We start from the raw sequence: 54714 nt of genomic DNA, 5'->3' as shown, positions 1-54714 counted from the left end.
GCGGAGTTGCCGCTGCGTCTGAGGTCGAGGGCGCCGAGGACCTCGCCGCGGGCCACCAGCGGCACCGCGAGATAGGAGTGCACACCGGCCTCGGCGAGGAGTGAGACCGACTCGTCGGGGCGGGCGATGCGTATCAGGTCCTCACTGGTGGTGCGGGCCACCATGACCGGCCGGCGGGCGTGCAGGCAGTCGGTGATCAGCCGGTCGCCGTCGAATACGGCCGGGTCCCCGGGCAGGTCCGCCGTCTGGGCCGTCGGGTCGGGGTCGGCCGAACTGACCGCGAGGACGCGGAGGCGGGCGGAGGAGGCATGGAGCGCGGCCCGGTCGTGGAAGGCGCCGTCGAGTACGACAACGGCCGCGACGTCGGCGAGACCCGGTACGACGAAGTCGGCGAGTTCGCGGGCCGTCTGCTCCAGGCCGAGGGTGGTCCCCACGGCAGCGGACGCCTTGGCGATCAGCGCCAGGCGCTGGCGGGCCTGTGCCGCCTCGGCCGCGACTCGGTGGCGTTCGGTGATGTCGACGACGGAGCCGGCCATGCCGAGGATGCGCCCGCTCGAGTCCTCCAGCCGGAAGTAGGAGACGGACCAGGCGTGGTCGTGGTCCGGGTCGGCGTGGGTCCGGCCGACGACGTAGCGGTCCACGACCGGCTCGCCGGTCTCCAGGACGCGGCGCATCCGGCTCTCTATGGCCTCGCCGTCCATGTGGGTCAGGACGTCTCGGACCCGGCGTCCCAGATGCTCGGCCGCAGTCCGGCCGTGGATGCGTTCCAGGGCGGGGTTCACGGTCACGAACCGCAGGTCGGGGTCCAGGACGGCCAGCCCGATCGGCGACTGCGACACCAGACGGGCGGACAGCGCGACGTCCCGTTCGAGCCGCAGCACGGTCTCCTGGTCCGCGGCGAGGCCGAGGGCGTAGCTGTCGCCGAGGTCGTCCAGCAGTCGCATGTTGCGGAACTCCACCAGGCGGGTGCCGCCGTCCTTGTGCCGAATGGGAAAGGCACCGGCCCAGCCGACGCCCGATTCCATGACCTCGGCGAACAGCTTGACCACCTCGCCCCAGTGCTCTTCGTGCACCATCAGGCGAGCCGCGAACTCCCCCAGCGCCTCCGCCGGGGTGTAGCCGAACAGCTCCTCGGCCTGCGGGCTCCAGAACATCACCCGCCCCTCTGCGTCGAGCACCACCGCGGCGACGTTCAGCAGATCGAGCAGGCCGCTGGGCGGCGCCGCAGGGCCGGTCGTCGGCCGGCCCGCACCTTCGCGGAAAAAAGAGTCCGCCTTGCCCATGAACCGATTGTCCTCTACCAGCCGGTGCCACGGCTGGAACCCAGTCGCATTGGTGCACACGCCGGCTCCTTCCACACCCTTGCGGGAGTGGGGCGCCGCACGGGAAACCGATCGGTTCAGGCGGCATCACCCCCGTCGGAAGAGGATTCCCGCGCACCGTCCGTACCGGATGCGGCGATCGGCCGCGTCCGGCCGGAGGTTCGCACGGGGGTACCGGCCGGGTGCAGGACGTGCGGGTCGTTCGCCAGGGGGCGTGCCAGCCGGGTTCCAGGCGGTCGAGGAGAGTGTGGAGGGCCGCGCCGGCCCGGTCCGGGTCGCGTCGGCCAGGGGTGCGAGTCACCCGTACGCCCTACACCACCGAGCCCCGGGAGTCCGGGCGACGGACGCTGATCGAGGTACCAGGCACGCTCTGACCTCGTCAGCGGTCCGGCGCGGAGAGCAGGAGCCGCTGCGCGGTCGCCACGGTGGAAGGAGATCCGGATGGGCGGCCCGTTGTCACGGAACTGGGAGCATGCGGTCGTCACAGGTGGCGCCGGATTCGTCGGTTCGCACCTGTGCTCCACCCTGCTGGACGCAGGCTCCGTGGTCACCTGTGTGGACGACTTCAGCACCGGCCGGCGCGAGAACGTGTCCGCCTTGCTCGACCGACCCGGATTCACGCTCATACAGGCGAACGTCGCCGAGGGATTCACCGTCGCCCGGCCGCCGGATCTCGTACTCCACTTCGCCTCCCCGGCCTCCCCCTCCGACTATCTACGGCTGCCGCTGCACACCATGGACACCGGCAGCATCGGCACGCGCAACGCCCTGGATCTCGCCCATCGCTCGGGCGCCCGTTTCCTTCTCGCCTCGACGTCCGAGATCTACGGAGTCCCCCAGCAGAACCCGCAGGACGAGCGGTACTGGGGCCATGTGGACCCGGTGGGCCCACGGAGCGTGTACGACGAGGCGAAGCGCTTCGGGGAGGCGCTCACCACCGCTCACGCCGAAGCCAAGGGCACCGACACCTGCATCGTGCGGCTGTTCAACACCTACGGCCCGAGGATGCGCGCACACGACGGGCGGGCTGTGCCCACCTTCATCCGGCAGGCACTGGCCGGTGACGCTCTCACCGTCACCGGCGACGGGCGGCAGACCCGGTCGCCGTGCTACGTCGACGACATCGTCCGGGGCGTCCTCGCTGCGGCCGCACACGCGATGCGCGGCCCGGTCAACATCGGCAATCCCGCCGAGATCACCGTACTCGACCTCGCCCGCCTCGTGATCGGCCTCACCGGCTCCCGGTCGGAGGTCCGCTTCATCGCACGGCCGACGGACGACCCGGCCGTACGCTGCCCCGACATCACGCTGGCCCGCGACAAGCTCGGCTGGGAACCCCAGGTGGACGCCGAGGAAGGCCTGCGCCGCACGATCGACTGGTTCCGCCTCAGCGTCGGCCGCTGATCCCCGCTCGAGCCTCCGCCGCCAGGCCGAAAACCGCGACGGAGGACACCGGGGGCATGCGGAACATCAGCGACCGCCCGCGGCGTCAGCCCCGGCCGTCCCCCGCCGTACCGGCCTCCTCCTCGTCGTTCGAGTCCGATTCGTCCTCGGGGTACCGCTCGCCCTCGGCCGCCGAGGGTGTGGGGCCGGGTGGCCGGCTCCTCTCGTCCTCCGGAAGCCACTCCCTCTCGGCCCGGGAGGGAGGAGTGCTCTCACTCATCGGGTCACCTCCTACGGGAGACCGGGGCCGCACGCGTCAGACACCCCGGAACACTTCGTGCGCCTGACGAACGCGCAGCTCCTCCAGCGTCCGGACCTGCCGCTGGGCCCGTTCCAGCAGTGCGTCGAGCTCGTGCCGGTCCAGACGCTCGTCCTCCTCCGCGACCTCGCACAGCGTCCGCCAGCCCGCGGCCTTTCCCTCGACACCGAGCCGGAGGAACTCGAGCTCGAGCACCGAGGTGAGCGGCGAACGGCCGATGAGGCGGCCGTTGCTCTTGAGGCGGCCGACCGTCTCCATGAGCCGGCCTGCCCAGACCTTGTACTGACGCGCCGGGACGCCGAGCCGCTTCATGATCGCGAGCAGACCCTCCCGGTCCTCGCCGATCTCGGCGGCGATCGGTTCCAGTGCCCTGCCCAGCGGCGTACCGCTGTGCGCCCGGACCATGTACTGGGCGCGCCGGGTGCCAACGGTCGACCCCGCCAGATGGTCGTTGAGGTAGATCCCGAGCAGATCCGTTCGGGTCCGCCGGGCGCGTCCCGCGGCGGACTTGCCCGTCTGTGTCGTCATGGGTCGTCCCCTTCTCTGGGCGTGCCGCCCGCCGAACGGGCTGGACCGCACGGGTACCCATGGCGCGCACGCCCCACCCACCACCCGGCACACGCCCGCGATCCGGGTCGCCGGGGCTCCGCCGCTGAGGGGTGGAGGAGGGGCCGCTGGGGGCGCGGAGGACGAGAAGCACACCGGAGGCTGCCCGCGGTCGTCCGAATCGCCTGGCAGGGGCGTGGGTACTCGGACTCCAGCGCTCAACCGGCGCCACTCAACCGGAATCAGAACTCGCACGGCCTTGGAGGAGCTATGGCATCTGTCAGGCCCAACGATCTGCAGAAAGCACTGTCCGGCGTGGAGTACCCGGCCGACACCGAGCAGCTCAAGCAGGTCGCCCAGAGGAATCATGCGCCCAAGGAGATCACCGAGCGCATCTCGCACCTGGAGAAGAAGCAGTTCCAGAATCCGGCCGAGGTGAGCAAGGCGGTCTTCCAGGGCGAGTGATCCCGCATCGGGACGCGGCGGCCGGGGCCACCCCCCCCCCCGGCCGCCGTCCGCGCCGTGCGGCCGCCGCTCGCTTCCCCATGCGCACTCTCGGCAGATCCGCCGCGCCACGCTCTCCTGCCGAGCGGCGGCGAAACGCCGTACGGTGTCGTCCGGCCTCCCCCACCGGTTCGGGAGGGAAGCGACGAGGTGCTGACCATGACCGAAGGCCCGGGGCCCGCGGCGGCCCGGCTCACCGGCAGGCCGGTGAGCGATGAGCGTGCCGTGACCGCGGCGCTCTCCGAAGTCACCCTCGACGGCGGGCCGGTGGTGATGGTCAAGCGCGGCCACGCCCCCGGGGCGGTGCGGGCCGAGGCGGCGGGACTGCGCTGGCTGGCGGACGCCACGGCGGTCCGGGTCCCCGCGGTTCACGGCCACGCCGGGCAGTGGCTGGTGACGGACCGCGTCCCGCCGGGCCGGCCGAGCGCCCGGGCAGCACTCCGCTTCGGCCGCGGCCTGGCCGCTCTGCATGCCGCGGGCGCGCCCGCGTTCGGCGCCCCGCCGCCGGACGGTCCCGAGGACGCGTACATCGGTCTAGCTCCCATGCGCAACGTCCCGGGCGACGAGTGGCCCGGCTGGTACGCCGAGCACCGGGTGCTGCCGTATCTGCGCCGCACGGTGGACGACGGCACGCTGCGCCACTCCGAGGCGGTCGTGGTCGAACGCGTCTGCGAGCAGCTGCCCGGGCTGGCGGGACCCGCCGAGCCGCCCGCCCGGCTGCACGGCGACCTGTGGAACGGCAACGTGCTGTGGGGCGCCGACGAGGACGTGTGGCTCATCGATCCGGCCGCGCACGGCGGGCACCGGGAGACCGACCTGGCCATGCTCCATCTGTTCGGCTGCCCGCATCTGGACCGGGTGCTGGACGGCTACCAGGAGACGGCACCGCTCTCCCCCGGCTGGCGGGGCCGGATCGCCCTGCACCAGCTCTTCCCCCTGCTCGTGCACGCGGTGCTGTTCGGCCGGGGCTACGCCGAACAGGCGATGACGGCGGCCGGGGCCGCGCTGTCACGCTGACGGAACGCGTTCCGGCGAACGGCCGCTGTCGGCGCCCGGGGGTACGGTCACCTGGTCACCGCATCAGAAGGAGCCTCCGTGTCCCGCGCCGTCCCCTCGTTCGAGCTGCTGCCCGGTGCCGATGAATCGCCCGTGATTCTTCATGTGCCCCACTCCGCGCGCGAGATACCGCCGGACGTACGCGACGGCATCCTGCTCGACGACGCGGCGCTCGCCCGGGAACTGGACCACATCACGGACGCGCACACGGCCGAGCTGGCCGGCCTGGCCGCGGCGGCCGCCACGGCCACTCCCTGGCGGTTCGTCAACGGACTGTCCCGGCTGGTGGTCGACCCCGAGCGGTTTCCCGACGAACGGGAGGAGATGCGCGCCGTGGGAATGGGGGCCGTCTACACCCGCACCACGCACGGCCTGCCGCTGAGGCCGGCCGACGCCGATCCGCAGCCGCTGCTGCGGCGTTACTTCCACCCGTACGCGCAGGCGATGACGGCGGCGGTCGCGGACCGGCTGGCCGCCACCGGGCGGGCCGTCGTCCTGGACGTGCACTCCTACCCCACCTCCCGCCTGCCCTACGAACTGCACGGCGACGGCCCGCGACCGCCCGTCTGCCTGGGCACCGATGCGTTCCACACTCCTCCCGAACTGGCCGCGCAGGCCCGCAAGATGTTCGAGGAGTTCGGGGGCACGGGGGTGGACAGCCCGTTCTCCGGAACGTACGTGCCCCTGGAGTTCTACGGCACGCAGTCCCAGGTCACGGCCCTCATGGTGGAGATCCGCCGTGACACCTACATGACCGAACCGGGTGGGGCCACGGGGCTCGGGCTCGTCCCTCTGGCGTCGGCACTGGCCGCCTTGGTCGACGCCGTGTCCTGATCACCGTCCGGTATCCGCGTGCGCCCTGCAGGCGGCAGCGCCGTTCGCACCCCGGGCGTCGCACCAGCCCACTTCGGTCACCCCGCGCGGGTCGAGACGCTCGGGCCGATCTCCTCTGGCGCGAAGCCGATGAGGTGCCCTCGCCCCACCCCATCCATCGCCCAAGGTAGCCGCTCGGTCGCGAAGTGTACCGAATGTCCCCGATATCCACCTCCCGGGATGCGCGCGGCGTCATCTCGATGAAAGGTGATGTGAAGGGTGGTGCCCCACCCGCACGACGATCTGCGGGTGCCACCACTGCGGATCGACTCGCGTAGGAGACATCATGTCGACGTCACAGCCCGATGCGTCACGTCGTCCGTCCGATGACCAGGCCACGCCGGACGAGCTGCTGCATGTGGCTCCGTCGGAGCTGTCACCGGACGACCTGGTCCTCGCCTCGGGCAGGGACATCACCCCCAGGGCCCTGGCATGGGCCGAGCGCAAGCTGGCGTCCGAGGGCAAGGCCGCACTGGACAAGCTGCTGCCGTGACGCTCCCGATCCGGAATCACCGCGCCGAAGTCAGCAGCACTCCGGTGCGCTGATTCCGGATCGGCGGCGTCCGGCCAGGGGGTCGCACCCTCAGACCGCCACCGGCAGGCCGTTCTCGCCGTCCGACTTCCGGGCGTCTTCCGTCGCCGTATGCGCCCGAGTCGCCCCGACGAGCAGCGCGTCCGCGGCGGCAATGGCGTCGTGCACGCTCCTGGTTCCCATCATGATGCACAGCGTGTAGCTGACGTCCTCCAGCTCTCGCACCTGCTGGGGCGTCTCACTCTCGGCAAGCGCGATCCGCAGGGACGCGTACCGGGTCAGCAGCCCTCTGACGACTTTGGCATCCGGAAGGAGCACGGCCAGGCCCTCTCTCTCGTTGTGCCAGCCAAATGCCCCGTCACAGCCGGGACATGCACAACTACAGTCGCAAGAGTGAACTTTGGCACGATCTATACGCTCTAGAGTCGGCGTCACCCGACTGTCCGCCGTCAGCCGACGTGCCAGAGGAACCTGTGGGTGTGGATGCCGAAGTAGGGGAACGAACGGACCCCTTCGACGCCTTCCGCCGCACGCACCACGTCGTTGACGAAGTCGAGCAGCTCCCTGGGGCCGGCGCAGACGACCTCGACGAACAGGTCGAACCCGCCCGATGTCAGCACCGAGTAGACCACCTCCTCGTGGGCGGCCAACTCGTCCGCGACGGCCCGGGGGTCGCCGTCGACCGTGACGCCGAGCAGAGCCATCGCCTGGCCGCCCATCCGCATCGGGTCGGTGACCCCGACGACCTGCACGACCTTGGAGTCGATGAGCCGTTGCAGACGTTGCCGTGCCGCGGAGGCGGACAGGCCGACCTTGGGCCCCAAGTCGGCATAGGCGATACGGCCGTCGGTCTGCAGCTCACGCAGAATGGCCCGGTCGATCTCGTCCACGCTGCCCCTTCCCGGCGGTCGGTGCCCAGCCTACCGACGCGGATCAGCCGACCAGTTCGGACAGAGCGGCGTCGAAGACCTCGGTGTGGGTGTCGACGTCCTTGTCGGTGGTCGCCGGGCACATCAGCGCCATGTTGTGGAACGGGGTGAGCAGCACACCCCGGTTGGCCAGATAGAGGTGGAGGTAGTCCTCGAGCTCGGTGTCGGAGGCCGCCGCGGACTCCGTACCGGTGCGGGGGGCCGGGTCGGCGAAGCGGTATTCGGTGCGGGCGCCGAGCCGGCTGACCGACCACGGCAGGTCCCACCGTTCGATGCCGGTCCGCACACCCGCCTCGAAGCGCTTCGACAGCTCGTCCATCCCGGCGAACGCCTCGTCGGTGAGGACGTCTTCGAGGGTCGCCCGGGTGGCGGCGACCGACAGGGCGTTGCCGGCCAGGGTGCCGCCGACTCCACCCATGTCGACCAGGTCCAGATCCTCGCGGGCCAGCAGTCGCTCCGCCAACTCGGCGGACAGTCCGTACGCACCCGCCGGAACACCGCCGCCGATCGCCTTGCCGATGGTGAGCATGTCCGGCTCCAGCGCCCAGGCGGCGGTGCAGCCACCCGGGCCCGCCGAGAACGTGTGCGTCTCGTCGTTGATCAGCAGAGTGCCGAAGCGCCTGGTCAGCTCGCGCACGCCGGCGAGGTAACCCGGCTCGGGAAGCACGATGCCGATGTTGGTGAGCGCGGGCTCCATCAGAACGGCGGCCACATCACCGTGCGCGAGTTCGCGTTCGAGCGCCTCGAGGTCGTTGAACTCGGCGACCCGGCTGGTCAGGGTGACATCGCAGGGGGCGCCGACGTTGCCGGGCCGGGCGGTGCCGTGCCCGTCGGGGCCCACCACGATGAGCGACTCGTCGACGCTGCCGTGATAGCTGTAGCTGTTCACAAGGATCTTCGGCCGGCCGGTGACCGCACGGGCGAGCCGGATCGCCCAGCGGTTGGCGTCGGTCGCGGTCAGCGAGAAGCTCCACCGCACCAGCCCGAAGCGACGGGTCAGCTCCGCACCCACCCACTCGGCGTCCTCTGTGGGGAGCATCGCGGTCGCGCCGCCCAGGTCGGCGAACCGGCGGTGGACGGCCGCGGTGACCGCGTCCGGGGAGTGTCCGGCCATCGCCCCGGTGTCGCCCAGGCAGAAGTCGATGTACTCGTGGCCGTCGATGTCCGTGACCCGGGCGCCGCGGGCGGCGGCGAGATAGCGCGGGAAAGCGCCCGCGTTCTTGTTCATCCAGGTCATCGGCACCCGGCCGAAGAGATGGTCGGCGCGCTCGTAGGCGGCCCGGGAGCGCGGGTTCCGCCGCTCGGCCTCGGCACTCTCACGGGCGAGGAGCTGACGCAGTCGGGCGCGGTCCATGGGTACCCCTACTTCCGGTGAGACGAGATGACGGGACTGTACGGCGGAAATGAGTGCCAATTCAATGCTTCACGAAGGAATCGTTTGCCTGAACACTTGAATCGAGCGTCACTTCCACCTGGGACCTGCCGCTCAGAAGCCGAACGGGAACGTCGACCGGGCCAGTCGTGTGGATGTGGTGTACATCGTCCGCGGCGGGAAATACGGTGAGACGAGCGATCTTGACCGATCGCGCCTCCGGGTTCCCGTGACGTGCGCGGACCATACTGGGAGGCGCTCCCCCGTCCCCTTCCCGCAGAGTGACCCATGGCAAAGTCCCCCACCGTCCGCGCCACGGCTCCCGGCACTGTGTGGCCGGCACGCGGGCGACACCTCGGCCCGGGTGCCGAGGACACCGTCCGCAGGCGCCTGCGCGAGCTCGAGAGCAGGGCGGTCATCCAGGACCATCTCGAATTCGACGGCTCCGGCAGTGATGACACCGAGGACGCGGCCGTACGCGTCTTCGAGGCCCGCTGGCTGGTCGCCGGCGACGTCGTCGTCAGGGCCCGCCTGAACGTGGGGGCTCCCCATGGCAACGAAGGCTCGCAGGACTGGGTGCTGATGGCCGAGGCCGACCGGCCCTGGGACCTGGAGTGGCCGTCGCCCGCCACCGTCTTCTGGCCCGAGGACGCCGACGCCCCGTGGGACCACGACGCGGTTCCCGGGCTGCGCTTCCGCGAGATCAATCCCCTGCCCACGGACGACCGGGCGTTGCGCCGCCTGCTCAAGGAGTGCGCGCGCACCTCCTGGAGCATCCATGTGGTCGTCCACGAGGCGATGACCACCGACGAGCGCGGGCGGCGTCCGCTGGCCTCCCTGCTGCCGCCCGGCCTGCGGCACCGCGTGGTGGAGCACCGAGCCGCGCCGGAGCAGTTCCAGGTGGTCAACTGGGCGCTCCATGACCTCGGAGTGCGGGTGCCCCGCGGTGGCGCTGTGGTGCTCCCCGCGACACCGGCCGGCCCCGACGGGGACTTCAGCGTCCGCTCGGTGTTCCTCGACGGTTCGGTGCCGGTGGAACTCGTCGACACCGTGCGGCGTTTCGCCGAGTCGCCCGCCCCCCTGCCGGAGGGCGCGGAGGAAGCGCTGTCCGAACTGCGTGAGCAATGGCATCTGACGACCGTGGACGAGGAGCTCGCCCTGGCGCGCCGCCAGGTGGCCGCCTACGCCGAGGCCCTCGACGCCATGACGAAGTCACGGGACCTGTACCGCGAGGCGGCCGAGCTCGCCCATGAGGCGCTGGCGACCTACCGGGAGTCCTTCGGCGCCCTGCCGGCGCCGCGTCAGGAGCCGCGTAAGAGGGAAGGTTTCTCCTTGCGTTCCCTGGCCAAGCCCCTGGAACGCGTACGGGACGGCGCGAAACTGCTCCGGGCGCCCGGCGCGGAGGACCACACCCCGGACGCGGCCGAGGCGGAGGAGCCCACTCAGGACGGCTTCCCGGCGCGGCTCCCGCAGGCCCGGGACCAGCAGTAGCCGGGGCCGCCGCACCGGCGCCCGTGAACCAGACGGCAGAGCACGACCGGTTCGGCGCGGTGCGGCGGCCTGGACCTCTCGGATCGTGCCGGTCTCCGGCCGACCTCTTGCTGAACCACCGATCGGCAGCCGTCGCCCCGGCTGGCACTCGGGATCATGGCGCTCGCCGGTGCCGGCAAGCGCCAGTCCCGTCGCAGCGACGAGCAGGGGGACGAGGGCAACGACCGCGCAATCGCGGCCCGCGGTCCTGAGGCGGAGCGCACTTCCAGGAGTGCACCTCCAAGGCGGAGAAGACCGGCCCCGCCGAATGCCGGGGGGAGGCATCGGCGGGGCCGTATGGCTCGGGGCTGCCGGGGGGAGGGCACCCACGAGCGGTCTGCGGTGCTGGTGCCCGCCTTCCCTCGAAGTATGCGCCACTTTTGCGTCCGAGTTTTCATGCCGGCGATTCCGTGTCGCCCGTGTCGCGTCCGGGCCTGCGTGCCCGAGCCTCGGCGTACCGCGTCCGCGGTGCCCGAGTCCCCTGTTTCCTGGGGTGGGTTCGCCCCGGGCGGCGGCCGCGGAAAGGGATCGCGATCGACAGGTGTGGTGCGCGGCCAGGGGGGGTACTAGGTGCCGGAATCGCCGCCGGGCACCGCTCCGCAGGCGAGACGTTGATCACTTCCGGAGTGCGGCCCGCGGTGCATCGGGTGCCCGCCCCGGGGTAGGCGGAGCCCCGCACGCCGTAAGTATGGGAGGACATTGTGTCGGCTGAGCAGACCCCCCTGTCCATCGATGTGACGATGCCTCGGGAGGATGTCGCGCTGATCAACGTGAAGGGATTCCTGGACGTCGACACGGCGACGGAGTTGCATCACCACCTCGCCAACCAGATGCACCACGGCCGGCAGCACCTGCTGCTCGACCTCTCGTCGGTGCCGTTCATGGACTCGTCGGGCATCAACATCATTCTGCGGGCCTACAAGGAGACCCGACAGGTCGGCGGCTCCGTGGGCCTCATCGATCCCGCCCCGGCCGTCCAGCGAATACTCGACCTGACCGGAGTGAGTCTCACCGTCCCCTCGTTCAAAACCGCCGACGAGGCGCTCGACGGGATGGGCGACGCACTCAGCTGGCCTTAGCGGGCGAGGGAATCGGAAAGGCTCCGGCACACCCTGCCGGGGGCGCGGCGCAGCCCGCCCGACCCCGCCGGCCCCGGCATGGGCATTCGCCCTTGCCGGCGGCCTGTTCGGCAGAACACTTGCCGTTTGACAACTGTAGCCATCAGGCAACAAAGTGTGGGGGCATCGAAAGCACGGAGGGAACTGGAATGTTGCGGTGGGCGGAGCCGGCTGCGCGCGCCGACCGACCGTGGCACGCGCCGGGTGCCCCCGTGCGGATCAGTTGTCCTGCCCCGCCTCACGCCGTGCGGGCGTCGGACCCGTCGGCCTCGTGGAGCTCCGCCGCCGCTGCGGCACAGAAGGCCTCGAGGCCCTGCAGCAGCGCCGTCCGCTTGGCCGCGGGCATCTGGGCCAGCACGGACTCCAGCGCTCGCTCGCGCCGTGACCGCAGCTCGGCCAGGAAGGTCCTGCCGCGACGACTGAGGTACAGGCGCAGCTCGCGTCGGCTGATCGAGCTGGCCGCACGCTCCACGTATCCGACGGCCTGCAGTCGGTCGCAGAGTCTGCTCGTGGACGGTGGGGTCGACCCGAGGGCGTCGGCGAGTGTCCGCAGGTTGATGCCCTCGTTGTGTTCCAGAATGAAGAGAACGCGCAGCTGGGAGGCGGAAACCGGGGCGGTCGAAGCCCGTCCCCACAGGATTTCCAGCAGCTCGGCCGCCTCTGAGGTCACACGCGCCACCTCGCTCGGCTCCGGGCGCGGGCTGGAGGAAGTCACTGTCTCACTCTCCCAGACTTCTCGGCTGCTGTCGGCCTGCTGGGCCCACAGCTCACAGATAACGATAGATACGGACACCGGCGCACGGGTGCACGCCCCCTCCAGGGCATGGGTCCGGAATCGTACTAACGGAAGAATGGCGTATTCGACATCGTGAACAGATTCGTCGCAACCGAGAGGGCGCTCCGGAACGCGGCTCCCCACCGGTTGGTGGACGCGCTCCGGGAAGCGCTGCGCAGCCAGTACGCGGCCGCGTCCGTCGAACTCCTCATGGCAGACTACGGACTCACCGCCCTACAGCGCGTCTCCGCGCATCCCCACTGCTCCGACCCCCTGCCGATGCACGACAGCACGGCCGGGCGTGCCTTCGGGGCGCAGGACCCCGTCGTCGAGGAGACCGGCGACCTGGTCCGGGTCTATTTGCCGGTGACCGTCCGCGGGGACCGGCTCGGTGTGCTGAGTGTCACGCTGCCGTCCGAGGCCGCGGCAACGACGCTGCCCGAGCTCACCGACATCGCCGATGTACTGGGCCACGAAGTGCTCGTGGCGGAGCGGGACACCGACATCTACCTGCGGGCCAGGCGGCTGGACCGGCTGACGCTCGCGGCCGAGATGCAGTGGCAGCTGCTGCCCGGCCGCTCGTGCTCCCGGCCCGAGTACGCGCTCGGCGCCCAACTCGAGCCCGCATACGCGATCTTCGGAGACAACTTCGACTGGTCCGCGGGCCCCGACCGGCTGATGCTGTACATCACCAACGGCATGGGCGAGGGCATCGAGGCCTCACTGCTGACCAACCTGGGGATCAACGCGCTGCGCAATGCGCGACGCGCCGGAATCAACATCGAGGACCAGGCAGCCCTCGCGGACCAGGCGGTCTACGCCCACTACCGGGGCGCCTCGTACTTGTCCGTGCTCCTGCTCGACTTCGAGGTGTCCACCGGCCGTGTGAAGGTCGTCGACGCCGGCTCGCCGCAGATGTTCCGGCTGCGCGGCAGAAGCGTCGAAGCGGTCGACGTCGACGCCCAGTTGCCCCTCGGGATGTTCGAGGAGACCGACTACGTGGCCCAGGAGATCCAGGTCGAACCGGGCGACCGGCTCGTCTTCGTCAGCGACGGCGTCTACGGGGCCATCGCACCGGGAGGCGAGACGTACGGCGAGAAGGCGCTGGCCAAGGCCATAGCCGCCACCAGGCTGCTGCCTGCCGCGGATGTGCCGCGCGCCGTACTGAGGGAGCTGTCGACGTATCGCGGCGGCCCTGACACGCAGGACGACGCACTCGTCGTGTGTCTGGACTGGTTCGGGCGGCAGGGCGCCCCGTAGGGTCGTCGTGGCGCCCGGCTTCGCGCCGTACGGTCCCAGGCCGTGTGAACAACGACAGCCGGTGAGGTCCCCCGTTCGTTGGACGATCTTCCGGACAGCCATGGGTGCCAGGCGCTGTCTCCGATGATTACAGTTGTCGCGCGACAATGAACCGCGCTCTCCGAGGAGGCTCCCTGGCAGCCGGGGGAGCAGACGTACAAAGGAGACAGAGTGACGGACCAGGAGTCGGCAGCGAACCGAGGAACGTCGGAACGGGTCATCGGGGACTTCCTCCAGCGCCGCCGAGAGCAGATCTCGCAGCGCTGGGCCGACGAGCCACTGTTCCGGACGGTGTTCACGGTCTCCCGCGACGAGGCGGTGGAGGCCGCCGGCGCCCTGGTGGAGGCACTGGCCGCGGTGGCCGCCTCCGGGCGGAGCGAGGACCTGCGGGCACCGGGCTTCATAGGGGTGCGCGAGCAGCTCATGCGGATGGCGGCCTCGCGGGCGCGTGCCGGTGCCACGCCCGCCCGGATCGCCGACGAGGTGGCGGCTCTGCGCCCCTCGATCACCGATCTGCTGATCGCCGACCTGGCCGGGTCCGACGGCGAGACGTCCGGACCGCATGTGACCACGCTCACGGTGCTGCTGGGCACCTTGCGGCTGGCCGTCATGGAGACGGTCCTCAGCTCGGGTGAGGAGATCATCGAGCGTCAGCGCCTGCAACTGCTCGAAGTGGCCACGCCCGTCATCAAACTGTGGAACGGCATCGTCGCCGTCCCGCTCATCGGCACCCTGGACAGCGCCCGCAGCCAGGTGGTGATGGAGAGCCTGCTCGATGCCATCGTCGCCCAGCAGGCCCGGTTCGCGATCCTGGACATCACCGGGGTTCCGACCGTCGACTCGCTGGTGGCCCAGCACCTGATGAAGACCGTCGCGGCGGCGCGCCTGATGGGCGCGGAGTGCATCGTCTCGGGCATCCGGCCGGCGATCGCCCAGACCATCGTGCACCTGGGGATCGACCTCGGCTCGGTCGTCACCCGCGCCAGCCTCGCCGACGCCCTGGCCTACGCCCTCCACCAGCAGGGCGCCGTGATCGTCGACCGCGCGGCCGACGGAGGAGGCCCGCGATGAACGGCGGCTTCGACGGACCGGTGGGCCCCCACGTCCCCGTCCTCAAGCTCGGCGGCGTGCTGCTCGTCACGCTCCACGGCGAACTGCACGACAAGGCTGCGGAACAACTCCAGCAGGACATCGGCGATGCCATAACGCGCAGTTCGGCCGCCGCCGTCGTCATCGACGTCTCCGGTGTCGAGATCGTCGACTCCTTCCTCGGCCGCGTCTTCTCCGAGATCGCCGCGAACGCCAGGCTGCTCGCCGCGGACACCGTCGTGGCCGGTATGCGTCCCGCGGTCGCCATCACCCTGGTCGAACTCGGCCTCACCCTGCCGGGACTGCGCACCGCGCTCGACGCCGACGAAGCCCTGCGGATGCTGACCCGGGCGTCCACTCCCCTGTCTCACGGTCCAGGACGCCAGGAGAACGCGTGACGGAGACATCGGGCCGCGTCGCCGCATCCTTGCCCATCCGCTCGGACATGGATCTGGCATGGGTACGGCAGCATGTGCGGCAGGCGGCCGCCGAGCTCGGCTTCGGCCTGGTGGAGCAGACCAAATTGATCACCGCCGCCAGCGAACTCGCACGCAACACGCTCATCCACGGCGGCGGTGGACGCGTCGAGTCCGTCTTCCTGGACAACGGCCGGGCCCGCGGTCTGCGGCTGACCTTCAGCGACGAAGGACCCGGTATCGCCGACGTCGAGCGCGCGCTGACCGACGGCTACACCTCGGGCGGCGGCCTGGGACTCGGGCTGGGCGGGGCCCGGCGGCTGGTGCAGGAGTTCTCGATCGACACCGGTCCCGGCGGTGGCACGTCCGTCACCGTCGTCTGCTGGACCGCCGCGACGCCCCGTCCCCGCGAGGAGGCGTGATGGCCCGCATCCGGGACGTACCCGTGCATGACCCGACCCGGGTCCGCGACGCCCGGGTGGCCGCGAAGGAGGCCTGCGGCCAGGCCGGGTTCCACCCGGACCGGGCCGCTGCGGCGGAGCTCGTCGCCACCGAGCTGGCCACCAATCTGCTCAAGCACGCAGGCGGTGGGCAGATCCTCATCGAGACCGTGGACTCGGATCCCGAACCCGGCGCGTCCGCAGCCCGGCCCGTGCTGCAGATCGTCGCGATCGACCACGGCCCGGGCATTCCCGACCTCTCGGCCGCGCTGGGCGACGGATTCTCCACCACGGCGTCGCTGGGCGCGGGCCTCGGTACATGCCTGCGTCTCGCGGACGACTTCGACCTGCACAGCTCGCCCGGACGCGGCACCGTCGCCCTGGCCCGGATAGCGCCTTCACCCAAGCCCCGGACGGGCCCACAGGGCCGGCGCGGCCAGGCGCCGGTACGGACGGGAGGAGTCAACATCCCGTTGGTGGCGGGCACTTCGGGCGATGCCTGGGCCTGTGTGTGGTCCGGTGACCGGGTCACCGTGCTTCTCGCCGACGGGCTGGGGCACGGACCCGCCGCCGCCGAGGCCTCCGACGCCGCCGTCCGGGAACTACGTCTGAGCGCCCATCTGACGCCGCCGGAACTGCTCGAGGTGCTGCACGGCACGCTGCGCGCCACCCGGGGCGCGGCCGTCGCCGCCGCCCAACTCGACATCGTCGCGGGCCGTCTGGAGTTCTCCGGCATCGGCAACGTGGGGGCCCGGTTCCGCCGCGGCGACAGCTGGCAGCACCTGCTGTCGCATCCCGGCATAGTGGGCGCCCACCGTCCGGCACACATCCCCCATCAGCGCCTCGCCTGGTCCCCGGACTGCCTTCTCGTCCTGCACAGCGACGGCTTGCCGAGCCGGTGGTCCCTTCGACCGGACGTGTCCACCACGGCCCTGGACCCGGGAGTGACGGCAGCCCTGATCGTGCGTGACGCCAGCAGTTCCGCCCGGCCCGTCCGCGACGACACCACGGTGACCGTGCTGTCGCCCACACCGTCGGATCGTGAACCATGACCCACTCCTGGCAGTTCAGCACCGTCGTCGATGCCGCCCGGGCGCGGATCGCCGTCGCCCGGATCACGGCCGAGCACGGTGTCTCCGTCCTCGACCGCACCCGTCTGGTCAGCGCGCTCACCGCCCAGCTGCGCCAGTGCCTCACCAAGGGCGGCTCCTGGCGGCTCACACTGCGGTCCGCTCCGCCGTCCAAGCGCGGAGAGCAGCCGCAGCTGCGGATCAGCCTGCGGCCGGGCACCGACGACGGCCCCGACGTCGACGCCACGTGGCGGGCCGCGGTTCCGGCCGCGGAGCCGGACGGCCGCCGGAGCACGGCCGTGGTGCAGGCCGACCCCGGTGCCCTCGCCGAGGCGCTGTTCAACGCGGACGACGACACGGCAGGCATCCTGGACGCCCTGACGGAGCAGGAAGCGCTGGTCGCCTTCCACCGAGAGGAACTGCACCAGACCAACCAGGGCGTCCTCGCCCTGCACGCCGAGCTGGACGCAGCCGGTGCGGCCCAGCGTGAGCTGTTCGCCGCGGAGCGGGCGGCCCGTACCGAGGCGGAGGTGGCGCGCCGCCGGCTCACGTTCCTCGCCGACGCCAGCGCGGCGCTGACGGCGTCCCTCAACCACGGGGAGATCGTGCGGCTGCTTCCCGGGCTGCTGACCCCGAGGTACGCGCGAACCGTCGACGTATGGCTGCTCGGCGACGAGGAGCACGGACATGCCCCGCGTCCCGCCGCGGCGGTGGTCGCCGCGCGTACCGGCCGCCCGCAGTACGCGGCCGACCACCCCGGCGCCCTGCGCGGAGTCGACGACCGGCCTCCCTCCGCCCTCCACCCCCGCGTCCCCCTCCTCTGTATTCCCCTGTCCGCCCGCAGGTCGACGCTGGGCGTGCTCATCCTCACGCCGCCCGGCGGCCGGTGGGAGCCGGACGACGCCGTGATGCTGCTCGAACTGGCCCGCAGAACCGGCATCGCGATCGACAACGCCCAGCGCTTCGAACACAACCGCGACATCGCCGAGACGCTGCAGCGTGCGCTGCTCACCGACCTGCCCAGCACCCGGGGGCTCCGGCTGGCCGCGCGTTATCTCCCGGCGACCCACGGTCTCAACGTCGGCGGTGACTGGTACGACGCCTTCCGCCAGCCCGACGGGAGCCTGATCACCGTCATCGGCGACGTCACCGGACATGGACTGCGCGCGGCGGTGATGATGAGCCAGCTGCGCACGGCTCTGCGTGCGTACGCCGTGGACGGCGGCAGCCCGGGCCGGCTCCTCACACGCCTGCACCTGTTCCTGCACCATCTGCAGCCGGATCTGTACGCGACCGCGGTCATCGCCCGTTTCCGCCCCGGCGAGCAGGTGCTGACCTGGGCCGCCGCCGGGCATCCGCCCCCGGTGCTTCGCACACCCGACGGCACGGTGCACGCGCTCGACGCCAAGCCGGGTGCCATGCTCGGCATTCCGCTGCAGCAGGACATCGAGGACCACACCGCCCCGCTGCCGCCCGGGTCCACCCTCGCCCTGTACACGGACGGCCTGGTGGAGCGCCGGGCCCAGGGCATCGACCCCGGCATCGAGCGCCTCACGGTGGCGATGGCCGGGCTCACCGCGCCGGATCTGGACGGCGATCTGGAACGCGCCGCCGACCGGGTGCTCGACCCGATGCTGCAGGACTCCGAACGCGACGACGACGTGTGCCTCCTGCTGTGCCACGTCAACAGCGAGCCGGGGAACGTGGCGGTGCCGACCCGGGCGGGACGCCTCTGACGGCGCGGCGCCCCCGGCCGTCCGCCGACTTCGTACCGGCCGCAGGACGGCTAGGCGTTCCAGTCCCCTCGCGCGTCGTACGCCTCGCGGAAGGCGTGCAGGCCCTGCTCCAGGGAGGTGCGCGCGGCGGGCGTCATCGCGGCGAACACGGCGGCGAGGCTGATGGATCTGCGGTCGGCGACCTCGGCGAGCACCCTTTGTCCCTGTGAGGTCACCCGCAGTTGCAGCTCCCGCCGGTTTCTGGGATGGATCACCCGCTCCAGCAGCCCCGCCGCCTCCAGCCGATCGCAGAGCCTGCTGGCCGCGGGCAACGCGATGCCGAGCGCCTCGGCCAGCGCCGTGAGATTGAGCTCCGCGTGGTACCGGACGGCCATGAGCGCGTTCAGCTGGTGCCGGGACAGACGCGGCGTGACCGCTTCTGCCGCCGAGGTCCACAACCCCACCAGTCTCTCCACCGCGTCCGCGGCCTGCCGGGCCCGCGCCGTATGGCTGCCGCCCGCCCCTTCTTCTGCCTCCGGCACCTCACGGTCAACTCCCACTACGCTTTCCCCGCCTGCCCCGTGCTCCGACTCGGACCGACACAGTCGATCCGTTCGGCGCCCCTACCCCGGGCTCCCCGGAGTACACGGCCGACCCATGCCTTCTAGACGGGATCTCTGCACCGTGCACCGAATCTGAACATATCAGGACCAACGGGCCGACCTTTCGGTCTTCCCGCAGGCGTAGCCGCCGTCTTTCTGGCAACCGTCATAGAGGGGGCCGGGCAAGAGCGCGACGAACGACGACAGCCTGCCGGCCGGAGTGCCGGCCGGGGGAAGGACGGCATGGCAACCGAGCCACGTTGGGACGACAAGGCCTGGCCGTTCGAGACGGTCGAGAACCTCACCTGCGAGTACGAGGGCGGACTGCACGACGTGACGGAGGCACGACTGTCCGCCGAGGAGTTTCTGCGCCGGCTGGCGCAGGCCTCGCCTCCGACGAGTCCGGAGCACTGGAACGACATCCTGCTGGTGGTCGACGAACTCGCGGCCAACTGCGTCCAGTACGCTCCCGGCCCCTTCACCCTGCAAATGCGGCAGACGTACGACGGGGTCCATGTGACGATGCACGACACGAACACGACGCCTCCCAAGCCGCGTCCCTTCCGCCCGGGCCGCCCCGGCGGTATCGGCTGGCACCTCGTGCACACGCTGTGCGACCAGGTGAGTGTCGTCGTCCGGCCCGGCGGCAAGGACGTGCACGTCTTCCTCCCCTGGTAGGAGGTGGCATCGTCGTCATGCGGCTCGCCGCACCCCGGGATCACCCGGCGTGGTGCGGCCGGTCTGCTCCGCGACAGGCCCGGCCGGAACCTGCGGATGCGGACCGGCGTCGGGAGAGGGATCGGGCACCGCGCGCAGAGTGCGGGCATGCCGCGCGCCCTTGGGTTTCGGTGTGCTGCCCGGACCGAGCATCCGTTCCTCGTACCGTCCGAGAGCCAGCACCAGGCACAGCATGGACACCGGGATAAGCAGAGCTGCAATGATCACGGGGGCTCCCTCCACGGGCCTTCCCGATCCGCATTGCCGCAGATCGCCCGGGGAAACGCCGAAATCCCCGTCTCATTCGGCGGATATCCCTCATCCTGTGCGTGGGACCCCGGATCGGCGCTCATGACCGCCCGGGTCTCGGGCGGGCCGCTCAGGCGAGCGGCACCAGCACGCTCACGACCTTGCCACCGCCCGTGCACCGCTCGATCCGGACGTCTCGCGCCAGCCTGATGATCAACGGCCATCCGTACCCGCCGACGCCACCGTGTCCCGAGGGAAGCGCGCCAGAGCCGAAAGCGGCTGACGGGTACTCCGCGCTGCGGTCGTGCACGGCGAGCCGGACGCCCTCGCGTGTGGGGGTCGCTTCGAAGGCCACGAGGCCGCCGCCGTGGCGGATGGCGTTGGACACCAACTCCGATGTGACGAGCATCAGGTCGGTGACGGCTTCCTCGCTCGGGCCGAGGGTCGGCGTCTCCCCCACGACCGCCAGCACATGCGCGCGCGCCGACGCGGCACTCGTGACCCCGGCCATCGGCGTCACCTTCGTAGCCTGACCCGTGCAGTCGGCCGCATACGCGTGGTGGGAGCACACGGGCGCGCTCAGGCCGTTCTTCTCCTCGCCCTCGTGCATCGTCTCCGGATGTGTGCCGTGCACGGGGCGCTCGGCCGGTATCATCGCTCGCCCGGCCGGACGGGCAGGTCCAGCGCCGCGTGGACGTCGTCGGTGCGGATGAAGTACCCGGCGGTGCCGGTGACGTCGAACAGCCTGCGGACGGTGTCACTGAGCGGGCCCGCCACCACCATCAGCGCGCCGCGCGCCAGGTGCGCCCGCTGGGCCTGGAGCAGTACGTGCAGGACGGACGAGTCGGCGAAACGCAGACAGGACAGATCGACCACCGTACGGGAGACGGGCGCCCGGTCCGGGACACGCAGCGCGTCCGCCAGCCGCGGCGAGTTCTCGTGGTCGATGTCGCCGCTGACCCGGACCACCTTTGTGCCGGCGGCCGGATCATGGGTCACGGTGACGTTCTGCGGATCCTCGGACATCGGTGTGCGCTCCCTGGAGTCCCCTGTCGTCCTGAGGGCCATGGCGGCCCGGCGTTCTCGTCCTGTCCGGATGCCCCCCGGGCACCGGAGCGGGGAACGGCAGGCGCGGCCGTACGCAGTCCCACGGCGTCGTTCTCGGGCGGATCCCCTGCCGTCGGGGCGTCGGCTCTCGGTCTGCGGACGCCGCCGCCCGGGAGGGCGGCGAACGGCCGCCCTGCGGGCGAGCTTGGTTGTGGCGTGGTCTTGTTCGTTCATCATTACTCGGCTACCCGGCCGCATCCGAGCCATGAGTGCCACGGCGCGGCGGTCGCCCATAAGAGCGACGCCGTGCCCGGCGGCACGGCGTCGCGGAGGTGGCCGGCTGCGGTCACTCGGCATGCCTCGGCGGCAGACCGCGGTAGTAGTCGTCGACCCTGGCCAGATATTCGGGGTCGAGCGTTTCGCGGTCGGTACGGAAAAGAGGTGCCGCCTTCACCTCGTCCTTGGAGCACGACAGCGTCACCTGCCGCGCCTGGGTGTCGATCCCGGTGACGACGCCCGCGGGGATCAGCACGCTCTTGCCGAAGACCCACACCCCGGTGTCGACGATCAGATGCCGCATGGCCGGGCCGTCGGACTGCCGGTCGACGTGTCCGACGACTCCGTCCGTGGCCTCCACGGTGAAGCCCGTCAGGTCCTGTCCTTCGGTGTGTCCGCTTCCCGGTTCGTAGGTCCACGGTCTCTCGATGGTCACGAAGCTCCCTTCCTCGGTGGGTCTGGAGCTGCGAATACCCTTGTCCTCGGCGGCCATTCGAGCGGCGGCGGCCCTCGGACCCCCGCGTCAGCCCGCTCCCGGCCCTTCGCCGGTCCGGCCCTGTTCACGGGGTGCGGTGAGGTGTTCGGGTGTTCCCGTGACCTCCAGCAGCCGCTGGAGCGTGGGAGGACACTCGTCCAGGCGGAGACCGACGCCGGCCGTGTCCGTGAGGCGGCGAATCATCAGCAGGGCCAACAACCCCATCGAGTCGATGTCGCCCAATCGCTCGAAGTTCAGGTGCAGTTCGGGCCCTCCGGTCCCCTCGCCCGCAGGCCACCCGGCCAATTGCCGACTGACGGCGTTCAGCAGTTCGTCGTACGACTCGTAGTCGAGGTCTCCGTCGACGCGTACCACGACCGCGCTGGGCCCGGTCTCGACCGTCAGTGTGAGGGAAGGCGTCCGAGAGGTCGTCATCTGAGCTTTCCGGGGCCGGGGACGTTCGCTGTTGCCGGTCGGGCCGGCACGGCGTCCTGTGCCAGGCGAGGAAATGACGGGCCCGCGGGAAGTCCCGCAGCCTGGCGGTGAGGAACGTCAGCGGCAGGGTCAGGGAGTGGGCAGGCACCTCGCGCGCCGTGAGGATGTCCTCGGTCCAGCGGATGAACCTGACGAACAGCTCGGCGTCGTCCACGTACAGAGCCGCCGCGAGGTGATCGACGATATGGCCGATGTCCTCCGCGGTGTGCTGCCGCTGCCGGTCGCTGTAGGTGAGCATGGGCGGGAACCGGTCCTCCAGGTCCGCCAGGGTGTCCGCCATCAGGTCAACCCGGCCGCGCACGACCAGTGTGTACTCCTGGTCGGCCAGGTGAGGCAGATCGTCGACGGGCTGGCGGGCGGCGAGCGGATCGGGCTTCCGCAAGCCGCTCTCGAGTATCGCGGCGGCCTCGCGCGCCTCCCTTGCCCAGCCGTCGGCGCCCAGCGCCCGCGCGTACTCCCCGTCGGGGCCGAAGGCCGCCCCTCCGACGATGACGGGCACCGAGGTGGCCTGGACCGCGGTGACCGCGGCGTGCGCGGTGGGCAGGTGGGTCGGGAGCGAGGCGGACAAAGCGACGACGTGCGGGCCCGTCCGGTGCAGATGGCTCATCAGGTGCGCGGTCGGCACATGCGCACCGAGGAAGTCGACCTTCCAGCCCCGAAGCCGCAGCACCTCCGCCAGCAGCCGGGCGGGAAGGGCGTGCCATTCCCCGTCCACGCACGCCACCATGACGCGCGGCCGAGCACGTTGCTCGACCCGGTGCTCGGGGCGGTGGGCCAGCGCGGCGATGACACGGTCGTGGACTGCGGTGGCCGCGTGCTCCTGCGCGACGCTCAACAGCCCGGCGGCCCACTCGCTCCCGACCCTGGCCTGCACCGGCGCGATCAGGTCCAGCAGGGCGCCCTCCAAGTCAAGGCCGTCCTCGAGTGCGGCGAGGAGCACGTCGCAGGCGCCGTATTCGTCGCCCTGGCGGACGGCGTGCCACAACCGGTCGCGCACCACGTCCGGTTCGCCCGCAGCGGCCGGCTGGATGGGGGCGGTGCTCACGCGGTGTACCTCCCACGGGTGTGGCCGTCGACCGCGCTGAGGTGTGCGTGGTGCGGGGCGGTCACGGCGACGACGGCCATGTCGTCGTGCCGGCCCCGGCCGACCCACTGTGCGGCCAGCATCTGCACATGCTCCACCACCGCTTCCGCCGGCATCCCGGCGCACTCGGCCAGGGCCGACTTCAGGCGGTCCAGGCCGAACAGCTCGTCCTGCCAGGGTCCTCCCCTGGCTTCGATGATGCCGTCGGTGAACAGCAGGCAGATCTCGCCGGGCGCGAGTTCGAGGTGTGCGGTGGTCGAGGTGATGTCGTCGAAGACGCCGACCAGAGTGCCGCGGCTGTCCACCTCACGGTGCGTTCGCGCTCGTTCTTGAGCGCCTTCTCGGCGAGCCAGCGGGCGGTGTCGTCCACCAGCCACCACACCACCAGGTCCTGACCGGACGGCGCGGGGTGAGCTTCGAACGAGCGCTCACCGACCTGTCCGAGGATCGCCGTGCCGTCCGCCACTGGCCCAGCGGCGGCGAGCGAGGCGAAATCGGTGTGCGCCTCGGAGAGCCAGGCGGGTACGACGTCCCGCAGAAGTGAGCCGCGTACCGTCCCGGGGAACAGGGTCGCGGCGACAGCGTTCAGTTCCACCACGCAGCCGCGTGTGTCGGCGACGACGACCGGGCAGGGGGCGGCTTCCCATCCCGCGCCGAGGACGACGTGATGGGTGTCGAGGGAGGACTGCCGAGAAGTGTCCACTGACCATGGGCGCGCGTACGGGCCCGTCCCTTTCTGACTGGTGCTGCACAGCAATCATTGCCGCACGGCAACCATCTCGTGCCGAGCGGCCATCTGGCAAGCACCCCATCGGGCTCCGCGGTGAACGCGCCTTCGACTCAGGCCGCCAGCGTGGACGCCAGTTCGGCCGCCGCCTCGACGAGTTCGATGTCAGGCTCCTCGAGCAGCTCACACAGGGCACCGCGCTCGGCGCGCACGGCCTTGCGGGCCTCCCGCTCCCAACCCACGTAGTTGTGGTGGTAGTTGAGCAGCTTGGGATAGGCCGAGGCCGTACTCTCCCACTGGCGGGCGTCGGCGATGCTCTTGAGCAACCGGACGATCTGCACCCGGCACGTCACCTGCGGAAGCCTGGCCAGCTCCCACAGGAAGGGGACCGTGGCGGCCGTGGCCTGGTCGACCACGAAACCGTACTGACAGATTCGTTCCCGCAGGCCGCCGAGTGCCTCCTTGGCGGTGGACTCGTCACCCCAGGCGAGGTCCTGGAGCAGGACCGGGATGTCCTCTGCCGAACCGCTGGAATCCTTGATGGCGCTCCAGGGCACATGCCCCAATTCGCTGAGTGGTGTGGTCATTTCCGCTCCCCACAAACAGTCTGGGGCCAAGCCCCGGTCGTCCGCTGCGGCACAGCGGCACTCATGACGTCGCGACCCGAAGGCGGCCTTCCCCGATCAGGGAGCGGCCAACACGGAAAGAGACCCGGCACTCACTGCGCAGTAGTGATGACACGGCGTCTCCTTGATGCGACGTCAGCATGCGGCGTCGCTACTGGGATTGACGCCGCCCGCTATTATCCACGCAGTCAGCGCCATCATGCAATTGCATGGGAAATTGCATGATGGGTAGGAGACCAGGGGGCCATGTTCCACGGTCCTCTCCTCCGTGCCGCTGGCCCGTGGTGGAACGTCAGCAAGGAGACAGTGGTGCCTTCAGTGCCAAACGGAGTGCGGGCGAGTGCTTTGGACGCCCGCTGGATCAAGAGCCGGCACAGCAACGCCGAGGGCAACTGCGTCGAGGTGGCCGCCCTGGCCGACGGGGCGGTCGCGTTGCGGAACTCGCGCGACCCCGACGGGCCGGCGCTCGTGTACACGCCTGCCGAGGTGGCGGCGTTTCTGGCCGGCGCGAAGGACGGGGAGTTCGACCACCTGGTGTGACCCCGTCACATTCGAACCTGTGCTGCCGGCACATGCGGGAATACCCGGCGGAGTGCGATAATGCAGACCTGTCGTCTGTCGGCCAGCTGGGAGTCAGGATGTCCGCCGAGTCACACCGCCTCTCCCGCCTCGAACCGTATCTCGACCGGACGGAGCCCGCTCCGACACTCCTGAAGATGCTGGTGGGAGTGCAGTTGGCCGGTATGCGCGAGGACGCGGGCGTCTCCCAGGAACAAGCCGCGCGGGCGCTGGGATTCAGCCCCGCGAAGCTGTCGCGCATCGAGGCAGGCAAGGGCCGCAAGCCGCCTACGGAAGCCGATGTGCGCGCGCTGCTGCAGCTGTACGACGCCGACGACTACGAGGCCTCGGTGCTCGTCAGGCTGCTGCTGCGCGCCGGTGAGCCCGGCTGGTGGCAGCGCTACGACAAGCGGCTGATGCCCGAGTGGTTCGACCGCCTGGTCGGGCTGCAGGAGGCGGCTGCCGCCATCCGTACGTTCGAGATCCAGTACGTGCCCGGTCTGTTGCAGACCGCGGCGTACACGCGCGCCGTAGTGGAGCGCGGGCTGCCGACCGCATCGGCCGCCGAGGTGGAGCGCAGGGTCGAGCTGCGGATGCGGCGGGGGCAGCTGCTGCTTCGTCCGGACGCCCCTCAACTCTGGGCGATCCTCGACGAGTCGGTTCTGATGCGGATACTGGGCGGCCCCGAGGTGATGCGAGAGCAGCTCGAGTATCTCGCCGAGATGGCTGAGCGCTCTCATGTCACCCTGCAGATCGTGCCCTTGGATGTGACGAACGCGTCGGCTCCGGCGATCCCCATCACCTATCTGCGCTTCGGCGGCCTGGATCTGCCGGACATCGTCTACCTGGAGCACATCAGAAGCGCCAACTTCCTTGAGGACCGCGACGAGACGGAGGAATACCGGGTGGCGCTCGACCGGCTCGCCGACGAAGCCCTCGACCCCCGTGAGTCGTTGGCCCTGGTACAGAGAACGCTGAAGGAGCGCTACTCCGACCGATGAGGTGAGCCGGGCCGGGCTTGTGGCAGGGCGGCCCTGGGCGACCGCCCGACCAGCATCAGCGGAGGCGCCCGACTCCGCCGAACTCGATCCACTCCTGAGTGAGCTGACGGGGTGCCACCTCGGAGTCGGGCCGCCAGGTCGACACCTCCACCAGACCCGGTTCCAGGATGTCCAGTCCCTCGAACCAGCCCGCGACGTCCTTCTCCTCACGTACACGTCCCCAATGGCCCTGGGTGGCCCGGTCCATGAACCCGGTGACGAAGTCACGCACCGCGGGGTCCTCGCTGACCAGCTGACACATGACCATGAAACTGCCGGGCACGAGCCGTTCGGAGACACGACGGACCACGGCCGACGGTCCGTCCGTCTCGCTGTCCGGAATGCAGTGCATCACCGAGTTGAACAGCACGGCCACCGGCTTCGAGAAGTCGATCAGGCGCTGGGTCTCCGGGTGGGAGAAGATCGTCTCCGAGTCCCGCATGTCCGAATGGATGACGGCCGTGCGCTTGTCCTCCTCGAGCAGGGCCCGGCCGTGCACCAGAACCATCGGGTCGTTGTCCACGTACACCACGTGGGTGGTGGGGTCGATGCGCTGTGCGACCTGGTGGACGTTGTCCTGCGTGGGCAGCCCGGATCCGTGGTCGAGGAACTGCCGGATGCCGTGCTCCTGCGCCAGCGTGCGCACGACCCGCTGCAGGAACCGCCGGTTGTTCAGCGCGAGCGCCCGCGTGCTGGGCACGACCTTGTCGAGCTCCTCGCAGGCTGCCCGGTCGGCGGCGTAATTGTCCTTGCCGCCCAGGTAGTGGTCGTACATTCGGGCGGCCGTCGGCACCGTGGCGTCGATGGACGTGGACAACTGCCTGCCAGACTGCATCGTTCCCCCAGATCCGGGCCGCGCCGTCGGAACCGGCTCGGCGGGCACTTCATCCTAGGGAACCGGAGTTTGCCGCTGCCAGTCCCCGAACGGAGGACATGCGATCCGGTCTCCGCGAGGCCTGATCCATAGCCGACAGATCATCACGTCTCGTCCTCTACACCCCACTTCGCGGCAGCCATGAGCCATCGCGGCGACAACGTGGTTGCTCATCCTCGGACTTGATCAGGCGTGCCTGCGCACCCGACCACACCGCCGTCCGGACGCGCCGTGCACCTTCGTTCATGCGCCGGTTGAGTTCGGGCCCGTTCTACCGTCCAGTAACATCCGCCCACAGGCCCCTAAGGAGGAACCGTGTCCCGGTCGGAACGCTCACCCCTGCTACTCGCGGGCCTGTTGGCCACCGCGGGTGTCGGTCATTTCGTCCTGCCACAGCAGTTCGACGCGATCGTCCCGCGCGCCCTGCCGGGGCCGGCCCGGGCGTGGACCTACACGAGCGGTGTTGTCGAACTCGCGCTCGCCGCCGGGCTGGCGCTGCCCCGTACGCGTCGTGCCGCCGCTCGGGCGGCCGCCGCGTTCTTCGTGGGAGTGTTCCCGGCCAATGTGCAGATGGCCGTCGACTGGCGGGACCGCCCCACACCGCTCAGGGCCGCGGCGCTGGCGAGACTTCCGCTGCAGGTACCTCTCGTCGTGTGGGCCCGCGGCATCGCCAAGGACAGGGCTCAGACCCGGTCTTGACCCCGGCACGCTCCCGATCGCGCCGGTCACGCCGTGACCCGCGTGAAACGCAGGCTCGCGTCGACGGTGGTCAGACCGCGCAACATGCCCAGCTGATTCCAGACCAGACCGAAATCCGTGCGGTCCACCGTGAACTCCGCCTCGAGCGTGACCGTGTTCGCGTCGGCGTGTGCGACACGCGCAGTGAAGGACTGCGGCCGGCTGACCCCTCGCACGGTCAACTCGCCTGCGATCTGCGCGGAGTCGCCCGCACGCGACTCGGCCCCGCGTACCGCGAAGGTGATCTCGGGGTGGTGCTCGGCGTCGAAGAAGTCCGCCGAGCGCAGGTGCTGGTCGCGCTTGGCGTGCTTGGTGTCGAGGGAAGCGGCGTCCACAGCGATGGTGCCCTGGACCCTGCCGTCGGGCTTCACCTCTCCCTGGCCGTTCACGGAGGTGAAGGAGCCCTTGACCGTGACCAGTCCCCACATCGTCTTGTGCCGTACGGCGACGGTGGAGGCGGTCCGGTCGAGCTGCCACTGTCCGGTCTCGACGGCGACGGTCATGAGTGTTCTCCAGAGAAGAGGGGGTGCGCGAGCGACGACTGCGTCGTCCAATTTTGGATGACCTCACGCTAGCGCGTACTCCAATTTTGGACAACTGCTCGTCCAAAATTGAACGGCTCTCGGCGCGGGAGACGCCCGCCGGGCGCGGCTGGGAGAGTGGCGGCCCATGGTGAGCCGCTGCCACCACTCGGCGGGCGCGGTGAGAACTCCGTCGGGCCCGGCTGCGAGAGGCCGTGCCGACCTGCCGTTCCGTCACCGGCCCCGAGGGAGCCGGCGACGGCGCGCGGGCGGGTACCTCAGGACTCGGGGCACTCCTTCCAAGCCAGGTGATAGACGGTGCTGATGTCACCGTCCGTCGAGTCCATGGTCATGAAGCTCGTACTGCCGGGGGCCGATGTGCCCGCGTTGACACGGAGTTCGGTGTTGATGTTGAAGTTCCGCTGCACGCCGCAGGGCGCCCACACCAGCTGCGCCCAGTCGGTGACGTCCGTCGACTGCCAGTTGTCGCTGTACGGGCCGCCGAAGGGGTGGGTGATCGCCGCCGTGCTCGACGATCCCTGGAAGTAGTACGAGGCCTTCTCCGTACTGCTGGCGCCGGGCTGAAGGGAGGCGAAGCCGCGATAGTCCGCGCTGGCGATCGCGTACGTGAAGCCCTGCGGCACGTGGACGATGAGGTTGAGCTGACAGTTCTTGCGGAACGCGGTGGGGTCGGAGTTGCCTCCCACCTGGGCCAGGTAGTCGCTGTAGGTGACCGTGAAGGCGGTGTTGTCGGGCGAGACGGCGACCGCGGCGGTCCCCTTCGGGCAGCCGGATCCGTTCACCGTGGCGATCTTGATGACGATCTTGTCCGGGGGCGGGTCGACGATCCCGGAGGAGGGGTCGTGCGCGGGCAGTGCGGTGGTCAGGAGCGCCGCTATCGCGCCGCCCAGGAGCAGTCCACCAGCCATGGTTCTCCCATCCGTTGCATCGGTGTACCGACGGCGAGCGCCGCCGTGTGTTGGGGGGTGCGGCCCCACCGACATGCGGGGGACCGTCGCTGACCAGTGCGTTGGATCAGATACCTAGCGATGCGTCATGGGCATGCCAGAACAAGAACATGCGCATGTCCCCCAGGCTGTGAAGGAGCTGTGAATTCCGGGGGCGTCGGCATCGTACGTACTGCCGCGCACGTCCCGTACCACCATCTCCGGCCAATCCCCGCGACCGCGTCGGGACAGGCGACCCGAACCGGCTCACGACCCCGCCCCACCCCCGAGCGGGACGTCATGCCCAACCGCCGTACCACGCCCGGCTCCTCGGCCGACGCGCTCACCTACGGCCTGCCCGGCGCGATCCGTCCGGCCGGCGGACGACGACGGGCGCAGCCCGCACGGCTGCACCCTGGCAGCTCTTCGGCGCCGTCGTCTTCGTCCTGCCTGATCGCCGGGCGCACAGGTGAGGGCCCGCCGTCCCACACCCTTCGGGACGGCGGGCCCAGGCCGGCCCGGTCAGTGGGCGGGCCAGCCGTCCAGGTGCCGGTGGAGGGTGACATTGGGCCGCTCCGGGCCCTTGGGGGCCTTCGCCACCGCGTCGCGGAGCACCGCATTCACCTCCGCCGCCAGCGAGTCCGCCTTCGCCCTGAGGTCGGCGGCGGAAAGCGTCGAACGCGTCAGAGCGTCAAGTCGCCGGTGGATGTCCGCCAGCCGCCCCTGGGTCGCGTTGTCCAGCGTGAAAGGGCGGGGCGTGGACACGACGAACTGGTAGGCGCCTGCGAGGGTCTGGCAGCCGTTGCAGTACTGGTTGATCGCGTCGCCACGGTTGATCGCGTTCAGCTGCGTGTGCTTCCCGGCCATCGTGACGATCTGGAACGACAACGCGACCGAACGGCAGCGGTCGTCGACCGAGCAGCCCACTCCGAGGGCGGTCGCCTGGTTCCGCACGGTCCCGATTCGCGTTGTGCCGAACTGGCGCACCGTGAACGAGTCCTTGACGTCCCTGTGATGAATGAAATCGGCACGACTGTACGTCTGGTCGAGAGCGACCGCCGAGTGCGCCGCCCCTGTCGCCGCCTGCGCGGGCACGGCGGTCGCGAGACCGGCCGCTCCGGCGGCGAACAGCCCCACGCGGACGGCGCGTTGGGTGAGGACGGAGTGTGTTCGGGGTTTGCGATGCTGGTTCACATGGGTCTCCTGCGTCAGTGATGTCGTCGGACGGTGCTCCCCCGGGCCCGGGGGTGCGAGGCACCACCGGCGGGCGAAGCGGCGGAGGGACCGGCCCCGGGCCCAGTTACCGGGGCCGGTCCGCTCACCCCCCGGGCCGTCGCCCGGGGTGATCAGGAAGCGCTGGACGGGGGTGAGCTCTCCGGCGGCTGAGTCGTACTCATCGATGGGGACGGACTGCCCGAAGACGGCGTACCGGAGGGCGAGGCGGACCCGGAGCCCGCGGACTCGGAGGCCGGCGGCTGCCCGCTGCTACCGGGGCTGCCGGTCGGCTGGCCGACCGGGCCCGTCGAGGTGGCCGACGCGCTGGACTTGGGGCTCGCGGAGCCCGAGGGGCTCGTCGAGGCGCTCGGGGTCGCCGAGGCGCTCGGGGTCGCGGAGGCGGACGGCGTGGTCGAGACGCCGGCCGACGGCGAAGCGTCGCCGGGATCCGGTGTGCTGGCGCGGCGGGCCGGCGGAGCCGAAGTCGACACTCCGGGCTGCAGTATGGGAGCGATCGGCGGCTTCTTGGGCAGCGGCTCCGGGGTCATCCCCGACACCCATGCGTAGCTGAGGCCGCCGAGTCCGGTCAGGAGCACCGCGCACAGCGCCAGACGCAGGTACGGCCGTCCCGCTGTCGACCTCACGGCACCCCGCCACAGACGTCCGCCGAGCTTCACCGACAGATAGACCACGCCCGCCATCGGGCACAGCAGCATGATGCAGCCGACCACGCCCATGAGGCCCGCCGCGATCTCTCCCTCCGCGAACGCGCCACCGGTGCCGATGATCTGCTCGGTCAGCGAGCGGATCATCGTGGCGGCGATGCGCGGCAGGTTCCACAGTGCGTAGCCCAGCTCGCCGATGAGCAGCGGCACCATCGTCAGAACCCAGGTGGCGACGATGACCCGCGAGGACTTCTTGAGTTCGGCGACCTCGGCGCGGGCCTTGAGTCCCTTCGCGCCCGGGACCAGGCTGATCAGGATCGGCTTGATCTTGCCGTACAGGTCGGGGACCCCGGCGAGGTCGCCGAGGATGTAGTAGCCGTCCAGGCGCACGGCGGGCATCAGCTGTTCGAGGATCTCGAAATGGCCGAGATAGACGGCGGCGAGGAAGAACGGCTGACCGCTGACGGCGTAGGCGCCGGCCATGGCCAGCATGAAGACGACGTTGAAGTAGATGCCGCCCAGGTCGGTGCGGAGTCTGCCCCCCTTGCCGATGCGGTAGACGTCGGTGACGTCCGTGTACATCGAGGGCCAGATGAGAAAGAGTCCGCAACCGATACAGCCGGGCCGGCCGCCTCCGTAGCGGCATGCCGAGGCGTGGCCGAACTCGTGGAACACCAGGGATGCCACGGTCAGCACGAACACGACCAGCAGCAGGACCGGCTGGTCGAGCACCTCGAGCACGGGTGTGATCGCGCCGAAGAAGGCGAACAGCCAGACGTCCAGTACGACGATGCCGGCGAGGACGACCATCACGACCAGGGGGTTGTGCAGCCAGGCGAACGCCTTGGCGATCTTCGCCACCCGGCGTTCGTTGAAGATGACCCGATGGCCCTTGAGCGCGAGGAGCAGGTCCGACCGGGGCGCGGTGACCTGATCGTCGTCCTGGCCCTCGGGGACCGTCACACCGAGCGGTTCGAGCTTGTTCTCGACCAGATAGCGGATGTTCTCCGCGCTGACCTCGCGCCCGAACCGCGCGCTGACCCGGTGGGCGATCGTCTCGATGTCGCGGCTGCCGTCGATCGATGACGCGACCAGGTACAGCAGTCGCGACAACTGAACGACCTGCCCGTCCCCCCGACGGGCGATGTACTTGGGCTCGGTGAACCCCGACCCCTGGTACTCGCCGTGCAGTTGAAGCCCAGCGCTCAGCCGGGGTACGACCGGCTCGTGCAGGCCGACGACCGTCACTTCGCCCGTGGCGAACTGACCGTAGGTCATCGGCAATCCTCCGGGACCCGGCACCGGGCCGGTGTCGTAGAGTGCCGCGGCGTTCTCGCCCAGCAGCGTCATGTGCGCCCTTCCTCCCCCGGGTGCGGACCGCACCTGCCCCTGGCGCGGTCCGCGGAACGTACGGTCGACGTACGGGGGTTACTGGCTGATGTTGATGGTCTGCGTGGCGTGGGACTCGGCGCTCGACCAGCAGGAGTGGTCGTTGAACGCCTGCGACTGGTTGGTGGCCCACACGTTGGCGACGTGCTTCTTCACGTCCACGCTCTTGTTGAAGCTGAACTTCAGGCGCCCCAGGGCCTCACGGCCCGGCAGCAGCTCCGCGGACTCGGCGTCCAGCTCATGGGCGCTCATGCTCATGGCGTGTCCTTTCCGGAAGGCATTCGTTGACATGCCGGATAGGGCCGGGCGGGCAGGGATCGCCGTCCGGCACACGGTTGGTGATATTCCGTCGGATATCGGTACCCCAGTGGTGGTACCGCCGCGGCGGGCGGAGGTGTGGTGATGCGTCGCCGCGGCGGTACCGGGTGCCGCACGGTGCCGGGGCGTCGGTCCGTACGGCACCGGCTCACTGGTGGATGTTGATGGTCTGGCTGGCACTCGACTCCGCCGCCGACCACGCGGAGTGGTCGTTGAACGCCTGCGACTGGTTGGTGGCCCACACGTTGGCGATGTGCTTTTCCACGTTCACGGTCTTGTGGAAGCTGAACTTCAGGCGACCGAGGGCCTCACGGCCCGGCAGCAGCTCCGCGGACTCGGCGTCGAGCTCACGAGGATCCATCATGATCGATTCCCCCTTGGGGTTCGAGAGGTGTATCCGCTGGACGCGGTCAGGTCCCCCCGGTAGCGTCCAACTTTGTCGGACGTGCTGTCCAACGAGATTGGACACTAGGGGCCGTGGCTTGGGTTACGCAAGCGGTTCAGGGGAACACCTTCCGTAACTCACTCAAGTGGCCCCTAGAATGATCCGACCCGGAAAAGTTCCGCCTGGCGGCGAGCAGGAAGTGACCATCGGTGGCCAACGCACTGCAGCAGATCATCCGCGACCGGCTGGACAGCGAGCGCTGGTCGTACGGCGACGTCGCCCGCCGCGGAGGCATCCCCCGCTCGACGGTCCACCATCTGGCCACGACCGATCACATGGCCCGCATGCCGCAGCCGGCCACCCTCGAAGGGCTCGCCCAGGGCCTGGGGCTCCCGCTGGACACCATCCGCCATGCCGCCGCGGAGGCCTGCGGCATCCACCTCTACGCCCCCGTGGCCGAGTCCGTACCCGTGTTCGACGCCTCGAGCGACCCGGAAGTGGATGTGCTCATCGCGAGTGTGCAACGGCTGTCCGCGGAGGACCGCAAACATGTCGCGGCGCTGGTGGAGTCGCTGCTGCACCGCGGTTCGGACACTCCCTGACGGCCACCACCACTACGGAGAGCGCGCAACGCACCACAGGCCGCTTGCGCTAAAAGAAGCCACTTCGGCCCAAACACGCATGATCCGCCGCTAGTCTCTCCTCCAGCCTGGGCCCCATTGAGCCGCACTCCCAGGCCCTATGGGGGAAACCTTGCTCTTCGTACACGGCGGGCCCACTACCGCCATCGTCAAGGGACCGACGGGAGAATCCGTGGTCCTGCTCTCCGGCGAGCTGCCCGCCGACCTGACGGACGCCTCCATCGGCGAGCTGCTGGACCTCGCAGCGGCGGTACTCAGCGAGGAAGAACTCGCTCTCTTCGAGCAGTGCCTCGCCATGCTGCGCCGCGGCGAGGGCCCCACTCCGCAGCGCATCGAGATCAACGGCGCCGTGCTGACCGTCTACCGTGAGTGAGACCTGTCCACGCCGCGCGTCGCCTGGACCTCGCGGCGGCTGCCCTATGAGCCCGGCGGCTCAGTTCTGCCCTCGCTCCGCCTGCTCGTGCAGGTAGGTGGCGATCTGGCCGGCCAGGCCCTCGGACGCGCCGTCCGTCCGGGTACCCGAGCCGGGCAGGCCGTCCGGCGCCGTCATATCACCGGACCACAGATACCGGTCGGCCCAGTCGTCGTCGGACTTCAGCTGCACCTGGATGTCGACAAGATTCAGGGAGCATTCGGGAGCGGCGGCGTACAGGACGGCTGTCGCACGGCGCAGTGGATACAGGTCGAACCCCTCGATGAATTGCGAGTTGCGCCAGTCGATGAATGCGCTCTCCCCATCGGGGCCCGTACGAATGTCCAGTTGACCGTCTTCGAGATGCAGTGCGACGTGTTCCGCCGTGCGGTTTTCGACGGTCACCCGGAAGCGGAAATAGATCAGCCCTTCGGCGGCATCGTCGCGTCCGCGCGGCGGCTCGGCCTTTTCCAGGGAGTGGACGCGGACATACAGGCCGGCATGCTCGTCTTCGCATTCCTGCCAGTCGCCGATCACATTGGGCTCGCGCACGCTCCACCTCTCCACTTCCGCGCATGATTCCTATCTGCGCACGCAACAAAGTGTCAAATGCGGGGAAGGCTCTCTGGCCAGCGGATTTCCCGGACTTGATCACCGATCAAGCCCTGCGCAGCAACGATCCGCCGACGGCCGCCAGGCGCGACACGACACACGTGTCACACATCACGTCCGCGTGCCCGCCGAACGGGGGTCCGGACGCTTGTTCACAGCGACGGCTGGCACACTGCACGCCATGGCCCAGACCACGCCCGCTCGTGCTCTCCTGCTGCTCGTCAGCGGGCTGGTCTGTCTGACCGCCGCGAGCGGGGCGCTGATCGGCGCGCTCTTCGGCGGCGTCCGGATCGCCCTGGTCACCGCAGTGGGCGCGGGTGCGGCAGGCGCACTCGTCTCACTCGCCTTGCGCCGGCGCGCACTGGCGCAGTTCGCGGCGGCGCGGCGTGAGGCCGGATCGCGCGGCTACGCCGAGGGGATCGCCCACGGAGTGCTCCTCCATGTCGCCGCGTACGAGGCGGCGGTCTTCCCCCGCACCGGCCCAACGGGGGTGACCCATGAGGAGCGGGCCGCCCGGCGCACCATCGCCTACCGGATGGCCGCACTCGACGAGGTGCCCCGGCTCGTCCGGGAGGCGGCCGCGGACGCACTGGCCGTGCTCGACGCGTCCGACCGCACCGGCGCCGAAGAGGCTCTCGCCCAACTCGCCGTGGTGGTACGGCAGGAGTACGCGCGTCCCTGAAAGGCCGCGGAACATATCTGGCTCGTCATGCGCATTTCCTGAGCGGATGGCATGTCCCCGGGTGCGGCGGGTCGAGAAATCCGACACGCCGGACCTGAAACGAAAGCGGACGAACACCCAAATGGCCGACTCGAGGACGCACGTCGCATTCCGCGACTGAAGCATCAACTGCCCATTGGATAACCGGAATTGGGTCCGTCAGACCTGCGCTCGACAACACCCCGACGGGTTCGGCGGTGCAGCGCGTGGCTCCGTCTGCCATCGCAGAGCCGTACCCCGGTCATCGCCCGTCGCCGAGCGCCACCGCAGGTACGCCGACCGTCGTCGGCGCGAGCTCCCGCAACTGCGTGAGGGCCGCGGCGACGGCCGGGCGGGTGCTGCCTCCTGCGCGCACGCAGGTCAGGAGCTTGCGGTGCGGGTCACCTGTGCAGCGGACACGGGTGACGGGCAGGTGTGAGGGCAGCCCGGCCAGGCGCGGGATCAGGGCGACGCCGAGTCCATGGGCGACGAGATGGGCCGTCACGTCCCAGTCGAGCGCGTGGTGGGCGATGTCGGGCGTGAAACCGGCCGCGCCGCACGCGGAGAGCACATGCGGTCGGCAGGGGCTGTCCGGTACCGGCGCGATCCAGGGTTCGAGTGCGGCCTCCGCGAGGTCGACGCACGCGCGGCCCGCCAGTTCGTGGCCTTCCGGTACGACCAGGTCGAACGGGTCGTCCATGAGCGGCCGCTGGTCGAACCTGCCATCGCCGCGCGGCGGGTTGCGCGGCGTCACCTCCACGACGGCGAGGTCGGTCTCGCCCTCGAAGAGGAGATCGAAGCTCTCCGGCACGCCCGCCTCCCGGATGTACACGGACAGCCGCGGATGACGTGCCCCCAGGTGTGCCGCCATAGGCGCGAGGAGCACCGAGACGGCCACGGGAAAGCCGCTCACCCGCAGTGGACCGGCCACATCGCCCTCCTGCGCGCGCAGGTCGTGTTCGGCCTGCTGCCAGCGGGTCTCGATGGCGTCGGCGTGCTCCAGCAGTCCGCGGGCGGCGGGTGTCAGCCGTACGCCGCGGCCGTGCGGCTCCAGCAGATCGACGCCGAGCTCACGGGCCAGCTGGCGGATCTGCTGGGAGGCGGCGGACGTTGTGAAGTGCAGGGCGCGCGCGGCGGCGGTCACGGTGCCGTAGTGTGCGACGGCCCGAAGGACATGCAGTCGGCGCAGATCAATCATGAAGTCCACGCTTCACGGTTCGGTCGAGCAAGTCAACGTGGACATGAACGGCGGTGTGCGCACACGCTGGTGGCATCGGCACGGTTCCGCGCCGATGGCAGAACAGTTCCGCCCAGACAGCAGAAGGGAGACTGCGATGACTTGTGCGCCCGCACCGGCCTGCCCGTACTGCGGATGGCCTGACCTCGCCGAACCGTTCCAGGTGGTGTCCCGGCACACCACGGCCGCGGGGAGCACGATCTGGACCCGCTGCGGATGCGGCTCGCTCCAGGTACGCCTCGTCGACGCCTGTGGAACGCGCGTCGTCTCCCGCAGCCGGCCCGCGCTGTCCGTTCCGGTGGAACCCGCGTAACGACCCCGAGGCCGCCGCGGGCATTCCGGCACGCCCGCCGTTGAGCAAGTTCCCGCCGTGCCGACGTAGCACATGACATGGCAGCATTCGTGGGCGCCGGGGGCGCGGGCGGGACGGACACCGGGGAGCGCGGACGATGAGATACGAGCAGCAGTCGCTCCTCACCCCCGGCGACGACGGACCTTCGGCACCCGCCGGCTTCCCCGCACCCGGTCGATCCTCGCCGGAGCGGAACGGCGCCCGCCACTGGGCACGACTGCGCCGGCACCGGCGGCCGCTGCTCATGGCGGCGGTCCTCGCCCTGCTGGCGCAGATGGCGTTCGCGATGGTCACCACCGCCGTGCAGCAGACCCCCACCATCGACGAACCTGTGTACGTGGGCACGGCGGTCGTCTACGTCCGCGAGCACAGCCTGCGGTTCAACCCCGAGCATCCGCCGCTCGGCAAGCTGATCATCGCGACCGGCACGGTGCTCGCGCACCCGCGTCTCGAACCCGGATTCCGGGGTGACCAGGGCCGGTTGGGGAGGAGACTGCTGTACGAGTCGGGCAACGACCCATGGCGGGTGATGTTCTGGGCGCGGCTGCCGGTGATGGTCATGACGCTGCTGTTCGGACTGGTCGTCTTCGCCTTCGCGCGGGACCTGATCGGCGCCGTGGGCGGGCTCGCGGCGCTCGCCCTGTACACGTTCTCGCCCGACCTGATCACGAACGGTTCCTTGGCCACCCTTGACGTCCCGGCGGCAGGGTTCACGGTGATGGCGGCCTGGCTGATGTGGCGGGCCCGACGGCGGCCGCTGCCGTACCTGCCGCTCGCCGGGCTGGCCTCGGGTGCGGCCGTGGCCACGAAGATGAGCACGCTGCCCGCGGTGCCCGTCCTGTTGGCGCTGGCCGCGTGGTCCTCCTGGCATGCGAAGGCAAGCGCAGCACCTCGCTCGCGTCGCGCGGCGCACGCCCTGTTGGCGGCTGCCGGGGTCGCGGCCGTCCTGGTCGGCGTCGTATGGGCGGCCTATCTCGCGGTCGATCCCCGGCTGCGGTGGAGCACACCCGCGAACGTGCCCCCCGTGCACGGACTGCGTGCCCTGCTGATCGACTGGCTGCCCTTCCCCGACGCGTACCGCGACGGGATGCGCATCCAGTTCGGCTTCGAGAGTGCGACGTGGCACGGCTATCTCTTCGGCCGGCTCTACACCGGCTCCCTGTGGTACTACCTTCCGGCCGCGCTGCTGGTGAAGACGCCGCTCGGGATGTCGGCGCTGTGGCTCTGCGGCGCCCTGGCACTGGTGGCGGTGCCGCGACTGCGCGCCGCCGTCCCCTATGTGCTGCTGCCCCCGGCGGTGCTGCTGGCCGCGGCCATGCAGGGGTCACGCGATCTCGGCGTGCGCTACGCCATCTTCGTACCGGTGTTCCTCGCCATCGCCGCCGCCTGTGTGCTCGCCCTGCGGCGGCGATGGTCGTACACCGTGACGGCGGTGCTGATCCTGTTCGTCGCGGTCAGTTCGCTGCGCACGTATCCGTACTATCTGCCGTACTCCAACGAGGCGTTCGGCGGTCCCGCGAAGACGCACCTGCGGCTGCACGATTCCAACGTCGACTGGGGACAGGACCTGGGCCGGCTGGCCGACCGGCTGCGCGAGCGCTATCCGGACGAGAGGGACGTCTGGCTCGTCTACAAGGGCAGCGGTGTGCCGTCCTGGTACGGAATCCACGGGCGCAACCCGCTCAAGGTGCCCCCGAGCCGGGTGCACGGGCTGCTGGCCGTGTCCGACACGTCGATCGCCAAGGCCGAGGGCAGGCTCGCAGAGCTGATCCGCACGAGCAGGGCGATCGACGACGTCGGTCATTCCGTCACGATCTTCCGGCGGCCGTAGCTCACGGCGCGGACGGCTTGCCCGTCATGCCGATCCAGGTGTGGAACAGCGCGTCCAGGTCCTGACCGGACAGCCGCTCGGACAGCCGGACGAACTGGGCCGTCGTCCCGTGCCCGCCCTGGTGGTCGGCCGCCCAGGTACGGAGGATGCGGAAGAAGATCGCATCGCCGACGGCCGTGCGGAGCTTGTGCAGGGCCATGGCGCCGCGGGCGTAGACGGGCGTGTCGAAGATGTGGGCCCCGCTGCCCGGGTTCGCGGGCGGGAAGGCCCACAGGCCGTCGCTCGCCGGACGGGCGTACAGGGCGTCGAAGGTCTGCTGGGCGCTCTTGCCGCCGTGCTGCTCGCTGTAGAGCCACTCGGCGTAGGTCGCGAAGCCCTCGTTGAGCCAGATGTCCTGCCAGCGGGTGAGGGTGACGGAGTCCCCGAACCACTGGTGGGCGTTCTCGTGGACGAGGGTGCTCAGATCGGGTGCCCTGTCGTAGACAGGGCGGGTCTGGGTCTCCAGCGCGTAACCGACCTTCGGGGCCTTGTCGACGATGGCTCCGGCCGCGCGGAAGGGGTACGGGCCGAAGACCTTGCTCTCCCAGGCGAGGACGGACGGCAGCTTCTTGAGGACCGGAGCCGCGACGGATGCCTCACGCGGGTCCACGGCGTTGTACACCTTGATGCCGTCGCGGGTGGTGTACTGCTGGACGTCGAACTTCCCGACCGTCGCCGTGGCCAGGTAGGCGGCCATCGGTTCGGCCTGACGCCAGTGGAAGATGGTGTGGCCGCCGACGGTCCGCCGGCTGAGGAGGACACCGTTGGAGACGGCGGTGCGGCCCTTGGGCACCGTGACGGTGATGTCGTACGACGCCTTGTCCAGGGGGTGGCTGTTGGCGGGGAACCAGGTCATGGCGCCCTGCGGCTCGTTCGCCACGAACGCGCCGTCGTCGGTGGGGATCCAGCCGTCCAGCGAACCGTCGGGGTCGGTGACCGGCTTGGGCTTGCCCCGGTAGTCGACCCCGACACGGAAGTCCTGGCCGGCGCGGAGCGCGTGCCGGGGGGTGATGACGAGTTCCTGCCCGTTCCGGCGGAACGACGCCTTGACGTGGTCGACGCTCACGCCGGTGACCTTGAGTCCCTTGAGGTCGAGGTCGAAGCGGGTGAGGCGCTGGGTGGCGCGGGCCCGCAGCACCGCCTTGCCGTCGAGGTGGCCGGTACCGGTGTCATAGCCGAGGGTCAGGTCGTAGTGGCGTACGTCGTAGCCGCCGTTGCCCTCGAACGGAAAGTACGGGTCACCCGCTCCGGACGCGCCCGCGGTGCCGGCGACCGCCGGGCCTCCGGCCGCGATCAGCGCGGCGAGGGCGACGGGGACCGCTGTGGCGACGGCCTGCCGGGGAAGAACGGTGGTGCGTCTGACGGTCTTGCGTCGGGGGGGCGTCACGGTGACTCCTGTGGCCGGGGATGATCAACAGCGGCCAGCCTAGGCCGCCGCCCCGTCGCACGGGCACCTTTGTTCGGTCAAGTTCCTTGATGGCGTGGGACGTTGTTCCGGGCGGGAATGCGCATATGTTCAAGGCCTCGCAGTCGTGATGGAATTCCCTCCATGACGGACATCTCGCTGCATGCGTGGACCGGTGAGCCGGTGCGGGTCGGACTGGTGGGGGCAGGACCCTGGGCGCGCGCCGTGCACGCACGCGTGCTCGCGGCAGGGCCGGAGACCCGGCTCACCGCCGTGTGGGCGCGCCGCGAGGAGGCGGCCCGCGAGACCGCGGCCCCCTACGGGGCGGCCGTCGCCACCCGGTTCGAGGAACTCCTCGACGCATGCGAGGCGGTGGCCTTCTCGGTTCCGCCCGCCGTGCAGGCGGAACTGGCGGGCCGAGCCGCCAAGGCGGGCAAGGCACTGCTGCTCGAGAAGCCACTCGGAGAGGATCTGCGGTCGGCGCGGCACCTGGCCGACGCGATCGAGGAAGCGGGCGTCGTCTCGCAGCTCGTCCTGTCCAATCGCTACCACCCGTCCGCCCGGGAGTTCCTCGCCGCGGCGCGGGGCCTGCAGGTCGCCGGTGCGCGTTCCAGCGGGCTGAGCGGCGCCTTTCTGGGCGGCGACTTCGCGACCCCGTGGCGCCTGGAGCACGGGGCTCTGCTCGACGTGGGTCCGCATCTGCTCGACCTGCTGGACGCCGCGATCGGTCCCATCGCACACATTCGGGGCGTGGGCGATCCCCGCCGCTGGATCGAGCTGACCTGCGAGCACGAGGGCGGCGCGGTCAGCCAGTGCTCGCTGTCCGGCTCGGTGGACGTCCCGCACGGCGGGACCCGCATCGAGCTGTTCGGGCCGCAGCCCCCTCTGGTGTACGACACGGCCGGACTCGACTACGAGGAGGCCTGGCCGGTGCTGCGCCGTGAGTTCGCCACCGCCATGCGCACCGGGGTGCCCGGCGAGCTGGACGCTCGGCGCGGACTGCGGCTGCAGGAGCTGATCGCGCTGGCCGCATCGGTGTGACGGGCCGCGCGGTACCGATCACGCGGGAGCCGTACGGGCGTCGGGGCCCCTGACGGGCACCGGCCGCTGGTGGGAGCACGGGCGCCGTTCAGGGGAAATCGACCGGCCGGGACGCGTGAGTGCGTGCGGCTCCGTCCACAACTGACCCGTGAGACTGCCGCTGATCGCGCCGATGCTCGCCACCCCCGGCACCCTGCCGCCCGCCCAGCAGGACGCGGAGTGGGCGTACGAGACCAAACAGGACGGCCAGCGGGCGGTGGTCTATCTCCCCGGCGACGGCAGCGTGGAACTGCGCGCCCGGTCGGACGAGATCATCACCGGCGCCTACCCTGAACTGCGTCCACTGGGCGAGGCCCTCGGGACCACACCCGCCGTACTGGACGGGGAGGTGGTGGCGCTGGACGAGCAGGGGCGCTGCGACTTCCAGCGGCTGCAGTCCCGGATGGGGCTCGCCCACTCCCCCGCGCTCGCGGCGCGCCGTGCCGCTCGGACGCCCGTGCACCTCGTGCTGTTCGACGTGATGTTCCTGCGGCACGACCTCACCACGCTGCCGTACGCCCGCCGGCGTTCCGAGTTGGAGGCGCTCGCCCTGACCGGGCCGCACTGGTCGACGCCGGGCGCCCTCGTCGGACACGGCGCGCAAGCCATGGCGGCGATCCGGGACAACGGCCTGGAGGGGCTGGTGTGCAAGAGACTCGACTCGGTCTATGAGCGGGGGCTGCGCTCCCGCTCCTGGATCAAGATCCGGAATGTCGAGGCCGTGGATGTGATCGTGGGCGGCTGGCTGCCCGGGCAGGGGAGACTGTCGGGGCTGCCCGGGGCGCTCCTGGTGGGTCAGCGGGACGCGACGGGCCTGCTGCGCTATGTGGGCCGGGTGGGCACGGGGTGGACGGAGGCCGACCGGGCCGAACTCGCCCGGCTGCTGAGGATCGTGGAAGCGCGTGTGTGCCCTTTCGACCGCGACCCCCGGGTGCCGGGGGTCCGCTGGGTCCTGCCGAGGCTGGTCGGCGAAGTGCGCTACAGCACGCGTACGCGGGCGGGTCTGCTCAGACAGCCGTCATGGCTGCGTCTGCGCCCGGGCCTCGCCCCTGAGGACTCGGCAGCGGATCTGCCGTGAGGGGCTCGGGCCCGGACGCAGACGTCCGTTCACTCGGCGGCCGGCGGTTCACACGTGGCCGGGGCCGCCGCTGCCGAAGGCGCCGCTGGAGCCGGGGAGCCAGCGCTTGCGATGCTGGTCGTCGCAGCGTTTGGACGCCGCGTGGTGGAGCTGGTACGGCATGAGCCGTTCGCTCTCCTGAGTGGCGTGCGGCATCTCTTCGGGCTCCCGCACTTCCCTTTCCTCGTGAACCGCTCCGCCGTCGGGCAGATGGGGCTGCTCCTCCAGCGTCGGCGGTGCCGGTTCCCGGTCTCGTACCCGCATACCCAGCTGTACGGCCCAGATCAGCGCCCCCGCGACCACCATGCCACCGATAAAGGCGTAGAACACGTTGAGTTGTTCCTGCGATACAGCCAGTATCATATAGCTCGCCGTATTCATGCCATGACCATACCCCCGTTGAATTGGAATGGCTCCCCGGAGAATTCCACAAAGAATCGGGATTGCCTCGGGACCGGTAATCGGGCGCAGGTGGGCGCATGTTCCGGGGAGCCGTGGGGTGCGGTGGTCAGATCCGGTACTCGCGCAGGGCCGGGGTGACCATGGCCAGGACCAGGGTGGCCGCGATGACCAGGAGTCCACCGCCCGCGATCGCCGTGCGTGTGCCGAGGGCCGAGCCGGCCGTGCCGTGCAGCACGTCCGCGAGGCGCGGACCGCCCGCGACCACCACCGTGAAGACGCCCTGCATCCTGCCGCGCATCTCGTCGGTCGCGGCGGACAGCAGGATCGCGCCGCGGAAGACCATGGACACCATGTCGGCGACGCCCGCGGCCGCCAGGAAGGCCACCGCCACCCACAGGCTGGTGGTCAGTCCGAGACCGGTGATGGCCGCGCCCCAGGCGATGACCGCCGCGATCACCATCAGGCCGTGGCGCCGGGCGCGCGAGAACGTCCCGGACAGCAGCCCGCCGAGCACCGCGCCGATCGGGATCGCCGCGAAGAGCAGCCCGAGCGCGAGCCCTTCCCCGTAGGACGCGTAGGTCTGGGCGGCGAGTTGCGGGAAGAGCGCGCGGGGCATGCCGAACACCATGGCGATGATGTCGGCGACGAAGGACAGCAGCAGGACCTTGTGCAGCGCGATGTAGCGGAAGCCCTCGGCTATCGCCTGCCAGCCCGCCCGGCCCACTGCCGCCGCCGTCGGCGGCAGGGCGGGGAGCCGGAAGACCGCCCATACCGTCACACACAGGGCCAGGGCGTCGATCAGATAGAGCGCGGACAGGCCGATGACGGGGATGAGGGTGCCGGCGAGGAGGGGGCCCGCCACCAGGCCGGTCTGCATGACGGTGGAGCCGAGCGCGTTCGCCGCGGGAAGTTCCTCCGGCGGTACCAGGCGGGCGATGGAGGCACTTCGGGCCGGGGAGTTCAGGCCGAAGAAGGCCTGCTGGAGGGAGAGCAGCACGATCAGGACGAGGACCGAGTCGAGGCCGACGAGGGCCTGGACCCAGAAGAGCACGGACGTCACGGCCAGGCCTGCGTTGGTGAGCAGCAGCAGCTTGCGGCGGTCCATCCGGTCGGCGATCGCACCGCCCCACAGGGCGAAGACGGCGAGCGGGAGAAGGCCGGCGAGGCTCGCGTAGCCGACCCAGGCGGAGGAGTCCGTGATGTCGTAGATCTGCTTGGGTACGGCGACCGCGGTGAGCTGGCTGCCTACCGCGGTGACGATCGTCGAGGACCATAGGCGGCGGAAGGCGGGGCGGCGCAGCGGCCGGGTGTCCATCGCCCAGCGGCGCCAGCCCGCTCTGCCGGATCGGTCTCCGTCCGGAGCCTCGCTCTCCGATGCCGTTCCGCTGCCGGTCGTACTCTCACTCGTGTCCACGGACTTCCTGACTGTCTCGTAGCTGCCTGGTACACCTTTCGATTCAGGGTTCACTATCACCGATCAGCCCGGGGTCCTGGAAGCCGGGCTGCCCCGCGGACCCGGGCGCCGATGATCGATGTGCCGGGGTCGGTGCCGCCCTCGGCCGGTCGGTGTGCGGTCCTTCTTCTGCCGCGCCTGCTCGAGCCGGCGGAATTCCGGCAGGCGGTGTGAGTATGTCGACAACGCGGGCAGCGGCGCGCCGGGGCATTCACCCGGGGAAATTCCATGACCGACTCACAAGACCCGTGGACGCGGTGCGGCGCGATGCGCCGGGAACGCCCCGGTCAGTCCTCCGCCACGACGAGGACCAGCGGGATGTCGTCGCAGGGGACCAACCGCAGCCCGGCGTGGCGGCCCGGCCGCGCCCCGGCGAGCAGCGCGCCGAAGTCCGGGCCCTTGGTGAGTGAACCCGCCAGATGGGCGGGGTCGGCCGAGGCGGCCACCCGGCCGCGGGCGTTGACCAGGTGGGCCGGTCTGGGCAGCCCCTGGAGCAGCGGCATGACGGCCGCCTCGAAGTGGCGCAGATACACGTCCGCCGCGGCGACCCCGGCGAACCGGCCCTCGACGTGCACCGGCGCCGACAAGGTGAGGCTGTACTCGTCGGAGCAGAGGTAGTCCACGTAGGGTCCGGCGACCGCGCGACGGCCCGTGTCGCGGGGCAGTGCGAACCAGTCCCAGTGCGTGTAGTCGGAGTACGCGGACTGCCGAGGATCGAGGTCGAGCAGCAGCGGCCGTACGGCGCCGTCGGAACCGGTCTGCCACCACTCCAGCCAGGCCGGCACATCGGCGAGCAGCCCCGGAGCCACGACGAACCCGACACCGGAGACGAGCTCCTGCCGGGCCAGGTGGAGATGGAGTCCGGGGCGCAGCGCCGCGAGGTCGGCGCTCATAGGGCGGCGGCCCGGGGCGGAGACCCGGGTCAGTAGCGCCGTGGTGACCTCCCGGGTGTCGGCGACGGTGTCGAAGACGGCCTCCAGGGTCCGGCGCACCCGGGCCGCCACACCCGCCTCCGTGGCCGGGTCGAACATCGCCGTCGCCGCCGCGGCAAGGCGGCCGCCGTCTCTCACGGCTGCACCCGCGGCGGCCGGCAGGGGATACGGGAGGAGACAGGGCGACGATCCGGGCTGCTGCGGGGAGTGGGACATGGCGGCGACGCTATACGTCCGGTTCACTTCACCGCATCTTGACTCTCCGTCAACTGTCCTTCCACAGAACGAAGTTGATCCTTCTGTCGGCTGTTCGTAGGGTGATGGCCACATCGTCCGCCCGAAGTCCCCACCCTGTCCCCTCGGGCGGACCCCCGGGTGAGCCGTGGCCCACCCGCCGACCTGGAGCGTTGCCCGAGCGCGCCGCCGAGATCCAAGGCGTCCGGAGGGCTCCGGTCAACACGCCGTCCCGACGCCGGGTGCCGTTCGCGGCCGTACGTCGCGCCCTGCACCCGCGCCGCATCCTGCACGTCCCGCACAACCGCCGTCACCCGCCGTCACAACTTCACCCCCTTTTCCTCCCACTTCCCCACACCGCGGAGATTCCCTATGCGCCCGAACAGATCCCTCAAAACGGCGGCCGTCGGCTGTGCTCTGCTGCTCGTCAACGCCTGCGGGATGTTCGCCGACTCGAGCGCGCCCTCCTCGTCGGGCTTCAATCCGCCGGATCTGAAGGCCCAGTCGAAGCTCGGCCGTACCGAGGGGCAGTTGAACCTGATCTCCTGGGCGGGATACGTGGAGGACGGATCCTCGGACCCGAAGGCCGACTGGGTCACCCCCTTCGAGAAGCAGACGGGGTGCCAGGTCCACAACAAGGTGGCCGCCAGCTCGGACGAGATGGTCAAACTGATGAAGACCGGCGCCTACGACTCGGTCTCGGCCTCGGGTGACGCCTCCCTCAGGCTGATCGCGTCCGGCCAGGCGGCGCCGGTGAACACGGATCTGGTGCCCAACTACGAGGACGTCTTCTTCGGGCTGAAGAACCAGAGCTGGAACTCCGTCGACGGCACCGCCTACGGCATTCCGCACGGCCGTGGCGCGAACCTGCTGATGTACAACACGAAGGAGGTCTCGCCCGCGCCCATCTCGTGGTCCGCTGTCTTCGACAACGCCTCCCGGTACAAGGGCCATGTCACGGCCTACGACTCCCCCATCTACATCGCCGACGCGGCGCTGTATCTGCGGGAGACCAAGCCGGGGCTGGACATCGAGAATCCCTATGCGCTCGACCAGGACCAGTTCGACGCGGCCGTCGCCGTGCTGAAGAAGCAGCGGGCCGATGTCGGCGAGTATTGGAGCGACTACCTCAAGGAGATCTCCTCCTTCAAGAGCGGCGACTCGGTGATCGGCACCACCTGGCAGGTCATCGCGAACCTCGCCCAGAGCGAGGGCGCCAAGGTGCAGGCGGTCCTGCCGCAGGAAGGCGCCACCGGCTGGTCCGACACCTGGATGCTCTCAGCCAAGGCCAAGCATCCCAACTGCGCCTACAAATGGATGAACTGGATCATCTCGCCGAAGGTCAACGCCGAGGTCGCCGAGTACTACGGCGAGGCGCCCGCCAACATCAAGTCCTGCGACGTGACCAGCGACCCCGCGTTCTGCGACACCTTCCACGCCACCGACGAGAACTACTGGAAGGACATCGCGTTCTGGACGACGCCCATCGAGCAGTGCCTCGACGGCCGTAAGGACGTCAAATGCGTGCCCTATGCCAAGTGGGTGCAGGCCTGGACCGAGATCAAGGGCTGACCGCAGTGTCCCGCGCCCTCACCCGGTCGGGGCGTCCGCGGTGGCGCGCTGGTGGCGGGAGAGGGCGTGGGCGATATCGCGGGTCGCCGGGTACAGCCTCAGATACAGGTCGTACAGGTCGTCGTAGCGGGGCTGCCTGCCGGTGTCGGGCCTGACGCGCTCGCGCACCGGGTTCCAGCTGTCGATGTCCGTGTCGCCGAGGGCGCTCGCGGCCAGGAACGCGGCGCCGTAGCTCGCGCCGAGGGTCACGGTCCTGATCTCCTGTTCCAGCCCGCTGACGTCGGAGACGATACGGGTCCACAGCCCGCCCCGGGTGCCTCCGCCGACGGCGACGACCCGGCGGATGTCGGCGCCGGCCGCACGCATCGCGTCGACGTTGTGGCGTACGCCGTAGGCGGTGGCCTCCAGGGCCGCGCGGTAGAGGTCGCCGCGGGTGTGCTCCACGGTCAGTCCGGCGATCACTCCGCGCGCGTCGGGGTCCGCCACCGGGGTCCGCTCTCCCGCGAAGTAGGGCAGCATCAGCAGGCCCTTCGCACCGGGGCCGGACGCCTCGGCCTCCGCGAGGAGCGCGTCATGGCCGGGGGCACCGAGCAGGTCCCGCAGCCAGTCGGTGATCACCCCGGAGGTCGCCATGCCGCCCGCGAGACTGCGCGTCCCCGGCAACGCGCCGACCGTGCTCCACAGTTGGGGCACCAGAAGGCGTTCCGACACCGTATTGATCAGGAACATGGTGCTGCCGTACATGAGCATCAGGTCGCCGGTGCGTTGGGCGCCCACGCTGAGCGCCTCCGCCCAGGCGTCGATGGTGCCCGTGACGACCGGGACGCCAGCGGGCAGCCCGGTGCGGGCGGCCGCCTCGGCGGTGACGTGGCCGGCGACCTCCCCGGGCCAGCGCAGCGGCGGCAGTTCGATGTCCGGTGCGATCCGCCGGGCCCAGGGGCGGTACCACTCCAGGGCGAGGGAGTCGTACAGCGGCACGGACTGGCTGGCCGAGTGGTGGTCGAGCACGTACGCTCCGGTGAGCCGCCGCACCAGATAGGAGCTCGGCATATAGAGCCGCCGGGCGCGGGCGGCGACGTCGGGGCAGTGCTCGGCCAGCCAGAGGATCTTGGGTCCGACCGCCTGGGTGGACAGCAGTGAGCCGCACCGCCCGAGGACGGCGTCGCGGCCCAGCTCCGCGTCGAGCCGGGCGATCTGGGCGGTGGCACGGGTGTCCACGCCGTAGAGGACGGCCGGATGCAGCGGTGTGTCGGCCTCGTCGGCCAGGGCGACGCACGGGCCCATACCGCTGACGCCGACCGCGTCGACGGTGGTGATCAGCTCTCGGGCCAGCGAGACGAATTCGTCCCACCAGACCCGCGCGTCCATCTCGACATGGCCGGGCCTCGGACGGCCGACCGCGTGCGGGCGCACCGCGGTGCCGAGCACCGCCCCGTCCGCGCCGGCCAGCACTCCCTTGCTGCTGGAGGTACCGATGTCGACACCGAGCACCGTCATGCGTTCCCGTCCTCCGCCTAGAGACTCCCGGGACATCGTTCCCCTCTTCGGGGTGGAACACCGGTCCGGACACCACTCGGAGTCCCGGAGCCTCCCCCGGCGCCGCCGTGGCGGCCGACCACCGGGTGAGGAAGGGCCGGCACCGGGCGCGGAGGCCGCCGTGGGCCGCGGCGAGGTGCCGGACGGCACCCGGGCCGGGGCGAGTTGTTGCTGTACCGGGACATCGGTGATCTTGGCGGAGGGAGATCCTCCGGGCCAGGATGCGCCCATGAAGGGTGATCTCTTTTCCAGTGACCATATGGTGCAGCCGGCCGTCGCGCCCGGCATGTCCGTGCAGAACGCCAAGGCCATCCGGTACGTCGTGAGCGGCGAGATGCTCGCCCGGCAGGGGGCGATGGTCGCCTACCGCGGGAACCTGCAGTTCGAACGCAAGGGCCAGGGCGTGGGCGGCATGCTGAAGCGGGCGGTCACCGGCGAGGGACTGCCGCTGATGTCGGTGCGCGGCGAGGGCGAGGCATGGTTCGCGCACGAGGCGCAGAACTGCTTCATCGTGGACATCGAGCCGGGCGACGAGTTCACCGTCAACGGACGCAATGTGCTGTGCTTCGACGCGACCCTGTCGTACCGCATCCAGACGGTGAAGGGCGCGGGCATCACCGGCGGCGGTCTGTTCAACAGTGTGTTCACCGGACACGGCAGGCTGGGACTGATCTGCGACGGCAATCCGCTCGTCATACCCGTCGCGCCGCAGCAGCCGGTGTACGTCGACACCGACGCGGTCGTGGGCTGGACGGCGCGGCTGCACACGTCGCTGCACCGGTCGCAGTCCATCGGGTCGATGCTGCGCGGCGGTTCGGGCGAGGCGGTCCAGCTGAAGCTGGAGGGCGAGGGTTTCGTGGTCGTCCGGCCCAGCGAGGTGACCCCGCAGAAGGACCACTGACGGCCGGGGCCCCGCCGGTTTCGACGGGGCCCTTCGCCGGCGGGCCGTCAGCGGCCGGAGGCCGGGGCGTCGGCGGGCGTCACATTGACGGCCGCCCACGCCTTGTCGACCGTCCGGTACTCGACGCTGCCCGTGCCGTACATGTCGGCGGCGGCCTTCAGCGTCGCGTCCCGCGCGTCGTGGAAGTCCGTCGTGGACACCATGTACCGGGTGAGCGCCCGGTAGAAGACGGCCAGGGCCTTGGCCCGTCCGATACCGGTCACCTGTGAGCCGTCGTAGGTCGGCGAGTCGTATGTGACGCCGCCGATCGTCTTCCTGCCGCTGCCCTCGGCCGTCGTCAGAGTGTCCCCCGCGTGACACCGGTGGCGGAGGAGTGGGTGAAGGCGGCGGCCCTGGCCGCGGCGGCCGGAGAGAAACCGGGTGCCGCGGTGCCGGCGAGCGCCGGCACGGCCGGCAGTGTGGCCGCCGTCGTCACGGTGCCGGCGACGGCCAGGCTGCGTATGTGGGGTCTACGCACGGATTTCCTTCGAACAGGGGCGGCCAGGTGGTCCAACCGCCCGCAGAGACGGCGCCGTTGGGCGCCGCGGGGCTGGTCGGGCCCGGTCCGCAACCTTTACGTGCCTGTCATGCCCATGTAAAGCGAAAGCGCGGCGGGACCATCTCACTGCCGGTTTGCGCCAGTTCCTTGATCCCGGGGATTGCGCATATCGCGGGCATATCGAAAATCGCATACGCCACCGCAACGGCGCTTCGTCTGCGATGGGGGCATGAACCAGAACGCATCCCTGTCGGCACCGCCCCGCCGCACGCGCAGGATCGTGCTCCTCAGCCTGGCGATCCTCGCTATGGCGGGCGCCGTGTTCGTGGTGCGGCGGCCACTCATGATGTCCGCTCCGATGTGCATGGCCGGGCGGTGGCACGGCTGCTTCGACACCTTCAACGGTGTGGTGCTCATGACGTTGGTCGCGTTGCCGTTGTCCGCGCTGGTGGTGGGGGCTCTGGCGCGCCGTCGGCGTGCCGTCGGCGTCACATCGGTGTGGGCGTGGCGCAAGTCGCTGGCCGAGGTGGGCATGGTCCACGGGACGGTGCCGTTCGTGTGGTTGACCATGATGCCGGGCGGCGGGGCCGGCGTCGTCCCCGAGCGGGTGAGCCTGGTACCACTGATGGACCTGATCACGATGGGGCCGCTCGGGATCGTCGGCAACCTGCTGGTCTTCGCGTCGCTGGGGTTCTTCGCCCCGATGCGGTGCGCGGCGCTGGCGTCCCTGCCGCGGATCCTGGCGGTCGGGGCGGGCTGCTCGGTCCTGGTCGAAACCGCACAGTACGTCCTGCGACTGGACCGGGTGTCCTCCGTGGACGATGTACTGGTCAACGCCGCCGGCGCCGTGCTGGCCGCGCTGGCGTCGCGCCGCTGGTGGCGCACTGCGGCGGAAGCGCCGTCGGACCAGCCTCGGCCCGCGCCCGCACCGGCAGGCTGAGTCGCGTGTCCGGTGTGCACACGTCCTTGCATACGTCGGCGATATGGTGCGCTGCTTAGGCTTCGGACATGCGCGTACTGATCGTGGAGGACGAGCCCTACCTCGCCGAAGCCGTCCGTGACGGTCTGCGTCTGGAGGCGATCGCCGCCGACATCGCCGGCGACGGCGACTCCGCCCTGGAACTGCTCAGCGTCAACTCCTACGACCTCGCGGTCCTCGACCGCGACATCCCCGGCCCCTCCGGCGACGAGGTCGCCCGGCGCATCGTCGCCTCCGGCAGCGGCATCCCGATTCTCATGCTCACCGCCGCCGACCGGATCGACGACAAGGCTTCCGGGTTCGCACTCGGCGCCGACGACTACCTCACCAAACCGTTCGAGCTGCGGGAGCTCGTCCTGCGGCTGAGGGCGCTCGACCGCAGACGCGCATACGCCCGGCCCCCGGTCCGCGAGATCGCGGGCCTGCGGCTCGACCCCTTCCGCCGGGAGGTCTTCCGCGACGGACGCCACGTCGCGCTCACCCGCAAACAGTTCGCCGTGCTCGAAGTCCTCGTCGCCGCCGAAGGCGGGGTCATCAGCGCCGAAGAGCTGCTGAGGCGAGCCTGGGACGAGAACGCCGACCCCTTCACCAACGCCGTCCGCATCACCGTCTCCGCACTGCGCAAACGACTCGGCGAACCATGGATCATCGCCACGGTGCCGGGAGTCGGCTACCGCATCGACACCGGCCCCGACACCACCCGCCCCGGCCGTACGCATGCATAGACGCCCAGGGCTCAGCGCCCGACTGAAACTCACCCTCAGCTACGCCGGGTTCCTCGCCGTCGCCAGCGCCCTCCTGCTGGCCGTGGTGTGGATGTTCCTGCTGCGCTACGTACCCGATAACAGCCGGGGCCTGCTCGGGATCTCGCCCAACCGCTACCTCCTTGTGCACACCTTCGCCCCCGCCGCGGCCGTGGCGATGCTCTTCCTGCTCGTGTTCGGCCTCGTCGGGGGATGGATCCTCGCCGGCCGGATGCTCGCACCGCTCACGCAGATCAGGGATGCGGCACGGATGGCCGGGAACGGATCGCTGTCCCACCGGATCCGCATGAAGGGCCGCCAGGACGAATTCCGCGAACTCTCCGACGCGTTCGACTCGATGCTCGAACAACTCGAATCCCACGTGGCCGAGCAGCAGAGGTTCGCCGCGAACGCCTCCCACGAACTGCGCACCCCGCTGGCCATCTCGCAGACGCTCCTCGATGTCGCCCGCAAGGACCCCACGCGCGACCGGGGCGAACTCATCGAACGCCTGCAGGCTGTCAATACGCGCGCGATCGACCTCACCGAGGCACTCCTGCTGCTCAGCCGCAGCGACCGCGGGACCTTCGTGCGGGAGAGCGTCGACCTCTCCCTCGTCGCCGAAGAGGCCGCCGAAACCCTGCTCCACCTCGCCGAACAGCGCGGGATCACGCTCGACGTCACCGGCGGAGCGACACGGACCAGCGGCTCCGCGGAGCTCCTGCTGCGCATGGTGACGAACCTCGTCCAGAACGCCGTCGTCCACAACCTCCCCGCCGGCGGCACCGTGACGGTCCACACCGAGGCGCACGGCGACACGAGCGTGCTACGGGTCGCGAACACGGGCCGTCGGCTCCCACCGGAACTGGTACCGACTCTCATCGAACCCTTCCAGCGCGGGACGGAACGCGTACGCACCGACGAGCACGCGGGCGTCGGCCTTGGTCTGGCCATCGTGCACAGCATCGTCCGCGCCCACGACGGGACCCTCGACCTCGTCCCCCGCCCCGCCGGCGGTCTCCTCGTGACGATCCGGCTTCCCGGCACGCCCTAGGCACCGTCCCCGAGCGTGGCCCACTGGATCGACGACTGGAAGTTCGGTGCGGGCGAGGGTGACCCGTGGCAGCGATTGGTGGGAGTCATCTCCGAATGAGGTACTGATCGAGGGTGGCCAGGATGTCGCCGACGGGGCCGAAGCTGATCACGGCGGTTGTTCCACCCGCACAGGACAGCGGCCTCAGGAGTTGGGGTGCCCGATGGCTTTCAGTTGCCAGCCGCCAGCACTGCACCCGCCATGCAGGGGCGCGAACCGGTGGCCTTCCACGTCGATGCTGTACTCGTAGCCGAAAAAGACCAGGCCAAACTCCCGGAGTACTGTGGGATACGCGGCGTTCTCTGCCGGCTGCAAGGAGCGAGGCATGATCCATTCAGCCGATATCCGTGAGTGGCGCAGCTGCGACGTGATCGAGCCCCAGACCTACAAGATCGGCGCCGTTGAAGCGGTCTACCTGTAGGAAGGAAGTGGCTATCCATGTTGGCGCTCTTCCTGTTGCTGATTCTCGCGGCGGTCGCCTTGGGATTCGTCGGCGTACTGATGAAGGGACTGTTCTACCTCCTGATCATCGGCGCGGTGGTGTTCGTGGCCAACCTCCTGCTGATGGGCACACACTGGTCCCGGCGATGGCACCACCAGCACATCCGGTGATCGCCACGGCCGGGCCGTCGGCCTGCGTCGACCAGGTTGCCAGCCAGTGACCGCTTCAAGTGATCTTCTCGCCAACTAGCGTGAACGGTCACATCTACAACGCCCGGACCTCAAGAGGGGCCCCAAGGTAAACAGAACAGATTTTCGAATCAGGGAGTACGCTGCCTTCTATGGCCACGCATCTCCAGGGCTCCCTGTTCGACCAGACCGAGGACATCCGGCTCGGGCCGCTGGACGGGGCGCGGCGGACCACGCTCGGAGCCGGTGCGTGGATCGATCTGCTTCCGGGCTGGCTCGGCGGTGCGGACGCACTGTTCGAGGAACTGGTCTCCACCGTGCCCTGGCACGCCGAGCAGCGCCACATGTACGAGCAGATGGTGGACGTGCCGCGGCTGCTCTCTTACTACCGCGCGGGTGAGCCACTGCCGCATCCCGTCCTCGAAGAGGCGCGCACCGGCCTCTCCGCGCACTACGCGGCCGAGCTTGGGGAACCCTTCGTCACGGCCGGGCTCTGCTACTACCGCGACGGACGCGACAGCGTGGCCTGGCACGGTGACCGGATCGGGCGCGGCGCGCGCGAGGACACCATGGTCGCCATCCTGTCCGTGGGCGCGCCCCGCGATCTGGCGCTGAGGCCGCGCGGCGGCGGCGAGACGATCAGGCGACCGCTCGGGCACGGCGATCTGATCGTGATGGGTGGCTCCTGCCAGCGGACGTGGGAGCACGCAATCCCGAAGAGCACCCGGGCTACGGGCCCCCGGATCAGCATCCAGTTCCGCCCGCAGGGCGTGAGCTGAACCGGGTCAGGGGGTGGGGAACCCGTCGTTTTCGGATGTGCAGGAGCGTGTGTGGGCGTGCGGGAGCATGTTCTGGCTCGTGGTGTTGTAGCGCGCACACGTCGTATGGCGGGCACTAAATGTCAGTGCCCGCCCGTACCGTTCTTCACGACCGGCTGGGTGCCGAGCAGGCCGACCGCGCGGTGGGCCGCGTCCGGGTGGTGCGCGGCGGGAAGCGGCTCGCGCGCAACCGGCACCACCTGCACGCCGCCCAGCTCACG

At 70.4% G+C, this 54714-nt stretch carries 61 protein-coding genes and 3 pseudogenes (1 of these 64 only partly in view); 32 read left to right on the top strand and 32 right to left on the bottom strand.

The window, feature by feature from the left end; translation table 11 throughout:
* Positions 1–1283 carry the 5' portion of a SpoIIE family protein phosphatase gene (locus ACWDA7_RS23850; RefSeq protein WP_450606234.1) on the bottom strand. Its footprint begins 793 nt before the window's first position, so 1283 of the gene's 2076 nt are visible here — the first part of the coding sequence; its start codon is at positions 1281–1283; the stop codon falls past the left edge of the window.
* A 480-nt stretch (positions 1284–1763) separates the two neighbouring features.
* Between ACWDA7_RS23850 and ACWDA7_RS23845 the strand changes: the two genes are divergently transcribed.
* Positions 1764–2726 carry an NAD-dependent epimerase/dehydratase family protein gene (locus ACWDA7_RS23845; RefSeq protein ID WP_450606233.1) on the top strand — a complete coding sequence of 321 codons (963 nt, stop codon included), beginning with the start codon at positions 1764–1766 and terminating at the stop codon, positions 2724–2726.
* 85 nt (positions 2727–2811) lie between these two features.
* Here ACWDA7_RS23845 and ACWDA7_RS23840 read toward each other — a convergent pair whose 3' ends face one another.
* The gene (locus ACWDA7_RS23840; protein ID WP_450606232.1) at positions 2812–2985 is read right to left on the bottom strand and encodes a hypothetical protein; all 174 of its coding nucleotides are present in this window, start codon (positions 2983–2985) and stop codon (positions 2812–2814) included.
* A 36-nt stretch (positions 2986–3021) separates the two neighbouring features.
* Positions 3022–3552 carry a hypothetical protein gene (locus ACWDA7_RS23835; RefSeq protein ID WP_450606231.1) on the bottom strand — a complete coding sequence of 177 codons (531 nt, stop codon included), beginning with the start codon at positions 3550–3552 and terminating at the stop codon, positions 3022–3024.
* Between the two features lie 288 nt (positions 3553–3840).
* On the opposite strand from ACWDA7_RS23835, the gene ACWDA7_RS23830 reads away from it, so the two are divergent.
* The 4 genes from ACWDA7_RS23830 (at position 3841) to ACWDA7_RS23815 (ending at position 6496) form a co-directional block, all read left to right on the top strand.
* On the top strand, positions 3841–4035 hold the full coding sequence (locus ACWDA7_RS23830) for a DUF2795 domain-containing protein (RefSeq protein WP_359392639.1): 195 nt from the start codon (positions 3841–3843) through the stop codon (positions 4033–4035).
* A gap of 198 nt (positions 4036–4233) precedes the next feature.
* On the top strand, positions 4234–5091 hold the full coding sequence (locus ACWDA7_RS23825) for a fructosamine kinase family protein (protein ID WP_450606230.1): 858 nt from the start codon (positions 4234–4236) through the stop codon (positions 5089–5091).
* Between the two features lie 78 nt (positions 5092–5169).
* Positions 5170–5964 (top strand): N-formylglutamate amidohydrolase, encoded by a 795-nt coding sequence (locus ACWDA7_RS23820; protein ID WP_450606229.1) that lies wholly within the window; start codon positions 5170–5172, stop codon positions 5962–5964.
* Positions 5965–6289: 325 nt separating this feature from the next.
* Positions 6290–6496 (top strand): hypothetical protein, encoded by a 207-nt coding sequence (locus ACWDA7_RS23815; protein ID WP_450606228.1) that lies wholly within the window; start codon positions 6290–6292, stop codon positions 6494–6496.
* A 90-nt stretch (positions 6497–6586) separates the two neighbouring features.
* On the opposite strand, the gene ACWDA7_RS23810 is transcribed toward ACWDA7_RS23815, so the two are convergent.
* The 3 genes from ACWDA7_RS23810 to ACWDA7_RS23800 form a co-directional block, all read right to left on the bottom strand.
* On the bottom strand, positions 6587–6853 hold the full coding sequence (locus ACWDA7_RS23810) for a DUF5133 domain-containing protein (RefSeq protein ID WP_359392630.1): 267 nt from the start codon (positions 6851–6853) through the stop codon (positions 6587–6589).
* Positions 6854–6984: 131 nt separating this feature from the next.
* The gene (locus ACWDA7_RS23805; RefSeq protein ID WP_359392628.1) at positions 6985–7425 is read right to left on the bottom strand and encodes an Lrp/AsnC family transcriptional regulator; all 441 of its coding nucleotides are present in this window, start codon (positions 7423–7425) and stop codon (positions 6985–6987) included.
* A gap of 43 nt (positions 7426–7468) precedes the next feature.
* Positions 7469–8818, bottom strand: a complete 1350-nt coding sequence (locus tag ACWDA7_RS23800) for a transaminase (RefSeq protein WP_450606227.1) — start codon at positions 8816–8818, stop codon at positions 7469–7471.
* Positions 8819–9124: 306 nt separating this feature from the next.
* Here ACWDA7_RS23800 and ACWDA7_RS23795 point away from each other — a divergent pair, with 306 nt between their 5' ends.
* Both ACWDA7_RS23795 and ACWDA7_RS23790 read left to right on the top strand, forming a co-directional pair.
* Positions 9125–10327, top strand: coding sequence for a hypothetical protein (locus ACWDA7_RS23795; RefSeq protein ID WP_450606226.1), 1203 nt, complete (start codon positions 9125–9127; stop codon positions 10325–10327).
* A gap of 740 nt (positions 10328–11067) precedes the next feature.
* Positions 11068–11445: an anti-sigma factor antagonist gene (locus ACWDA7_RS23790; RefSeq protein ID WP_450606225.1), complete on the top strand. Its 378-nt coding sequence runs from the start codon at positions 11068–11070 to the stop codon at positions 11443–11445.
* A gap of 277 nt (positions 11446–11722) precedes the next feature.
* Here ACWDA7_RS23790 and ACWDA7_RS23785 read toward each other — a convergent pair whose 3' ends face one another.
* Positions 11723–12154 carry a MarR family winged helix-turn-helix transcriptional regulator gene (locus tag ACWDA7_RS23785; RefSeq protein WP_359392621.1) on the bottom strand — a complete coding sequence of 144 codons (432 nt, stop codon included), beginning with the start codon at positions 12152–12154 and terminating at the stop codon, positions 11723–11725.
* A 198-nt stretch (positions 12155–12352) separates the two neighbouring features.
* Here ACWDA7_RS23785 and ACWDA7_RS23780 point away from each other — a divergent pair, with 198 nt between their 5' ends.
* The 6 genes from ACWDA7_RS23780 to ACWDA7_RS23755 all read left to right on the top strand — a co-directional run bounded on the left by ACWDA7_RS23780 (position 12353) and on the right by ACWDA7_RS23755 (position 18309).
* Complete coding sequence (locus ACWDA7_RS23780; protein WP_450606224.1) at positions 12353–13519, top strand: PP2C family protein-serine/threonine phosphatase; 1167 nt, start codon at positions 12353–12355, stop codon at positions 13517–13519.
* Between the two features lie 210 nt (positions 13520–13729).
* Complete coding sequence (locus tag ACWDA7_RS23775) at positions 13730–14629, top strand: STAS domain-containing protein (RefSeq protein WP_450606223.1); 900 nt, start codon at positions 13730–13732, stop codon at positions 14627–14629.
* Positions 14626–15045, top strand: coding sequence for an STAS domain-containing protein (locus tag ACWDA7_RS23770; protein WP_450606222.1), 420 nt, complete (start codon positions 14626–14628; stop codon positions 15043–15045). Before ACWDA7_RS23775 ends, ACWDA7_RS23770 begins: the two co-directional genes overlap by 4 nt.
* A 47-nt stretch (positions 15046–15092) precedes the next feature.
* Positions 15093–15485: an anti-sigma regulatory factor gene (locus tag ACWDA7_RS23765; RefSeq protein ID WP_450606238.1), complete on the top strand. Its 393-nt coding sequence runs from the start codon at positions 15093–15095 to the stop codon at positions 15483–15485.
* A complete protein-coding gene (locus ACWDA7_RS23760; RefSeq protein ID WP_450606221.1) occupies positions 15485–16555 on the top strand; it encodes a SpoIIE family protein phosphatase in 1071 nt (356 codons plus the stop codon). Before ACWDA7_RS23765 ends, ACWDA7_RS23760 begins: the two co-directional genes overlap by 1 nt.
* Positions 16552–18309, top strand: a complete 1758-nt coding sequence (locus tag ACWDA7_RS23755) for a PP2C family protein-serine/threonine phosphatase (protein ID WP_450606220.1) — start codon at positions 16552–16554, stop codon at positions 18307–18309. Before ACWDA7_RS23760 ends, ACWDA7_RS23755 begins: the two co-directional genes overlap by 4 nt.
* Positions 18310–18359: 50 nt before the next feature.
* Here ACWDA7_RS23755 and ACWDA7_RS23750 read toward each other — a convergent pair whose 3' ends face one another.
* The gene (locus ACWDA7_RS23750; RefSeq protein ID WP_450606219.1) at positions 18360–18848 is read right to left on the bottom strand and encodes a MarR family winged helix-turn-helix transcriptional regulator; all 489 of its coding nucleotides are present in this window, start codon (positions 18846–18848) and stop codon (positions 18360–18362) included.
* A 285-nt stretch (positions 18849–19133) separates the two neighbouring features.
* Between ACWDA7_RS23750 and ACWDA7_RS23745 the strand changes: the two genes are divergently transcribed.
* Positions 19134–19568 (top strand): ATP-binding protein, encoded by a 435-nt coding sequence (locus ACWDA7_RS23745; protein WP_450606218.1) that lies wholly within the window; start codon positions 19134–19136, stop codon positions 19566–19568.
* A 15-nt stretch (positions 19569–19583) separates the two neighbouring features.
* Here ACWDA7_RS23745 and ACWDA7_RS23740 read toward each other — a convergent pair whose 3' ends face one another.
* The 7 genes and pseudogenes from ACWDA7_RS23740 to ACWDA7_RS23710 all read right to left on the bottom strand — a co-directional run.
* The gene (locus ACWDA7_RS23740) at positions 19584–19835 is read right to left on the bottom strand and encodes a hypothetical protein (RefSeq protein ID WP_450606217.1); all 252 of its coding nucleotides are present in this window, start codon (positions 19833–19835) and stop codon (positions 19584–19586) included.
* A gap of 151 nt (positions 19836–19986) precedes the next feature.
* On the bottom strand, positions 19987–20511 hold the full coding sequence (locus ACWDA7_RS23735) for an ATP-binding protein (protein ID WP_450606216.1): 525 nt from the start codon (positions 20509–20511) through the stop codon (positions 19987–19989).
* Positions 20508–20882, bottom strand: coding sequence for an STAS domain-containing protein (locus ACWDA7_RS23730; protein WP_450606215.1), 375 nt, complete (start codon positions 20880–20882; stop codon positions 20508–20510). Before ACWDA7_RS23730 ends, ACWDA7_RS23735 begins: the two co-directional genes overlap by 4 nt.
* A 367-nt stretch (positions 20883–21249) precedes the next feature.
* Positions 21250–21615: a PRC-barrel domain containing protein gene (locus ACWDA7_RS23725; protein ID WP_450606214.1), complete on the bottom strand. Its 366-nt coding sequence runs from the start codon at positions 21613–21615 to the stop codon at positions 21250–21252.
* An 87-nt stretch (positions 21616–21702) separates the two neighbouring features.
* Positions 21703–22089: an STAS domain-containing protein gene (locus ACWDA7_RS23720; RefSeq protein ID WP_450606237.1), complete on the bottom strand. Its 387-nt coding sequence runs from the start codon at positions 22087–22089 to the stop codon at positions 21703–21705.
* Positions 22090–22156: 67 nt separating this feature from the next.
* A pseudogene (locus ACWDA7_RS23715) lies at positions 22157–23194 on the bottom strand (cobalamin B12-binding domain-containing protein); the annotation flags it as partial.
* Positions 23191–23613, bottom strand: a pseudogene (locus ACWDA7_RS23710) (PP2C family protein-serine/threonine phosphatase); the annotation flags it as partial. The pseudogenes ACWDA7_RS23710 and ACWDA7_RS23715, both read right to left, overlap by 4 nt.
* Positions 23614–23642: 29 nt before the next feature.
* On the opposite strand from ACWDA7_RS23710, the gene ACWDA7_RS23705 reads away from it, so the two are divergent.
* Positions 23643–23777, top strand: a complete 135-nt coding sequence (locus tag ACWDA7_RS23705; protein ID WP_450606213.1) for a hypothetical protein — start codon at positions 23643–23645, stop codon at positions 23775–23777.
* Positions 23778–24073: 296 nt separating this feature from the next.
* Here the strand turns inward: ACWDA7_RS23705 and ACWDA7_RS23700 are convergent, their stop codons facing one another.
* Positions 24074–24547, bottom strand: a complete 474-nt coding sequence (locus ACWDA7_RS23700) for a hypothetical protein (RefSeq protein WP_450606212.1) — start codon at positions 24545–24547, stop codon at positions 24074–24076.
* A 348-nt stretch (positions 24548–24895) separates the two neighbouring features.
* Here ACWDA7_RS23700 and ACWDA7_RS23695 point away from each other — a divergent pair, with 348 nt between their 5' ends.
* Complete coding sequence (locus ACWDA7_RS23695; RefSeq protein WP_360997384.1) at positions 24896–25126, top strand: DUF397 domain-containing protein; 231 nt, start codon at positions 24896–24898, stop codon at positions 25124–25126.
* A 98-nt stretch (positions 25127–25224) separates the two neighbouring features.
* Positions 25225–26145, top strand: coding sequence for a helix-turn-helix domain-containing protein (locus ACWDA7_RS23690; RefSeq protein WP_450606211.1), 921 nt, complete (start codon positions 25225–25227; stop codon positions 26143–26145).
* Between the two features lie 55 nt (positions 26146–26200).
* Here the strand turns inward: ACWDA7_RS23690 and ACWDA7_RS23685 are convergent, their stop codons facing one another.
* Positions 26201–27019, bottom strand: coding sequence for an SAM-dependent methyltransferase (locus tag ACWDA7_RS23685; protein ID WP_450606210.1), 819 nt, complete (start codon positions 27017–27019; stop codon positions 26201–26203).
* A 354-nt stretch (positions 27020–27373) separates the two neighbouring features.
* Here ACWDA7_RS23685 and ACWDA7_RS23680 point away from each other — a divergent pair, with 354 nt between their 5' ends.
* Positions 27374–27757 carry a DoxX family protein gene (locus ACWDA7_RS23680; RefSeq protein WP_450606209.1) on the top strand — a complete coding sequence of 128 codons (384 nt, stop codon included), beginning with the start codon at positions 27374–27376 and terminating at the stop codon, positions 27755–27757.
* Positions 27758–27783: 26 nt separating this feature from the next.
* On the opposite strand, the gene ACWDA7_RS23675 is transcribed toward ACWDA7_RS23680, so the two are convergent.
* The 6 genes from ACWDA7_RS23675 to ACWDA7_RS23650 all read right to left on the bottom strand — a co-directional run bounded on the left by ACWDA7_RS23675 (position 27784) and on the right by ACWDA7_RS23650 (position 33218).
* A complete protein-coding gene (locus tag ACWDA7_RS23675) occupies positions 27784–28299 on the bottom strand; it encodes a YceI family protein (protein ID WP_450606208.1) in 516 nt (171 codons plus the stop codon).
* A gap of 296 nt (positions 28300–28595) precedes the next feature.
* Positions 28596–29246, bottom strand: a complete 651-nt coding sequence (locus tag ACWDA7_RS23670; RefSeq protein WP_450606207.1) for a DUF4360 domain-containing protein — start codon at positions 29244–29246, stop codon at positions 28596–28598.
* A gap of 540 nt (positions 29247–29786) precedes the next feature.
* The gene (locus tag ACWDA7_RS23665) at positions 29787–30458 is read right to left on the bottom strand and encodes a hypothetical protein (protein ID WP_450606206.1); all 672 of its coding nucleotides are present in this window, start codon (positions 30456–30458) and stop codon (positions 29787–29789) included.
* A gap of 152 nt (positions 30459–30610) precedes the next feature.
* Entirely contained in the window at positions 30611–32494 is a 1884-nt protein-coding gene (locus ACWDA7_RS23660; RefSeq protein ID WP_450606205.1) for a hypothetical protein, read from the bottom strand.
* Positions 32495–32572: 78 nt separating this feature from the next.
* Positions 32573–32791, bottom strand: coding sequence for a hypothetical protein (locus ACWDA7_RS23655; protein WP_450606204.1), 219 nt, complete (start codon positions 32789–32791; stop codon positions 32573–32575).
* Positions 32792–32999: 208 nt separating this feature from the next.
* Positions 33000–33218: a hypothetical protein gene (locus ACWDA7_RS23650; RefSeq protein WP_450606236.1), complete on the bottom strand. Its 219-nt coding sequence runs from the start codon at positions 33216–33218 to the stop codon at positions 33000–33002.
* Positions 33219–33445: 227 nt separating this feature from the next.
* On the opposite strand from ACWDA7_RS23650, the gene ACWDA7_RS23645 reads away from it, so the two are divergent.
* Together ACWDA7_RS23645 and ACWDA7_RS23640 are read left to right on the top strand one after the other, a co-directional pair.
* On the top strand, positions 33446–33838 hold the full coding sequence (locus ACWDA7_RS23645) for a helix-turn-helix domain-containing protein (protein ID WP_450606203.1): 393 nt from the start codon (positions 33446–33448) through the stop codon (positions 33836–33838).
* Positions 33839–33989: 151 nt separating this feature from the next.
* A complete protein-coding gene (locus ACWDA7_RS23640; protein ID WP_359399725.1) occupies positions 33990–34250 on the top strand; it encodes a hypothetical protein in 261 nt (86 codons plus the stop codon).
* A 60-nt stretch (positions 34251–34310) separates the two neighbouring features.
* Here ACWDA7_RS23640 and ACWDA7_RS23635 read toward each other — a convergent pair whose 3' ends face one another.
* On the bottom strand, positions 34311–34841 hold the full coding sequence (locus ACWDA7_RS23635; RefSeq protein WP_450606202.1) for a hypothetical protein: 531 nt from the start codon (positions 34839–34841) through the stop codon (positions 34311–34313).
* Positions 34842–35082: 241 nt separating this feature from the next.
* Between ACWDA7_RS23635 and ACWDA7_RS23630 the strand changes: the two genes are divergently transcribed.
* Entirely contained in the window at positions 35083–35583 is a 501-nt protein-coding gene (locus ACWDA7_RS23630) for a hypothetical protein (protein WP_450606201.1), read from the top strand.
* A gap of 280 nt (positions 35584–35863) precedes the next feature.
* Here ACWDA7_RS23630 and ACWDA7_RS23625 read toward each other — a convergent pair whose 3' ends face one another.
* Positions 35864–36799, bottom strand: a complete 936-nt coding sequence (locus ACWDA7_RS23625) for a LysR family transcriptional regulator (protein WP_450606200.1) — start codon at positions 36797–36799, stop codon at positions 35864–35866.
* Positions 36800–36935: 136 nt separating this feature from the next.
* On the opposite strand from ACWDA7_RS23625, the gene ACWDA7_RS23620 reads away from it, so the two are divergent.
* A complete protein-coding gene (locus ACWDA7_RS23620) occupies positions 36936–37151 on the top strand; it encodes a hypothetical protein (RefSeq protein ID WP_359399713.1) in 216 nt (71 codons plus the stop codon).
* 136 nt (positions 37152–37287) lie between these two features.
* Entirely contained in the window at positions 37288–39021 is a 1734-nt protein-coding gene (locus ACWDA7_RS23615) for a phospholipid carrier-dependent glycosyltransferase (RefSeq protein ID WP_450606199.1), read from the top strand.
* A 1-nt stretch (position 39022) separates the two neighbouring features.
* Here the strand turns inward: ACWDA7_RS23615 and ACWDA7_RS23610 are convergent, their stop codons facing one another.
* Complete coding sequence (locus ACWDA7_RS23610) at positions 39023–40447, bottom strand: M1 family metallopeptidase (RefSeq protein ID WP_450606198.1); 1425 nt, start codon at positions 40445–40447, stop codon at positions 39023–39025.
* Positions 40448–40609: 162 nt separating this feature from the next.
* Here ACWDA7_RS23610 and ACWDA7_RS23605 point away from each other — a divergent pair, with 162 nt between their 5' ends.
* Both ACWDA7_RS23605 and ACWDA7_RS23600 read left to right on the top strand, forming a co-directional pair.
* The gene (locus ACWDA7_RS23605) at positions 40610–41506 is read left to right on the top strand and encodes a Gfo/Idh/MocA family protein (RefSeq protein WP_450606197.1); all 897 of its coding nucleotides are present in this window, start codon (positions 40610–40612) and stop codon (positions 41504–41506) included.
* 148 nt (positions 41507–41654) lie between these two features.
* A complete protein-coding gene (locus ACWDA7_RS23600) occupies positions 41655–42623 on the top strand; it encodes an ATP-dependent DNA ligase (protein ID WP_450606196.1) in 969 nt (322 codons plus the stop codon).
* A gap of 48 nt (positions 42624–42671) precedes the next feature.
* Here ACWDA7_RS23600 and ACWDA7_RS23595 read toward each other — a convergent pair whose 3' ends face one another.
* The 3 genes from ACWDA7_RS23595 to ACWDA7_RS23585 all read right to left on the bottom strand — a co-directional run bounded on the left by ACWDA7_RS23595 (position 42672) and on the right by ACWDA7_RS23585 (position 45548).
* Positions 42672–43043, bottom strand: coding sequence for a DUF6479 family protein (locus ACWDA7_RS23595; RefSeq protein WP_450606195.1), 372 nt, complete (start codon positions 43041–43043; stop codon positions 42672–42674).
* Positions 43044–43170: 127 nt separating this feature from the next.
* Positions 43171–44478: an MFS transporter gene (locus ACWDA7_RS23590; protein WP_450606194.1), complete on the bottom strand. Its 1308-nt coding sequence runs from the start codon at positions 44476–44478 to the stop codon at positions 43171–43173.
* A 326-nt stretch (positions 44479–44804) separates the two neighbouring features.
* Positions 44805–45548 carry a cache domain-containing protein gene (locus ACWDA7_RS23585; RefSeq protein WP_450606235.1) on the bottom strand — a complete coding sequence of 248 codons (744 nt, stop codon included), beginning with the start codon at positions 45546–45548 and terminating at the stop codon, positions 44805–44807.
* Between the two features lie 507 nt (positions 45549–46055).
* On the opposite strand from ACWDA7_RS23585, the gene ACWDA7_RS23580 reads away from it, so the two are divergent.
* A complete protein-coding gene (locus ACWDA7_RS23580; protein WP_450606193.1) occupies positions 46056–47255 on the top strand; it encodes an ABC transporter substrate-binding protein in 1200 nt (399 codons plus the stop codon).
* A gap of 18 nt (positions 47256–47273) precedes the next feature.
* Here the strand turns inward: ACWDA7_RS23580 and ACWDA7_RS23575 are convergent, their stop codons facing one another.
* The gene (locus tag ACWDA7_RS23575) at positions 47274–48752 is read right to left on the bottom strand and encodes an FGGY-family carbohydrate kinase (protein WP_450606192.1); all 1479 of its coding nucleotides are present in this window, start codon (positions 48750–48752) and stop codon (positions 47274–47276) included.
* Positions 48753–49020: 268 nt separating this feature from the next.
* Here ACWDA7_RS23575 and ACWDA7_RS23570 point away from each other — a divergent pair, with 268 nt between their 5' ends.
* Positions 49021–49692, top strand: a complete 672-nt coding sequence (locus ACWDA7_RS23570) for an AIM24 family protein (protein WP_450606191.1) — start codon at positions 49021–49023, stop codon at positions 49690–49692.
* Between the two features lie 47 nt (positions 49693–49739).
* On the opposite strand, the pseudogene ACWDA7_RS23565 reads toward ACWDA7_RS23570, so the two are convergent.
* Both ACWDA7_RS23565 and ACWDA7_RS23560 read right to left on the bottom strand, forming a co-directional pair.
* Positions 49740–50024: pseudogene (locus tag ACWDA7_RS23565) on the bottom strand (M4 family metallopeptidase); the annotation flags it as partial.
* Between the two features lie 5 nt (positions 50025–50029).
* Positions 50030–50209 carry a hypothetical protein gene (locus ACWDA7_RS23560; protein ID WP_450606190.1) on the bottom strand — a complete coding sequence of 60 codons (180 nt, stop codon included), beginning with the start codon at positions 50207–50209 and terminating at the stop codon, positions 50030–50032.
* 250 nt (positions 50210–50459) lie between these two features.
* On the opposite strand from ACWDA7_RS23560, the gene ACWDA7_RS23555 reads away from it, so the two are divergent.
* The 5 genes from ACWDA7_RS23555 (at position 50460) to ACWDA7_RS23535 (ending at position 54454) form a co-directional block, all read left to right on the top strand.
* Complete coding sequence (locus tag ACWDA7_RS23555) at positions 50460–51170, top strand: VanZ family protein (RefSeq protein ID WP_450606189.1); 711 nt, start codon at positions 50460–50462, stop codon at positions 51168–51170.
* 68 nt (positions 51171–51238) lie between these two features.
* Positions 51239–51934 (top strand): response regulator transcription factor, encoded by a 696-nt coding sequence (locus ACWDA7_RS23550; RefSeq protein WP_360999342.1) that lies wholly within the window; start codon positions 51239–51241, stop codon positions 51932–51934.
* Complete coding sequence (locus tag ACWDA7_RS23545) at positions 51927–53006, top strand: sensor histidine kinase (RefSeq protein WP_450606188.1); 1080 nt, start codon at positions 51927–51929, stop codon at positions 53004–53006. The genes ACWDA7_RS23550 and ACWDA7_RS23545 overlap by 8 nt, the downstream gene beginning before the upstream one ends.
* A 477-nt stretch (positions 53007–53483) precedes the next feature.
* Positions 53484–53657, top strand: a complete 174-nt coding sequence (locus ACWDA7_RS23540) for a hypothetical protein (protein ID WP_450606187.1) — start codon at positions 53484–53486, stop codon at positions 53655–53657.
* A 170-nt stretch (positions 53658–53827) separates the two neighbouring features.
* Entirely contained in the window at positions 53828–54454 is a 627-nt protein-coding gene (locus ACWDA7_RS23535) for an alpha-ketoglutarate-dependent dioxygenase AlkB (RefSeq protein ID WP_450606186.1), read from the top strand.
* Positions 54455–54714 lie beyond the last annotated feature (260 nt).

This window comes from Streptomyces sp. NPDC001156 (assembly GCF_053598275.1).
Note: the sequence above shows the minus strand (reverse complement) of the source record. Positions and strands in the feature narration are given on the sequence as shown.

Coding starts and splice junctions, on each gene's coding strand:
- ACWDA7_RS23605 (WP_450606197.1), top strand. CDS start 40,610: ATGACGGACATCTCGCTGCATGCGTGGACCGGTGAGCCGGTGCGGGTC.
- ACWDA7_RS23845 (WP_450606233.1), top strand. CDS start 1,764: ATGGGCGGCCCGTTGTCACGGAACTGGGAGCATGCGGTCGTCACAGGT.
- ACWDA7_RS23570 (WP_450606191.1), top strand. CDS start 49,021: ATGAAGGGTGATCTCTTTTCCAGTGACCATATGGTGCAGCCGGCCGTC.
- ACWDA7_RS23755 (WP_450606220.1), top strand. CDS start 16,552: ATGACCCACTCCTGGCAGTTCAGCACCGTCGTCGATGCCGCCCGGGCG.
- ACWDA7_RS23575 (WP_450606192.1), bottom strand. CDS start 48,752: ATGACGGTGCTCGGTGTCGACATCGGTACCTCCAGCAGCAAGGGAGTG.
- ACWDA7_RS23550 (WP_360999342.1), top strand. CDS start 51,239: ATGCGCGTACTGATCGTGGAGGACGAGCCCTACCTCGCCGAAGCCGTC.
- ACWDA7_RS23835 (WP_450606231.1), bottom strand. CDS start 3,552: ATGACGACACAGACGGGCAAGTCCGCCGCGGGACGCGCCCGGCGGACC.
- ACWDA7_RS23540 (WP_450606187.1), top strand. CDS start 53,484: ATGTTGGCGCTCTTCCTGTTGCTGATTCTCGCGGCGGTCGCCTTGGGA.
- ACWDA7_RS23840 (WP_450606232.1), bottom strand. CDS start 2,985: ATGAGTGAGAGCACTCCTCCCTCCCGGGCCGAGAGGGAGTGGCTTCCG.
- ACWDA7_RS23815 (WP_450606228.1), top strand. CDS start 6,290: ATGTCGACGTCACAGCCCGATGCGTCACGTCGTCCGTCCGATGACCAG.
- ACWDA7_RS23830 (WP_359392639.1), top strand. CDS start 3,841: ATGGCATCTGTCAGGCCCAACGATCTGCAGAAAGCACTGTCCGGCGTG.
- ACWDA7_RS23580 (WP_450606193.1), top strand. CDS start 46,056: ATGCGCCCGAACAGATCCCTCAAAACGGCGGCCGTCGGCTGTGCTCTG.
- ACWDA7_RS23535 (WP_450606186.1), top strand. CDS start 53,828: ATGGCCACGCATCTCCAGGGCTCCCTGTTCGACCAGACCGAGGACATC.
- ACWDA7_RS23770 (WP_450606222.1), top strand. CDS start 14,626: ATGAACGGCGGCTTCGACGGACCGGTGGGCCCCCACGTCCCCGTCCTC.
- ACWDA7_RS23620 (WP_359399713.1), top strand. CDS start 36,936: ATGACTTGTGCGCCCGCACCGGCCTGCCCGTACTGCGGATGGCCTGAC.
- ACWDA7_RS23585 (WP_450606235.1), bottom strand. CDS start 45,548: ATGTTCGACCCGGCCACGGAGGCGGGTGTGGCGGCCCGGGTGCGCCGG.
- ACWDA7_RS23760 (WP_450606221.1), top strand. CDS start 15,485: ATGGCCCGCATCCGGGACGTACCCGTGCATGACCCGACCCGGGTCCGC.
- ACWDA7_RS23730 (WP_450606215.1), bottom strand. CDS start 20,882: ATGTCCGAGGATCCGCAGAACGTCACCGTGACCCATGATCCGGCCGCC.
- ACWDA7_RS23795 (WP_450606226.1), top strand. CDS start 9,125: ATGGCAAAGTCCCCCACCGTCCGCGCCACGGCTCCCGGCACTGTGTGG.
- ACWDA7_RS23765 (WP_450606238.1), top strand. CDS start 15,093: ATGGATCTGGCATGGGTACGGCAGCATGTGCGGCAGGCGGCCGCCGAG.
- ACWDA7_RS23545 (WP_450606188.1), top strand. CDS start 51,927: ATGCATAGACGCCCAGGGCTCAGCGCCCGACTGAAACTCACCCTCAGC.
- ACWDA7_RS23720 (WP_450606237.1), bottom strand. CDS start 22,089: ATGACGACCTCTCGGACGCCTTCCCTCACACTGACGGTCGAGACCGGG.
- ACWDA7_RS23630 (WP_450606201.1), top strand. CDS start 35,083: ATGGCCCAGACCACGCCCGCTCGTGCTCTCCTGCTGCTCGTCAGCGGG.
- ACWDA7_RS23800 (WP_450606227.1), bottom strand. CDS start 8,818: ATGGACCGCGCCCGACTGCGTCAGCTCCTCGCCCGTGAGAGTGCCGAG.
- ACWDA7_RS23615 (WP_450606199.1), top strand. CDS start 37,288: ATGAGATACGAGCAGCAGTCGCTCCTCACCCCCGGCGACGACGGACCT.
- ACWDA7_RS23670 (WP_450606207.1), bottom strand. CDS start 29,246: ATGGCTGGTGGACTGCTCCTGGGCGGCGCGATAGCGGCGCTCCTGACC.
- ACWDA7_RS23595 (WP_450606195.1), bottom strand. CDS start 43,043: ATGAATACGGCGAGCTATATGATACTGGCTGTATCGCAGGAACAACTC.
- ACWDA7_RS23700 (WP_450606212.1), bottom strand. CDS start 24,547: ATGACCACACCACTCAGCGAATTGGGGCATGTGCCCTGGAGCGCCATC.
- ACWDA7_RS23675 (WP_450606208.1), bottom strand. CDS start 28,299: ATGACCGTCGCCGTCGAGACCGGACAGTGGCAGCTCGACCGGACCGCC.
- ACWDA7_RS23655 (WP_450606204.1), bottom strand. CDS start 32,791: ATGAGCATGAGCGCCCATGAGCTGGACGCCGAGTCCGCGGAGCTGCTG.
- ACWDA7_RS23735 (WP_450606216.1), bottom strand. CDS start 20,511: ATGATACCGGCCGAGCGCCCCGTGCACGGCACACATCCGGAGACGATG.
- ACWDA7_RS23745 (WP_450606218.1), top strand. CDS start 19,134: ATGGCAACCGAGCCACGTTGGGACGACAAGGCCTGGCCGTTCGAGACG.
- ACWDA7_RS23690 (WP_450606211.1), top strand. CDS start 25,225: ATGTCCGCCGAGTCACACCGCCTCTCCCGCCTCGAACCGTATCTCGAC.
- ACWDA7_RS23685 (WP_450606210.1), bottom strand. CDS start 27,019: ATGCAGTCTGGCAGGCAGTTGTCCACGTCCATCGACGCCACGGTGCCG.
- ACWDA7_RS23660 (WP_450606205.1), bottom strand. CDS start 32,494: ATGACGCTGCTGGGCGAGAACGCCGCGGCACTCTACGACACCGGCCCG.
- ACWDA7_RS23625 (WP_450606200.1), bottom strand. CDS start 36,799: ATGATTGATCTGCGCCGACTGCATGTCCTTCGGGCCGTCGCACACTAC.
- ACWDA7_RS23555 (WP_450606189.1), top strand. CDS start 50,460: ATGAACCAGAACGCATCCCTGTCGGCACCGCCCCGCCGCACGCGCAGG.
- ACWDA7_RS23825 (WP_450606230.1), top strand. CDS start 4,234: ATGACCGAAGGCCCGGGGCCCGCGGCGGCCCGGCTCACCGGCAGGCCG.